This window comes from Rhizobium sp. 05L429 (genome assembly GCF_056397645.1).
On the sequence record NZ_JBFTNV010000020.1, the window covers coordinates 55960 to 113630 of the forward strand.

At 59.6% G+C, this 57671-nt stretch carries 46 protein-coding genes (2 of these 46 only partly in view); 24 read left to right on the forward strand and 22 right to left on the reverse strand.

The window, feature by feature from the left end; translation table 11 throughout:
* Together AC1DNW_RS20900 and AC1DNW_RS20905 are read right to left on the reverse strand one after the other, a co-directional pair.
* Positions 1-26: the beginning of a carbohydrate ABC transporter permease gene (locus AC1DNW_RS20900; RefSeq protein WP_113296405.1), read on the reverse strand. It extends 835 nt beyond the left edge of the window; 26 of the gene's 861 nt are visible here — the first part of the coding sequence; the start codon lies at positions 24-26; its stop codon lies off the left edge, out of view.
* 89 nt (positions 27-115) lie between these two features.
* A complete protein-coding gene (locus AC1DNW_RS20905; RefSeq protein WP_113296406.1) occupies positions 116-1390 on the reverse strand; it encodes an ABC transporter substrate-binding protein in 1275 nt (424 codons plus the stop codon).
* Positions 1391-1476: 86 nt separating this feature from the next.
* Between AC1DNW_RS20905 and AC1DNW_RS20910 the strand changes: the two genes are divergently transcribed.
* Together AC1DNW_RS20910 and AC1DNW_RS20915 are read left to right on the forward strand one after the other, a co-directional pair.
* Positions 1477-2388: a helix-turn-helix domain-containing protein gene (locus tag AC1DNW_RS20910; protein ID WP_113296407.1), complete on the forward strand. Its 912-nt coding sequence runs from the start codon at positions 1477-1479 to the stop codon at positions 2386-2388.
* A 113-nt stretch (positions 2389-2501) separates the two neighbouring features.
* Positions 2502-2786 carry an acylphosphatase gene (locus AC1DNW_RS20915; protein ID WP_113296408.1) on the forward strand — a complete coding sequence of 95 codons (285 nt, stop codon included), beginning with the start codon at positions 2502-2504 and terminating at the stop codon, positions 2784-2786.
* A gap of 3 nt (positions 2787-2789) precedes the next feature.
* Here AC1DNW_RS20915 and AC1DNW_RS20920 read toward each other — a convergent pair whose 3' ends face one another.
* The 5 genes from AC1DNW_RS20920 to AC1DNW_RS20940 all read right to left on the reverse strand — a co-directional run bounded on the left by AC1DNW_RS20920 (position 2790) and on the right by AC1DNW_RS20940 (position 9203).
* Complete coding sequence (locus AC1DNW_RS20920; RefSeq protein WP_115037178.1) at positions 2790-3770, reverse strand: ATP-binding cassette domain-containing protein; 981 nt, start codon at positions 3768-3770, stop codon at positions 2790-2792.
* 3 nt (positions 3771-3773) lie between these two features.
* Complete coding sequence (locus tag AC1DNW_RS20925) at positions 3774-4598, reverse strand: carbohydrate ABC transporter permease (protein WP_113296410.1); 825 nt, start codon at positions 4596-4598, stop codon at positions 3774-3776.
* Complete coding sequence (locus AC1DNW_RS20930; protein ID WP_113296411.1) at positions 4595-5458, reverse strand: carbohydrate ABC transporter permease; 864 nt, start codon at positions 5456-5458, stop codon at positions 4595-4597. The genes AC1DNW_RS20925 and AC1DNW_RS20930 overlap by 4 nt, the downstream gene beginning before the upstream one ends.
* Positions 5459-5520: 62 nt before the next feature.
* Positions 5521-6801, reverse strand: coding sequence for an ABC transporter substrate-binding protein (locus tag AC1DNW_RS20935; protein ID WP_477836625.1), 1281 nt, complete (start codon positions 6799-6801; stop codon positions 5521-5523).
* Positions 6802-6869: 68 nt separating this feature from the next.
* Entirely contained in the window at positions 6870-9203 is a 2334-nt protein-coding gene (locus AC1DNW_RS20940; RefSeq protein ID WP_113309549.1) for an alpha-L-rhamnosidase, read from the reverse strand.
* Between the two features lie 141 nt (positions 9204-9344).
* Between AC1DNW_RS20940 and AC1DNW_RS20945 the strand changes: the two genes are divergently transcribed.
* Positions 9345-10364, forward strand: a complete 1020-nt coding sequence (locus tag AC1DNW_RS20945; protein ID WP_113309546.1) for a LacI family DNA-binding transcriptional regulator — start codon at positions 9345-9347, stop codon at positions 10362-10364.
* 29 nt (positions 10365-10393) lie between these two features.
* Here AC1DNW_RS20945 and AC1DNW_RS20950 read toward each other — a convergent pair whose 3' ends face one another.
* Positions 10394-10813: an Rrf2 family transcriptional regulator gene (locus AC1DNW_RS20950; RefSeq protein ID WP_113296651.1), complete on the reverse strand. Its 420-nt coding sequence runs from the start codon at positions 10811-10813 to the stop codon at positions 10394-10396.
* 102 nt (positions 10814-10915) lie between these two features.
* Here AC1DNW_RS20950 and AC1DNW_RS20955 point away from each other — a divergent pair, with 102 nt between their 5' ends.
* The 3 genes from AC1DNW_RS20955 (at position 10916) to AC1DNW_RS20965 (ending at position 21649) form a co-directional block, all read left to right on the forward strand.
* Positions 10916-11605 (forward strand): TehB-like domain-containing protein, encoded by a 690-nt coding sequence (locus AC1DNW_RS20955; protein WP_113309542.1) that lies wholly within the window; start codon positions 10916-10918, stop codon positions 11603-11605.
* Complete coding sequence (gene hmpA, locus AC1DNW_RS20960) at positions 11598-12812, forward strand: NO-inducible flavohemoprotein (protein ID WP_477854232.1); 1215 nt, start codon at positions 11598-11600, stop codon at positions 12810-12812. Before AC1DNW_RS20955 ends, hmpA begins: the two co-directional genes overlap by 8 nt.
* Before the next feature lie 341 nt (positions 12813-13153).
* Positions 13154-21649, forward strand: a complete 8496-nt coding sequence (locus AC1DNW_RS20965) for a glycoside hydrolase family 94 protein (protein WP_477854233.1) — start codon at positions 13154-13156, stop codon at positions 21647-21649.
* A 63-nt stretch (positions 21650-21712) separates the two neighbouring features.
* On the opposite strand, the gene AC1DNW_RS20970 is transcribed toward AC1DNW_RS20965, so the two are convergent.
* The 5 genes from AC1DNW_RS20970 to AC1DNW_RS20990 form a co-directional block, all read right to left on the reverse strand.
* The gene (locus AC1DNW_RS20970; protein WP_477854234.1) at positions 21713-22771 is read right to left on the reverse strand and encodes an adenylate/guanylate cyclase domain-containing protein; all 1059 of its coding nucleotides are present in this window, start codon (positions 22769-22771) and stop codon (positions 21713-21715) included.
* A gap of 128 nt (positions 22772-22899) precedes the next feature.
* On the reverse strand, positions 22900-23346 hold the full coding sequence (locus AC1DNW_RS20975) for an SRPBCC family protein (protein ID WP_113309532.1): 447 nt from the start codon (positions 23344-23346) through the stop codon (positions 22900-22902).
* 196 nt (positions 23347-23542) lie between these two features.
* Entirely contained in the window at positions 23543-23911 is a 369-nt protein-coding gene (locus tag AC1DNW_RS20980) for a c-type cytochrome (protein ID WP_477854235.1), read from the reverse strand.
* 4 nt (positions 23912-23915) lie between these two features.
* Positions 23916-24410 carry a GXWXG domain-containing protein gene (locus tag AC1DNW_RS20985; protein WP_477854264.1) on the reverse strand — a complete coding sequence of 165 codons (495 nt, stop codon included), beginning with the start codon at positions 24408-24410 and terminating at the stop codon, positions 23916-23918.
* A 142-nt stretch (positions 24411-24552) separates the two neighbouring features.
* Positions 24553-24744, reverse strand: a complete 192-nt coding sequence (locus AC1DNW_RS20990; RefSeq protein ID WP_477854236.1) for a glutathione S-transferase N-terminal domain-containing protein — start codon at positions 24742-24744, stop codon at positions 24553-24555.
* Between the two features lie 638 nt (positions 24745-25382).
* Here AC1DNW_RS20990 and AC1DNW_RS20995 point away from each other — a divergent pair.
* The 7 genes from AC1DNW_RS20995 to AC1DNW_RS21025 are packed head-to-tail and all read left to right on the forward strand — an operon-like array spanning position 25383 to position 33250.
* Positions 25383-27077, forward strand: coding sequence for an ABC transporter substrate-binding protein (locus AC1DNW_RS20995; protein WP_477854237.1), 1695 nt, complete (start codon positions 25383-25385; stop codon positions 27075-27077).
* An 18-nt stretch (positions 27078-27095) separates the two neighbouring features.
* Positions 27096-28076: an ABC transporter permease gene (locus AC1DNW_RS21000; protein WP_477854238.1), complete on the forward strand. Its 981-nt coding sequence runs from the start codon at positions 27096-27098 to the stop codon at positions 28074-28076.
* The gene (locus AC1DNW_RS21005; protein ID WP_477854239.1) at positions 28076-28978 is read left to right on the forward strand and encodes an ABC transporter permease; all 903 of its coding nucleotides are present in this window, start codon (positions 28076-28078) and stop codon (positions 28976-28978) included. Before AC1DNW_RS21000 ends, AC1DNW_RS21005 begins: the two co-directional genes overlap by 1 nt.
* The gene (locus AC1DNW_RS21010; protein WP_477854240.1) at positions 28975-29790 is read left to right on the forward strand and encodes an ABC transporter ATP-binding protein; all 816 of its coding nucleotides are present in this window, start codon (positions 28975-28977) and stop codon (positions 29788-29790) included. The genes AC1DNW_RS21005 and AC1DNW_RS21010 overlap by 4 nt, the downstream gene beginning before the upstream one ends.
* Complete coding sequence (locus AC1DNW_RS21015; protein WP_477854241.1) at positions 29787-30713, forward strand: ABC transporter ATP-binding protein; 927 nt, start codon at positions 29787-29789, stop codon at positions 30711-30713. The genes AC1DNW_RS21010 and AC1DNW_RS21015 overlap by 4 nt, the downstream gene beginning before the upstream one ends.
* 13 nt (positions 30714-30726) lie before the next feature.
* Positions 30727-31197 carry a GNAT family N-acetyltransferase gene (locus AC1DNW_RS21020; RefSeq protein ID WP_477854242.1) on the forward strand — a complete coding sequence of 157 codons (471 nt, stop codon included), beginning with the start codon at positions 30727-30729 and terminating at the stop codon, positions 31195-31197.
* Between the two features lie 25 nt (positions 31198-31222).
* Positions 31223-33250, forward strand: coding sequence for a beta-N-acetylhexosaminidase (locus tag AC1DNW_RS21025; protein WP_477854243.1), 2028 nt, complete (start codon positions 31223-31225; stop codon positions 33248-33250).
* A 125-nt stretch (positions 33251-33375) separates the two neighbouring features.
* On the opposite strand, the gene AC1DNW_RS21030 is transcribed toward AC1DNW_RS21025, so the two are convergent.
* On the reverse strand, positions 33376-33837 hold the full coding sequence (locus AC1DNW_RS21030; RefSeq protein ID WP_113296426.1) for a winged helix-turn-helix transcriptional regulator: 462 nt from the start codon (positions 33835-33837) through the stop codon (positions 33376-33378).
* An 85-nt stretch (positions 33838-33922) separates the two neighbouring features.
* Here AC1DNW_RS21030 and AC1DNW_RS21035 point away from each other — a divergent pair, with 85 nt between their 5' ends.
* Together AC1DNW_RS21035 and AC1DNW_RS21040 are read left to right on the forward strand one after the other, a co-directional pair.
* Complete coding sequence (locus AC1DNW_RS21035; RefSeq protein WP_477854244.1) at positions 33923-34738, forward strand: oxidoreductase; 816 nt, start codon at positions 33923-33925, stop codon at positions 34736-34738.
* Positions 34739-34788: 50 nt separating this feature from the next.
* Entirely contained in the window at positions 34789-35790 is a 1002-nt protein-coding gene (locus tag AC1DNW_RS21040; RefSeq protein ID WP_477854245.1) for an NADP-dependent oxidoreductase, read from the forward strand.
* A gap of 91 nt (positions 35791-35881) precedes the next feature.
* On the opposite strand, the gene AC1DNW_RS21045 is transcribed toward AC1DNW_RS21040, so the two are convergent.
* The gene (locus AC1DNW_RS21045; protein ID WP_477854246.1) at positions 35882-37084 is read right to left on the reverse strand and encodes an ROK family transcriptional regulator; all 1203 of its coding nucleotides are present in this window, start codon (positions 37082-37084) and stop codon (positions 35882-35884) included.
* A gap of 298 nt (positions 37085-37382) precedes the next feature.
* Here AC1DNW_RS21045 and AC1DNW_RS21050 point away from each other — a divergent pair, with 298 nt between their 5' ends.
* Positions 37383-38297, forward strand: coding sequence for a DMT family transporter (locus tag AC1DNW_RS21050; protein WP_113296428.1), 915 nt, complete (start codon positions 37383-37385; stop codon positions 38295-38297).
* Here AC1DNW_RS21050 and AC1DNW_RS21055 read toward each other — a convergent pair.
* From AC1DNW_RS21055 to AC1DNW_RS21080, 6 genes are read right to left on the reverse strand one after another with little or no spacing between them, the layout of a single operon-like run.
* Complete coding sequence (locus AC1DNW_RS21055; RefSeq protein WP_477854247.1) at positions 38294-39454, reverse strand: glycosyltransferase family 2 protein; 1161 nt, start codon at positions 39452-39454, stop codon at positions 38294-38296. The two genes, AC1DNW_RS21050 and AC1DNW_RS21055, sit on opposite strands and share 4 nt — an antisense overlap.
* Before the next feature lie 3 nt (positions 39455-39457).
* The gene (locus tag AC1DNW_RS21060; protein ID WP_477854248.1) at positions 39458-41206 is read right to left on the reverse strand and encodes an ABC transporter ATP-binding protein; all 1749 of its coding nucleotides are present in this window, start codon (positions 41204-41206) and stop codon (positions 39458-39460) included.
* Positions 41203-42294, reverse strand: coding sequence for a glycosyltransferase family 2 protein (locus AC1DNW_RS21065; RefSeq protein WP_477854249.1), 1092 nt, complete (start codon positions 42292-42294; stop codon positions 41203-41205). Before AC1DNW_RS21065 ends, AC1DNW_RS21060 begins: the two co-directional genes overlap by 4 nt.
* Before the next feature lie 6 nt (positions 42295-42300).
* Positions 42301-45312, reverse strand: coding sequence for a glycosyltransferase (locus AC1DNW_RS21070; protein ID WP_477854265.1), 3012 nt, complete (start codon positions 45310-45312; stop codon positions 42301-42303).
* Positions 45306-46484, reverse strand: coding sequence for a glycosyltransferase family 2 protein (locus AC1DNW_RS21075; RefSeq protein WP_477854250.1), 1179 nt, complete (start codon positions 46482-46484; stop codon positions 45306-45308). The genes AC1DNW_RS21070 and AC1DNW_RS21075 overlap by 7 nt, the downstream gene beginning before the upstream one ends.
* A 33-nt stretch (positions 46485-46517) precedes the next feature.
* The gene (locus tag AC1DNW_RS21080) at positions 46518-47516 is read right to left on the reverse strand and encodes an NAD-dependent epimerase/dehydratase family protein (protein ID WP_477854251.1); all 999 of its coding nucleotides are present in this window, start codon (positions 47514-47516) and stop codon (positions 46518-46520) included.
* Positions 47517-48038: 522 nt separating this feature from the next.
* Here AC1DNW_RS21080 and AC1DNW_RS21085 point away from each other — a divergent pair.
* The 7 genes from AC1DNW_RS21085 (at position 48039) to AC1DNW_RS21115 (ending at position 56331) form a co-directional block, all read left to right on the forward strand.
* Positions 48039-49565, forward strand: a complete 1527-nt coding sequence (locus tag AC1DNW_RS21085) for an ABC transporter substrate-binding protein (RefSeq protein WP_477854252.1) — start codon at positions 48039-48041, stop codon at positions 49563-49565.
* A gap of 78 nt (positions 49566-49643) precedes the next feature.
* Entirely contained in the window at positions 49644-50585 is a 942-nt protein-coding gene (locus AC1DNW_RS21090) for an ABC transporter permease (protein ID WP_477854253.1), read from the forward strand.
* Entirely contained in the window at positions 50585-51454 is an 870-nt protein-coding gene (locus tag AC1DNW_RS21095; protein ID WP_113508628.1) for an ABC transporter permease, read from the forward strand. Before AC1DNW_RS21090 ends, AC1DNW_RS21095 begins: the two co-directional genes overlap by 1 nt.
* Position 51455: 1 nt before the next feature.
* Entirely contained in the window at positions 51456-52664 is a 1209-nt protein-coding gene (locus AC1DNW_RS21100; RefSeq protein ID WP_113296437.1) for an amidohydrolase/deacetylase family metallohydrolase, read from the forward strand.
* Positions 52665-52685: 21 nt separating this feature from the next.
* Positions 52686-53216 (forward strand): RidA family protein, encoded by a 531-nt coding sequence (locus AC1DNW_RS21105; RefSeq protein ID WP_477836678.1) that lies wholly within the window; start codon positions 52686-52688, stop codon positions 53214-53216.
* A 48-nt stretch (positions 53217-53264) separates the two neighbouring features.
* Entirely contained in the window at positions 53265-54461 is a 1197-nt protein-coding gene (locus tag AC1DNW_RS21110; protein ID WP_477854254.1) for an aminotransferase class V-fold PLP-dependent enzyme, read from the forward strand.
* A gap of 34 nt (positions 54462-54495) precedes the next feature.
* Positions 54496-56331: an ABC transporter ATP-binding protein gene (locus AC1DNW_RS21115; RefSeq protein ID WP_477854255.1), complete on the forward strand. Its 1836-nt coding sequence runs from the start codon at positions 54496-54498 to the stop codon at positions 56329-56331.
* Positions 56332-56478: 147 nt separating this feature from the next.
* Here the strand turns inward: AC1DNW_RS21115 and AC1DNW_RS21120 are convergent, their stop codons facing one another.
* The gene (locus tag AC1DNW_RS21120) at positions 56479-56676 is read right to left on the reverse strand and encodes a hypothetical protein (RefSeq protein ID WP_113296441.1); all 198 of its coding nucleotides are present in this window, start codon (positions 56674-56676) and stop codon (positions 56479-56481) included.
* Positions 56677-56925: 249 nt separating this feature from the next.
* On the opposite strand from AC1DNW_RS21120, the gene AC1DNW_RS21125 reads away from it, so the two are divergent.
* On the forward strand, positions 56926-57671 hold the 5' portion of the coding sequence (locus AC1DNW_RS21125; protein WP_477854256.1) for an adenylate/guanylate cyclase domain-containing protein. It continues 433 nt past the right edge of the window; only the first 746 of its 1179 coding nucleotides appear in the window; its start codon is at positions 56926-56928; its stop codon lies beyond the right edge, outside the window.

Consider the following 57671-nt stretch of genomic DNA (forward strand, 5'->3'; position numbering starts at 1 on the left):
TAGGCGCTCCGAGTTCTAAACGGCATCGGGCCTCCTCCTTACGAAACCAGTGAATGACCGCCTGCCTTATCTGGCAGGTGGGTTGCCGGGCGTACAAGACGCCCGGCGATGTCATTCATTGAGCAATCGGAAGGCCGGTCGCCGAGGCGATCTGGTTTGCGGCGTCATCGAGCGCAGCCTTTGCGTCCGGGTAGCCGCCAGAGAAGAACTTCGTCTGCGTTGCCTTGTAGATGGCATCGGCATCGCTCTGGAACGCCGTGCCGCGGCTCGGCACGATCTTCGGCAGCGTCGCCAGAATATCGGACCAGACCTTTTGGCCGCCCCAATAGGGCTGCGCTTCGCTGATGAAAGGATCCTGGACGGCTGAAAGCAGCGACGGAACCAGGCCGAATTCCTTCAGCATGGTCACCTGGCCCTCATTCGTGCCAAGGGCGTAGTTGACATAGGTCCAGGCGGCTTCCTTGTTGGCCGAGGTCGCGGAAATGGCAAGTGACGAACCGCCAAGATTTGCCGCGTGCGGGCCATCGGCTGTCAGGCTCGGCATCCGGTAGACGCCCCACTTCCCTTTGAGATCGGGAGAGGTCGAGCGGACGGTGCCTTCATACCAGCCGCCGTACATCTGGCTTGCTGCCTTGCCGGCGGTATCGGCCTGGATCTTTTCTTCCCAGTTTGCCGCCGTCAGCGTGCCGGCGTCCTTCATCTCCTTCACCTTGGCGAGCGTCGCAACGCAGGCCGGCTGGTTGATGGTGATGTTCTGGCCGTCGGTCGAAAAATAGCCGCAGCCTTGTTCGTTGGCGATCATGCGGAACCATTCGCTATCGCCGTTGAAGTCAGCCTGCGCCATGACGACGCCGGGGTTGGCAGCAGAAATCTTCTTTCCGGCAGCGATGAAATCGTCCCAGCTGTTGATCGTATTCGGATCGACGCCGGCCTTTTCGTAGAGGTCGCGGCGGTAGAAAACGGCGACCGGGCCAGAATCCCATGGCATGGCGTAGGCAACGTCGCCGATTTCGAGCTCTGTGCGTTTGAACTCGGGGAATTTCGCCTGGATTTCAGGCGTATATCCAAGTTCCTTCAGGTTGGCGAAGCAGTCCGGAAAGCGGCTCCAGAAGATTTCAGCCTCGAAGTTTTCGATGCTGACAATATCGGGCATGCCATCGCCGCCGGCAGCGCAGGCTGCAAGCGTCTTGTCGAAGACCTGATTGTTTCCAAGATCTTCCACCGTGATCTTAATGTCCGGATGAAGCTTGTTGAAGCCTTCGAGCGTAGACTTCAGTCCCGACGCTGCCGTGTTCCAGCTCCAGATCGTGAGATTGGCCGACTGCGCGAATGCGGAGCCGGAAGCAAGCAATGCGACAGCTGCGGTCGCAGTAAGAAGATTGAAGCGCATTGAAAATCCTCCCTTTTCAATTGCCGTTCTTTCGCGAACCCGCTTACACTAACGGCAAGGGAGCGGCTGTCTCCTAAAAAGGGAACATGAATTTGGCGGAAAGTAAGGTTGGCACGCGGGCGATCTATCAGCCGGGCGCAAGCAGCATCGAAGGGCTGCCGACGGCGCTGCAGATGTTTCACGCACATCCGCCTATGATGGTCATGCCGCACTGGCATGCGCAGGTCGAAGTCAACTACATCATGCGCGGTACGGTGCATTACCGCATGAGCGATCACGAGATTCGCCTCGAGGCCGGCCAGATTTGCCTTTTCTGGGGCGGGCAGCCGCATCAGATGGACGAATCGTCCGACGATTCGATTTATGCGGGCGCGCATCTGCCGCTCGTCTATTTCTTCCGGATGCGGCTACCGCCTGAAATATCGACCCGGTTGATGAGGGGCGAAACATTGCTTACGTCAGCGACGGATGCGGCGGACGAGCAAAACTTCCCGCGCTGGTTCCGCTACGCCAATTCGGGCGATCCGATGAAAGCGCAGCACGCTGTCGACGAGCTACTATTGCGCGTCGAGCGCATCGCCCTTGAACCCTACACCTTGGCGTCCAGGGCGCCGGTTTCTCTCGAGGGCGATCATCCGCAACCGCACTCTTCGCGTAGCGTTGCCCGCATGTGCGATTTCATCGCCGCCAATTTCCTGCAGGATATCGATTCGCTCGACATTGCCCGCGCCGCAGATCTGCACCCAAAATACGCGATGAACCTGTTCAAGAAGACGACGGGCATGACGATCAGCAAATATATCAACCTGCTTCGCCTTTCTCACGCACAGGCGCAGCTTATGGGGGAAGGGGCAAACGTCCTCCAAATCGCGATGGACAGTGGTTTTGGCTCGATCAGCGCCTTCAACAAATCCTTCCGCAATATTGCCGGTATGTCCCCATCCGATTTCCGGCGGGATATGCGGTCGATGATCGGGACGGTCGCGGTCGGAGGTTGAGACGGTCGTCGTCTGCCCTTGAAGATATCTCTCGGTTGCCGCCGATGACGTTATGACCCTTGCAATGAGTGCCCGACGCGACATCATCATCCAATTGTCAGGGAGGCTTTCGTATGACTGTGACCCAGGATGCTTTTCGTGTGCGCATCACCGGCGGGGTGCAGGGCGTCGGTTATCGCGCCTGGACGCGCGGCCAAGCCTTGCAACTCGGTCTGACCGGCTGGGTGCGGAATGAGGCCGACGGTTCAGTCAGCGCGCTGGTCGTCGGCTCTCAGGACGCTATCAGCACCATGATCGAGCGCTTCTGGAGCGGCCCTGCAGGCTCATCCGTCTCGGACGTCAAGGCGGAGGAGGCAACTTTGGACGAGGTGCCGAGCGATTTCCGCATCGTTCGCTGAGGATTACGGGAACCTGTGTTCTTTAGCGGGCAGCGGAGAGGCGAACTGCGTCTCACCTATTGTCACCGGCCGGTCGCCATCCGTGCGCACGACAAGGGTCTGCAGTTCCGGCACATCGAGATAGACCACCGTGTCTGCGCCGAGCCGTTCGATATGGCGCACTTTTCCTTGCCATTTTCCTTCGGTTGACGAGAGCGAAATATGTTCGGGCCGGATGCCATAGGTCCGGCATCCTTCCTTGGCAGCGATCTCTCCTTCAAACAGGTTCATTTTCGGCGAGCCGATGAAGCCTGCGACGAAGGGGCTCGCCGGATTGTTGTAGAGCGCCATCGGCGTTCCGACCTGCTCGATCTGTCCGCCGTTCAAGACGACGATCTTGTCGGCCATCGTCATCGCCTCGACCTGGTCATGGGTGACATAGATCATCGTGGCGCCGAGCTTGGCGTGAAGCTCGGTCAGTTCGATCCGCATTTGCGCGCGCAGCGATGCATCGAGGTTCGACAGCGGCTCATCGAACAGGAAGACCTTTGGATTGCGGATAATCGCCCGCCCGATCGCGACGCGCTGCCTTTGACCGCCGGACAGCGCTTTCGGCTTGCGATCCAGCAGATGCGAAAGCTGCAGCACATCGGCAGTCTGCCTCACCCTTTCGGCGATTTCCGCCTTGGGCCGCTTGGCGAGCGACAGGCCGAAGCCGATATTTTCTGCGACGGTGAGATGCGGATAGAGCGCATAGGATTGAAAGACCATGGCAATCCCACGCTCGGATGGTTCAGCATAAGTGACGTCCTTGCTGTCGATGAATACCTTGCCCGAGGTCTGCGTCTCCAGCCCGGAGATGATGCGCAGCAGGGTCGATTTCCCACAGCCGGATGGACCGACGAAGACGCAGAATTCACCCGCATCGACCGTCAGATCGACGCCTTTCATCACCTCCAGGCTGCCGAAGCTCTTGCGGACACTTTCGAGAACAACTGATGTCATGGCTTATCCCTTGACTGCACCGGCGGTCATGCCTGCAACGATCTGCCGGTTGAAGAAGATGAAGACGATCAGGGGCGGAATGGTCACCAGCAGGATGTTCATGAACAGCAGGTTGAACTGGGTCTGGAACTGCCCCTGGAAGTTATAGAGTGTCAGCTGCACCGTGACGTTCTCCCGGCCCGGCAGATAGTAGAGCGGGTTGGTGAAATCGTTGAAGATGGCGATGGACTGGACGACGATAACAGTCACGGTGACCGGCTTCAAAAGCGGCAGGATAACGCGAAAGAAGATCTGGAACGGCTTTGCCCCGTCGATGATAGCAGCCTCGTCGAGATCCCGCGGGATGGTTGCGATGAAGCTTCGAAACAGGAGAACCGTGAAACCAAGGCCATAGGCGACCTGGATGAGCACCATGCCCGACAGCGTCTTGAAAAGGCCGAGCAATTGTAGAACCCAGATGGTCGGAACAATGGCCGGAGGGATCATCAAGCCGGCGAGCACACAGCCATAGATGACGGTGTTCCAGCGTGAAGGACGGCGCTGCAAGACATAACCGACCATAGCACCGAACAGCACCAGCAACGTGACGGCAGCCACCGTGATGACGGTCGAATTGAAGTAGGCGAGCAGCAGCATATAGTTGCGGGTCTGCACGACCTCCATGAAATTCTGCCAGAGCTGCCACTCGACTGGCCAGCTGAATCGTAGCGTTGCCGCATCCTGTTTCGTCTTGGCGGCGGTGATGAAGATGAAGAGGAAGGGCAGCACGAAGATCACGCCGCAGGCGGCCAATGCCGCAATCCCGGTATAGAGCTGGCGGCGGTTCACAGATCCACCTCCTTGCGATTGAACCAGGCTGTCAGCGGCAGGACGATGAGACCGATGAGTAGGAAGAGGATCACGTTGCCGGCGGTCGACAGGCCGTAAAAGCCCGCCTGATACTGCTTGTAGATGACGCTTGCGAGCACATCCGAGGAAAAGCCGGGACCGCCGCGTGTCATCGCCCAGATCAGGTCGAAGCTTCTGAGACCACCGATCAGCGAGAGCGTCACGACCGTCACCGTCGCAGGCCTGACCAGCGGGACGGTGACGCGGAAGAACATCTGGGTGCGGGTCGCGCCATCGATGCGGGCGGCCTCATAATAGTCGGGGCTGATCGACGCGAGCCCGGCGATATAGATCACGGTGGCAAGCCCGATCCCCTTCCAGAGATCGACAAAGATAATGGAATAGAGCGCCAGGCCAGGGTCGGTCAGCCAGCCAGGACCGTGGATCCCGATGGCGGCGAGCGCCACGTTGATCAGACCGCGTGTCGGATGCATGAGCACCGCGAATGTGATGCCGACACCGATCGTCGAGACGAGAACCGGAAAGAAGATCACGGTCCGAAGCAAGCCCTGTCCCCACAGGCCGGAGGTCAAGAGCACCGCCAGCAGGAGACCGAGAACGGTTTTGGTGCCGGAGGTCAGCACCGCGTAGATGACTGTATTGACCAGACCCTGGATCAGGAAGGGTTCGCGGAAGAATTGCCGGTAGTTTTCCAGGCCGATGAATTGCGTCGTGAACAGGTCCCAGCGCGTGAGGCTGAACCAGAAAGAGGCAACTGTCGGAGCCAGGAAGAGGACGGTGAATACCACCGCCGCCGGCAGGACGAACCAGTAGGGATAGGGCGACTTGCGTGTTATCATACGGACACCGTGAAGCGTCCCCACCCGAGCCGATAAGGCTGGGTGGGGGATCGACTGGGAGGTTACCAGTTCGGCAGGCCAAGCTGCTTGGCCTGCTTCTCGACATCCTGGTCGTAAAGGGCGGCTGCGTCCTTGGCCGAACGTATGCCGGTTCCGACCTCGACAGTGATCTGCTCAAGTGCCGGTCCCTTGACGGGTGAGAGAAATTCGAGCGCCGGACCGTTGCGGCCTTCGGTTTCGAAATAGGGCAGCATGTCGGAAACAACAGGCGGAATGTCCTTCGGCAGTTCGCATCCCTTGACGAGATAGGGACCTGACGGAACGGCCTTTGCCATCAGGTCGCACGCTTCCTTGGAGCCGACGAAATCGAGGAATTTCTTTGCCTCTTCCAGGTTTTCGGACTTTGCTGAAGCATAGAGCGCAGAGGGCATCCAAACGGTCAGGCCGTTCTTGGCAGCGTCCGTTCCAGGTTGGGCAAAAAAGCCCAGATCCTTGAGGTTATCAGGAAAATTCTGCTGGATGTTACCGATGCCGAAGGTGAGGTTCGGATAGTGCGCGGCTTCGCCCGTGGCGACCATGCGCATGCCGTCGTCAAAGGTCGCCGCACCGAAGTCCGCATTGAAGTACCCGCCCTTCGCAACTTCCTCAAGATGTTCGAAGCCACGGAGCGCTGCCGGCGTATTGGCATATTTGACCTTGTTGGCAGTATAGTCGTCGGCGAAGTTCGGCACCTCGGCCTGAACGTTATAGAAGTCGGCCAGCACGAAGAGCTGAGAGGTCCAGGTCGTGCCGTAGGTCTGCGCCACGGCAACCTTGCCGGCTGCCTTGATCTTCTCGTTGTTGCTCATGAATTCCGCCCAGGTCTTTGGCGGGGTGAGGCCGAGATCAGCGTAGATCTTCCTGTTGTAGAGGATGCCACCGCCCATGGCAGGACCGAAAGGCAGGCCGCGAACACGGCCATCCGGGCTGGTGACGACCTTCTTGAAGCTCTCGAGAATGCCGGCTTCTGACGGAAGGTCGGAAAGATCTGCGATCGTCTCCTCCGGCTTCAAGGCCTGGAAAAGCGAGCCGCCGTTATACAGGAAGATATCGGCCATTTCGCCCGTGGCGAGCCGGGTCTTGATGATGTTGTCGCCCTCCGAGCCTCCGGCGCGCTGTTCAACGTCAAAGGTGACGTCCGGATGCTTTTCCATATAGGCTTTGGAAACGGCATCGAACGAGGCAATCGTCTCCAGATTGGTATCGATCAGCACGCTGAGGGTCACATCCGCATGTGCCACTCCAGCGGCAAGAGCCATGATGCTGGCTGCAAGGATGCTGCACTTCGTCATTCGCATAGTCATTTCCTCCTCTTGAAGACCGGAATGCGTTGGGCTGTTTGCCCGCGGATCGAAATCCGCGGGCAAACGCATCAGATGAAAAATGTAATCGTATGTTCTCCCGCACCGAGCCTGGTCTCCTCACCTTGCTCGATCCGGGCGCCGTCTGCCGTCAGCGACTTGCGGTCGCCTCTGCCCTGCAGACGTGCCGTCACGCCCTGCGGCAGTACGAGGCGGCATGTGACGGTTCCCTCCTCCAGAGTCCATCCAGCCTCGATACGACCATAGCGCGTGTCGTGCCAGGCCGAAACCGGCGAGAGAGCAGGCAGGATCGCAGGATCGAAGGCGACTTCCTCAAAGCCGGGCCTGTCTTCCAGCGGTTTGATCCCGGCAACATCTTCGAAGAGCCATTGGCATACGGCGCCATAGGCATAGTGGTTGTAGCTGTTCATATCGGGATCATAGATCGTGCCATCCTCGGCAAGCGCATCCCATCGTTCCCAGATCGACGTCGCGCCGCGCTCGACCTGGTACAGCCATCCGGGAACCTTCCGGTTCAGGAACATCTTTTCGGCAAGGTCCAACATGCCGAGCCGGGTCAGCGCCGGCAGCAGGGCAGGGGTGCCGATGAAGCCTGTGCCGATAACGCCGTCTGTCTCTTCCGCGACCCTGCGGAAATAGTCGCGGGCAGCCGGTTCATACTCCGGTGGGACGAGGCCGTAGAGAAACGCCAAAGACCAGGACGTCTGGTCGTTATGGGCAATACGGCCCGAGGGCGAGAAGAATTCGTGCTTGAACGCCGCCTTGATTTCATCAGCGCGCTTGTCGAGCCTTGCGGCTTCGACACTCTCACCCAGAATGCGCGCGATCTTTGCCGTCAGCTGGGTGGAAATAAAATGATACAGGGTCGCGGCGCAATCGTCTGCTACGGTCGGGCGCGGTTTCCTGTTGTCCCCGACCGGTTGCAGCCAGTCGCCGAAGGTGAAACCGTGCGCGCCCCAGACAGCCGGTGGACGGATGATCGGTCCATCGGAGATGCTCCAGAGGTAATCGAGCCAACGCAGCATTGCGGGGAAGCATTCTACCAATACGGCGCTGTCGCCGTAATGCAGGTAAAGCTGCCAAGGAATGATGGTGATCGCATCACCCCAGCCAGTTGAGCCTGCCCAATCGCCGCGCCCGTCGATCGGGTGCAATCGTGTCGGATCAGGCGAAAAATGCGGGACTGCACCATCGGCACGCTGGTCATGGATCACGTCGCGAAGGTACTTCTTGAGGAAGGTTTCGCTATCGGCAAGCCAGCAAGCCGTTCCGGCAAAGACCTGGGCGTCGCCTGTCCAGCCGAGGCGCTCATCGCGTTGCGGGCAATCTGTCGGTACTTCGATGAAGTTGGAGCGCTGCGACCAGATGGTATTGTCGACGAGCTGATTGACAGCGGCAACACCGGACGTGAAGCCGCCGGCACTTGTTGGCACCGACGTCACCGGCACCATCGTGATGGCGAGCAGCGCGGCTTGGCCGGTCACGGTAATGCGCGCATAGCGGAAGCCCATGAAGGTGAAGAGCGGCGCATATTCCTCTTCGGCCTGTCCAGACAGCGTATAGATCAGTTCGGCGCGCGCGCTGCGATAATTGCGGTTGTCGAAGAAGCGGGCGGGGCCGAGCACTTCGGAATGCTCGACGCGCACCTGCGCACCGGCAGCACCCTTGAGGCGCAGTCTTATATAAGCGCCTGCGTTCTGCCCGAAATCATAGACAGTTCGGCCATCGGCTTCCGTCCAGCTATCGATGGGGGAGCGTTCGTTCAGTTCCTTGACCGCGCCGGTCTCATGCGGAACCAGCAAAGCCTTGTCAAAGGAGAGGACATCGACGCCGTCGCTGTCCTGCGGGCGGATGCGGGCGTCATAATCTTCGCCATAATAGATCCCGTTGCGGACAACGGGGGTGAAGCCGCTCTTCCAGCTGTCATCCGTCTTCAGGAGTGTTTCGCCGCCGGAGCGCAATTCTGCGATCGCGGCCGTCCGGTCGCCCCAGCAATTGATGATCGGATTGGAAGCCCACATGAGCTGGCTGCGATACCAGCCGTCACCCAGCCAGATTTCGATACGATTGTTACCGGACTGGAGGAGCTTCGCCACGTCATAGGTCTGATAGGCGATCCGGTCATCATAGCAGGTCCAGCCCGGCGTCAGGAGGTCGCTGCCAATGCGCTTGCCATTGATAAAGGCGCGGTAGAGGCCGAGTGCCGAGATGCGCAGCGTTGCTTCGGCTGGAACGGCATCGAGCGCGAATTCGCGCGACACGAACGTGCCTGCGCTTGCCTGGCCGCCGTCACAGGAGGGGCCGATCATCGATGCCGTAAATTGGAAAGCAGAACCGGCAAGGCCATCTTCCCCGGCGATGCCGTGGGCCGAAACAGTCTTCATTTAGAACCTCCCTCAACCGCCAATTCCTCCAGCGGTTGCTCCGTGTGTATCGTTCTATGTATATCATTCTACACTATCGATTGCTGCGCAAGAGGTTTTGTGCCTATAATTTCACGACACTTGAGAGTGAGGCAATTTGGAATGAAAAATCAGTCCGTTAACGCGACAAGAGACAGGATAACGATCCGTGACGTGGCGCAGGATGCCGGCGTCTCCGTCGCTGCGGTATCGAAGGTTCTTCGTAACGCCTACGGTGTCAGCGAAATCTTGCGGACAAAGGTCGAGACCTCAATCGAGAAGCTCAATTACCGGCCCTCTGTCGCTGCTCGCGCCATGCGCGGCCGCACCCAAACGGTCGGTGTGCTGGTCATCGAATTGTCGAACCCATTCCTTGCGGGTGTCATCGAGGAAGCCAATGCGACCTTGGCCAAGAGCAGCTTCAAGGCGCTGATCGGGATCGGCCGTTCCGCGAGCTCGATCGAGGCATCGATGATCGAATCGATGATCGATAACCGCATGGATGGCGTGTTGATCATCGCCCCGCGAATACCGGGCAAGATCCTTGAGCTCTATGCGCGACAAATTCCGATCGTGGTGATCGCCCATCACGAGCCGCATGCCCAGACTTACGACACCGTCAATTCCGATGACCATGGAGGCGCCTGTCTGGCGGTCGAGACCGCCTTGCAGTGCGGCTACAGGGACATCGCAATGCTCGGCTACGAGCTTGCCGATTCGCCGCCGACCATCGTCGCCGTTCAGCGCGAGAAGGGCTATCTAGACGGCATGAAGGCGGCGGGCTTGGAAGGCCGCATCATCCGGCTGCCATCGGTAGGTGCTGACCGTGGGGCAGCAATCAATGATTTTCTGGCCTTGAAGGACCGACCCCGCGCGGTCTTCGTCTGGTCCGATCTCGATGCCGTACCGCTTATCAATGCCGCGCGCATGAGCGGCGTAAGGGTTCCGGAAGATCTTGCCATCATCGGCTACGACAATTCGCCGGTGGCGGCCATACCGCTCGTCGGTCTGACCAGCGTGGACCAGAACGCCGCTGCACTTGGAAGAACGGCGGCGGAGACGCTGCTCGGCAGGATTGATGGCCGCGGAGAGGCTCGTCATCTGCTGATCGAGCCGCATGTCAAGATGCGCGGAAGCACCTGAGAGCTGACGGCCTTTTGGCAGGCCGCGGCCTATGCGGCGGCAAAGAGCGTTCTCAGCACGTCTTTCCGTTCTATGATATCGGCGACGCTGTACCGATCGAAGACACCGACGAAAGCGGCCGTCGCCTCTCTCAAAACTGACGGCATGCCGCATCCGGCCCTGATGGAACAGGAAGAGCATTCGAGAATGTCGTCCAGGCCCTCAGTATGTCTGAGCAGACGACCGAGATTGATGGAGGTTGCCGGGCGGCCCAGTCGGATTCCGCCATTTCTGCCCCGGATCGATTCCACAAAACCGGCTTTCGCCAGATCCTGAACTACCTTCATCAGATGGTTCTGGGAGATTTCATAGGCGTCGGCGACCTCCTTGATGGAACGGATTTCTCCCTCGTGTGATCCGAGGTAGATCATCACGCGGATCGCATAGTCCGTATACCGGGTGAGCTTCATGGCACCTGCGTCAAAACGCCCAAAATAAATGATGCATTTGGATAGCATCTTTTACTGGCTGCGTATACATGCATTCCAGATGCATGATTATGGAGTGGCGCGATGGACGCGACCAAGTTGGAAGAAAGCCAGATTCTGCCGGTGCTGGAACGGTTCTACGAGAAAGTCCGGGGCGATTCGCTGCTTGGTCCGATTTTCGTCGTGGTGAAGGATTGGCCGGAGCATTTGCAGCGACTGACCGAATTCTGGTCTTCGCTGATGCTCACGACTGGCAAATACAAGGGCAATCCGGTCGCGATGCACCTGATCCATGCGGACAGGATAGAGCCCCCAATGTTTGAACGCTGGCTTGCGCTATGGCGCGAGACGACGGACGAGATGCTGCCACTCGCGGTCGCTCAGGAAATGCAGATCAAGGCAGGGCGAATAGCTTCGCGGCTGAACCTGGCCCTGACAGGGGAGATGCTTGAGCTGCGGGCCGAAAAACCCGCGCGGACGGTACTGAAGCCATACAAGACGACAAAGATCTTCGACGAAACCACTGTGCCAACAGCACTTCTCGAAAGCCATCGGGTCAAATCCGGCGCCTGGGCACTCATCCGCGTTTTGACGGGCAGCATGCGCCTGGTGACAGGGCAGACGGTGAGCCCATTAAATCCCGATCGCATCGGCCGGGTCCTGCCGGAAGTGGAGCATCACCTCGAGCTCCATGGCCCGGTTCAATTTCAGATCGAATTCTTCGATCGCGATCCTCTCCACGTTCATAGCATTGAAAGGAAAGAACATGCCTAAACCACTTTCGGCACGCACCATCGAACTGGTGAAGCAGAGCGCTCCGGCGGTTGCCGTTCATGCGAGTGACATAACGAAGACAATGTACGGGCTGCTCTTCAAGGACGAGCATATCAAGGCGCTTTTCAATCAGGCCAATCACGGCGAGAACGGCTCTCAGGTTCACGCGCTGGCGGCGGCAATCGTCGGTTATGCCCAGAACATCGATAACCTCGCGCCTCTTTTGCCCGTCATCGAAAGGATCGCGCATAAGCACATCGGTTTTCATATCCTCTCCGAACATTATCCTCACGTCGCCAGATCGCTGCTGGCGGCAATCCGCGAGGTATTGGGTGAGGCGGTATCCGAGGAACTGATCAATGCCTGGGGAGAAGCCTACTGGTACCTTGCCGACACCCTGATCGAAAGAGAGGAACAGATACGAGCCGAGCTTGAAATGCGGGCAGGGGGCTGGAACGGCTGGCGCGAATTCAGGGTTGACGAAAAAATCAAGGAAAGCGATGTGGTGACATCGTTCGTCTTGCGTCCGGTCGACGGCAAAGGCGTTGCGCTTCATCGAGCCGGCCAGTATCTGACCTTCGATCTCAGCCTGCCCGATGGCAGCAAGATGAAGCGGAACTATTCGATCTCGTCCGGACCAAATCAGGACTTCTATCGCATCTCGGTCAAGCGGGAAGAGAACGGCAAGGGCGGCTCGCGCTATCTGCACGATCACGTCGAGGTCGGAACGGTGTTGAAGGTCACGCCGCCCGCCGGAGACTTCTACCTGCCTGAAGAGCCGACCAGCGAAATGATTCTGCTTTCAGGCGGCGTAGGCCTCACGCCGATGGTCAGCATGCTGGAAGCAATCGCAGCCGATTATCCTGACGTCGAAGCCCATTTCGTTCACGGAGCAATGAACAGCTCGACGCATGCGATGGACAAGCATGTCCGTTCGCTTGCCCAGCGGCACGGCCGGGTATCGGTAAGCACCTTCTACAGCGAGCCCGCCGCCAGAGATGTTGCCGGCTTTTCTCATGACGAGGATGGCTTCATCACCGGAGGGTGGTTGGAAGCAAACACGCCGATCGAAACGGCAAATTTCTATATTTGCGGCCCGAAACCATTCTTGCGGTCGGTAGTCAGTGATCTGCGCACGCTTGGCGTTTCCAGTGACCGAATCCATTATGAATTCTTCGGCCCGGCGGATGAATTGCTGGCGGCCTGAAAGCGTCCGGCGGATAGTCTGAATCCACAGCACGAACAGGTAATCGACCAGGCGGAGCCACCATGGCACCGCCTGGTCGATTGCATTTTCAGAGACGGCGATGGAAGCGTCGGCATAGCGGTAAGGGACTGATTTTATCCGGCCAATGGTTCGATTAATCGCCCGTTCATTTTGCCGCCGCTATTGACCACTATCCGCCATTTCGAACAATCCAATTTTGAATGTAAACTCCCGCTCAAAAGCAATGAAAATGCCCAATTCGAAACGCTCGTGCCCCTTCTCGCATCCAGTTCCGCAAGAATGCATCGGCCGGACACGAACCCAGTAGAAGAGAAAACGCTATGTCCTCTCAAAATATTACGGGCGCTTCGGGCGCGAATGTTCATGCAACCGCCGCTGATCCCGATTTCGGCATCCGCGCCGCTCTCCTGTCGAATGATCAGCTGAGGGTAAAGGCGGCGCAGTTTGCGGAAAGCCGCGCGCTTGATGTGACGAGTTTCAAGAATTTCGATTTCTTCCAGCGGCACCGGGAGAACGAAGGCGAGATTCTGAGGGTCTATCGCGCTGCTGCCAAGGATGTCGATGCGGGAGAAAGCATCACGCCGGCGACCGAATGGCTGCTCGACAACCACTACATCGTCGAGGAAGCCATCCAGGAGGTCCGCCGTGACTTTCCGAAAAAATTCTATCGCGAACTGCGCAAGATCAAGCTCGACGGAACGGAAGTGCCGCGCACGCTGGCGCTTGCCTGGCTCTACATGGCGCATGCGCATAGCAATATCAGCAATGCCGGCATGGCGGCGGTCACGGAAGGTTTCCAGGACAAGGAGACGCTGCGCATCGGCGAACTCTGGGCGCTGCCCTCGCTCGTCCGCTACGTGCTGATCGACAATCTTCGCCATGTTGCGACGCGCGTCGACAAGAGTCGTGAAATGCGCACCAGCGCCAATGCAGCCGCGACCCAGGCGATAGCGCTCGGTGATGCAGGGTCCGCCGGCTTCCTGGAGACCCTTGTCGCCAATCTCGACGATACGACCTTCGTCACCCAGCTACATTATCGCCTGCGCAACGCGCTGGAGCCAACCGAAGCTGCGCTCAGCTGGCTCGAGGCGAAACTCGCGACAAAGGGGACCGATGCCGAAGCGGTGATGTCGGCCGAGCAGGTGCGTCTTGGCGCGGCCAACACGCTGATGGGCAGCATCATCAAGAGCTTGCGCGAGATCAACGATACCGACTGGTCCGAATGGGTCGAAGAAGTCAGCACGATCGACAAGTTGCTCTGGCAGCAGACGGATTATGCCGAGCTTGATTCCGGATCCCGCAACAGCTATCGCCGCCAGATCGAGAAGCTTGCCAAGCGCTCCGACAAGACGGAAATGGATATTGCCGAGGCGGCCGTGCGTCTGGCCGATCGCGCGAAAGCAGAAAGCCAGGATCCCTCCTCTTCGGCGGGCAATGTCGGCTATTATTTCGTCGGCAACGGGCGACGGGCGCTGGAGGCCGAGATCGGTTTCCGGCCAACGCTTGGCCTGCGCTTCATGCGCGCGATCCGCAAGCTGAACTGGCTGGCGATCGCCGTGCCGGTTCTGCTCCTGACGCTGCTGGCGCTGGTCATCACCAATGCGATTTTCGTCGATGCCGGCATGCCGCTTTTTGCGATGATCGTTCTGCTGCTGATGTTTGCGCTTCCGGCATCCGAAGGCGCGACCGGTCTCTTCAACTTCTTCGCTACCTTCTTCATCACGCCCGATCGTCTTGTCGGTTACGAATTCAAGAAGGGCCTGCCGGCAGACGCTCGCACGCTTGTCACCATCCCCTGCCTGATCGGCAAGCGCGAGCATGTCGATGAACTCGTCCGCAATCTCGAGGTCCATTATCTCGCCAATGCCCGCGGCGAAATTTATTACGCGCTTTTGAGCGACTGGCCGGACGCGCAGGAGGAGCAGAGCGACCGCGATCTCGAAGTGCTCGACTATGCGCTGAGCAAGATTGCCAATCTGGAGGCCCGTTATGCCGAGGAGGGCAAGCAGCGCTTCTATCTGCTGCATCGTCGCCGTCAATATAATCCGGGCGAAGGCGCCTGGATGGGCTGGGAGCGCAAGCGCGGCAAGCTGCACGAGCTCAACATGCTGTTGCGCGGCGCACCGAACACGAGCTTCCTGCCCGGTGCCGATCGCGTGCCGCAGGATGTGAAATATGTCATGACGCTTGACAGCGACACGCGGGTCGTCCGTGACACCGTGACCAAGCTTGTCGGCAAACTGCATCATCCGATCAATCGCCCGGTATTCGACGCCGAGAAGCAACGCGTCGTCGATGGCTATGGCGTGCTTCAGCCCCGCGTGACGCCGTCGCTCACGACAGGCAAGGATGCTTCGACCTTCCAGCGCGTCTTCTCTGTCAATCGCGGCCTCGACCCCTATGTTTTTGCCGTCTCCGACGTCTATCAGGACATCACCGGCGAAGGCACCTTCACCGGCAAAGGTCTCTATCACGTCGATGCCTTCGAAGCGTCGCTCAAGGGCCGAATTAAGGAAAACTCGGTTCTCAGCCATGACCTGCTCGAAGGTTCGATGGCGCGCTGCGCACTGGTAACGGACTGCGAGCTCGTCGAGGACTTTCCGATCCGCTACGAAGTGGAAGTCTCGCGTCAGCATCGCTGGGCGCGGGGCGACTGGCAGCTTCTACCCTACATCTTTGATGACCGCCGCGGCGTCACTGCGCTCGGCGGCTGGAAGATGTTCGACAATCTACGCCGGTCGCTGACGCCGATCGCCTGGTTCCTGGCATCCGTGATGGGCTGGTACTGGATGGACCCGCTCGGCGCACTCATCTGGCAGATCCTGCTGATCTTCAGCCTGTTCGTTGCACCGACCTTGTCGCTGATCAACGGCATCATCCCGCGCACGAGTGACATCATTCTTCAGGCCCATCTGCATACCGTCTGGAAAGATATCGAGAATGCCAACGCCCAGGTGGCGATGCGCATCGTCTTCATCGCCGACACTGCCTGCGTCATGGCCGACGCCATCATCCGCTCGCTCTATCGCCTCTTCGTCAGCCGCAAGTTGATGCTGCAGTGGCGCACTGCCGCAAGTGCGCAGGCTATGGCGCAGACGACGATCCTCGGTCATTACAAGGTCATGTGGCGGGCACCGGTGCTGGCCATTCTGGCGCTGCTCTTTACCATTTCCTCAGGCGACAGCGCCTGGGTGGTCGGCCTTCCCTTCGTCATCCTCTGGGTCCTGTCGCCGGCCATCGCCTGGACGGTCAGCCAGACGGCAGAAACCGAAGACCGGCTCGATGTGCCTGACAATGTCCGCAACGAGCTTCGAAAGATCGCAAGGCGCACCTGGCGCTATTTCGATCACTTCGTGGTTCCCGGCCAGCACTACTTGCCGCCTGACAATGTCCAGCAGACGCCGCATGCCGTTGTCGCCATGCGCACCTCGCCGACCAATATCGGCGTCTATCTGCTGTCGGTGATTTCGGCACGCCGTTTCGGCTGGATTTCCTTCGAAGATGCAATCAAGCGTATCGAGCAGACGATCGAGACAGTCGACAGGCTCGAGAAGTATCGCGGCCATCTCTTCAACTGGTACCACACCGATACGCTGAAGCCGCTCGGCCGCCGATATGTGTCATCAGTCGACAGTGGCAATTTTGCCGGTCATCTGATTGCCGTATCGTCGGCATGCCGGATCTGGGCCCAGTCTCCCCTTACCCAGGTTCACACCGACCTCGATGGCATCGGCGATGTCGCGGCCATTCTTCGCGAGGTGCTCGGTGATCTCAGGGAAGAGAATAAATCGGTCCGCTCTCTCCACGATCGGCTTGATGGCCGGATCGCCGATCTCGAGACGGCGGTTGCCACAGGCAAGCGGGAGAAAGAATTCTCCTCGGGCCTGATTGAGCGATTTGCCGGACAGGCTCGGGAAATCCGCGAACTTGCCGGCAGCCTCGACCGAGAGGTGAAGACGGCGCAAAGCGACGAGATCGTCCACTGGGCCGAAAAACTCGTGGAAACCTGCGAGCTTCATCTGACCGACAAGGCCTTCGATCCCTCGCAGGTGCATGCCATCAGCGAGAGGCTGATCCGCGTCGGCAGTCGCGCCCGCGAAATCGCTTTCGACATGGACTTTGGCTTCCTCTACCGCCCCGAGCGCCGGCTGCTGTCGATCGGCTTCCGCGTGGAGACGGAAGAAGTCGATGCGGCGTGCTATGACCTGCTTGCCTCGGAGGCACGTCTGACCAGCCTGTTTTCCGTCGCCAAGGGCGACCTGCCGACAGAGCATTGGTACAAGCTCGGCCGCCATGTCGTCCCGGTCGGTCCGCGCGGCGCTCTGGTTTCCTGGTCCGGTTCGATGTTCGAATATCTGATGCCGCCACTCGTCATGCAGGAGCGCAGCGGAGGCATCCTCAACCAGACCAATAATCTGATCGTTCTCGAGCAGATGAACTATGCCCGCAGCCTCGGCACGCCCTGGGGCATTTCGGAAGCGGCCTTCAACGCCCGCGACCACCAGATGAACTATCTGTACAGCAATTTCGGCGTCCCGACGCTCGGCCTGAAGCGTGGCCTCGGCCAGAACGCCGTCATCGCGCCCTATGCCTCGTTGCTGGCAAGCCAGTACAACCCGGTCGCCGCCCTCGAAAACCTCAACAGGCTGCGGACCCTTGGTGCGCTCGGCATGTACGGTTTCCATGATGCCGTCGATTTCACGCCGAGCCGTGTGCCCGAAGGCAAGCAGTGCTCCGTGGTCTACAACTACTATGCGCACCATCACGGCATGTCGATCGCTGCCGTCGCCAACGTCGCTTTCGACGGCATGCTGCGCGAACTCTTCCACGCCGATCCTGTGATCGAGGCAGCCGAATTGCTGCTGCAGGAAAAGGCGCCTCGTGACATTCCAGTCATGGCGGCCAAGCACGAAACCGATGCGCCGGCGACCATCCAGGGCGATCTCATGCGTCCGGAAGTGCGACGCCTGGAAGATCCGGCATCGCGCGAGCGCGAATTGCTGCTGCTGTCCAACGGCCGTTATTCGACCATGCTGACGGCGACCGGCTCCGGCTACAGCCGCTGGAAAAACCTCTCCGTCAACCGGTGGCGGGCTGACCCGACCGAAGACCGCTGGGGCTCCTTCATCTTCCTCCGGGATACAGAATCCAACGAATGGTGGTCTGCGACGGCCGAGCCGCGCTCGATTGCCAACGAGCATGTCCGCGTCAGCTTCAGCGACGACAAGGCGGAATTCATCAAGACCGTCGGCGAGTTGACAAGCGAGATGGAAGTCTTCGTCGCCAGCGATCACGATGCGGAAGGCCGCCGCCTGACGATCACCAATACTGGCACAGAAGACCGCGTCATCGAAGTGACCTCCTATATGGAGCCGGTCGCGACACTCGATATCGTCGATACAGGACACCCGGTCTTTGCCCGTATGTTCCTGAAGACGGAGATTGCCGCTGCCGGTGACGCAATCTTCGTGGAACGCCAGAAGCGCGGTCTGACCGATCCCGATGTCGCCATCGCGCAGCTCATCGTCGATACGTCTGGTGAGAACGGCCAGACGCAATACGAAACCGACCGCATGCGCTTCCTCGGCCGTGGGCGCACCCTGACCGAAGCTGCCGCCTTCGACGTGGACGCCAAGCTGTCAGGCACCGACGGCTTCACCATGGATGCCTGCGTGTCGTTGCGCCGTACGCTACGCGTGCCGGCCGGTGAAAAAGTCAGCGTGACCTTCTGGACCGTTGCGGCTGCTGAACGCTCTGAACTTGAGGCGGCGCTGGAACACTATCGCCAGCCGGAAAGCTTTGCCCAGGGCCTCGTTCAAGCCTGGACGAGAACACAGAGCCAGCTGCGCCAGATCGGCGTGAACTCGAAGGAAGCAGCAGCCTACCAGCGGTTTGCGCGCTATATCATCTATCCCGATATGGCTCTGCGTGCCGACAGCAAGGCGGTTCGCGAAGGCCTGAAGTCCCAGTCCGTGCTTTGGGGCGCGACCCTGTCCGGCGATGCGCCGCTGATGACGCTGCGCATCACTGATGAGCTCGGTACCGATCTCGTCAAGGAGTTGCTGCGGGCACAGGGTCTCCTGCAGTCGCGCGGCGTCGAGGTCGATCTCGTTATCTTCAACGAGCGCGCCGGCGAGGCGGCCTCTGAGATGCAGCGCACGATCGACCAGCTCTGCGATGCGGCGCGTCACGCCAGCGAAATCGCCGGTATCCAGCGCAACATCTATGTGCTGCGCAAGGATCTGACGACGCCCGAAGCCTATGACGCCATCATCGCCGCTTCGCGCGTCGTTCTGCGCGGGCGCGACGGCAGCCTCATCGACCAGTTGCAGCGGGCCCGCTCCGTTGCCGGTTCGCCCGCACTGCTCGGTCAGTGGGGTGATTCCACCCTCGTGCCGAGGACGCTCCGCGGCATAGCCTCGCCAGAACCGGCTGACGGCAGCGATCTTGCGTTCTGGAACGGCTATGGCGGCTTTGCAGCCGATGGCAGCGAATATGTCGTACGCCTGTCGGGCGGCGAGCAGACGCCGCATCCGTGGGTCAACATCATGGCCAATGACAGCTTCGGCTTCCATGTCTCGGCGGAAGGTTCTGCCTTCACCTGGAGCCAGAACTCCCGCGACCATCAGCTGACCCCGTGGACGAACGATATGGTCGCCAACAGACCGGGCGAGGCCTTCTATCTGAGGGATCTCGATCGTGGCTCTGTCATCGTGCCCTATGCGTCGCTCGCACAGCGGTCCGACACGCGCTTCGAAGCCCGCCATGGGCTTGGCTACTCGGTCTTTTCGACGGTTCAGGACGAAATCGCCCTGGAGGTCACGCAGACCTTGCATATGGAGAAGTCGGTCAAGCTGACGCAGCTGCGCATCCGCAACGATGCGGGCGAGGCACGCAAGCTGCGCCTTTATGGCTACGCGGAATGGATCCTCGGCAACAACCCGACGAAGAGCAAACCGTTCATCATCTCCAGCTTCGACAGCGCGAGTGGGTCGGTCTTCGCGAGCAATCCGTTCAGCGTAAGCTTCGGGACGCGTGTCGCGGCATTTGCGGCAAGCGAAACGCCATCGAGCGTTTCTACCAGCCGCCGCGAATTCATCGGTCGCCACGGAACGATCCAGCAGCCACGCACCGTCTCGGCGGGCTCGCGGCTCTCCAACGCCATGGATCTCGACGGGGATCCGGCAGCCGCCATGGCGTTCGATCTGACGATCCAGCCAGGCGAAGTGCGCGATATCTGCTTCTATATGGGTGATGCTGCCTCACAGGAGGAAGCGGCAGCGCTGATTGCCGAAATCCGCTCCGTGAGCTTTGAAGACGTTCTCAGCCAGACCCGCAATTTCTGGAAGAGCTTCACCGGCAAGACGCGCGTTTCGACGCCGGACCAGGGGCTCGACTTCATGGTCAACAGCTGGCTGCCTTATCAGACCTATAGCTGCCGCATCATGGCCCGCACCGCCTTCTACCAGTCGAGCGGCGCCTGGAACCTGCGCGACCAGCTGCAGGATTCGCTGGCTTTCCTGCTGCACTCGCCGGACATTGCTCGCAAGCAGATCCTCAATACCGGCCGTCGCCAGTTTCCGGAAGGAGACTTTCAGCACTGGTGGCTGGCAGACAGCGGCGCCGGCGTTCGCACGAACATCTCCGACGATCCGGTCTGGCTCGCTTATGCGGTCGATCAGTATTGCTCGGCGACCGGCGATAGCGCGATCATGGACGAGATGCTGCCCTTCGTTGAAGGCGCGCAGCTCAGCCCCGGCCAGTTCGACGCCTTCCTTCAGCCGCGCGTTTCGGATGAGACCGCATCGCTCTACGAGCATGCCGCTCTTGGCCTCGATCTCGCGATCAAGCGCACCGGCGTCAATGGCCTGCCGCTGATGATGAGCGGTGACTGGTGCGATAAGATGGACCGCGTCGGCATGGCCGGCCGCGGGGAGAGCGTCTGGCTCGGATGGTTCCTGGCTGGTGCGCTACGCCAGTTCATCTCCTATGCCGAAACCCGTGGTGATACCCAGCGTGTCGGCCTCTGGACGGCGCATCTGGAAAAGCTCAAGGCCGCAATCGAAACGGCCGGCTGGGACGGTGAATATTATCGTCGCGGCTATTACGACAACGGCGCGCCGCTCGGCTCCAGCCAGTCGGAAGAGGACAAGATCGACTCGATCGCCCAGTCCTGGAGCGTGCTGTCAGGCGAGGGGAACCCCGAGCGCAGCGAAATGGCGATGAAGGCCGTGCTCGACAAGCTCGTCGATGAAGAAGGCAAGTTCATTCGTCTGCTGACACCGCCCTTCGTCAAGCCTGTCAACGATCCCGGGGTCATCAAAGCCTACCCGCCCGGCGTGCGCGAAAACGGCGGCCAATACACCCATGCTGCCACCTGGGCGGTCTTTGCTCTCGCCCGCATGGGCCGCGCCGAAGACGCATGGCGTGCCTTCGAGATGCTGAACCCGATCAATCATTCGCTCGATAAATCGTCTGCGGATGTTTATCGGATCGAGCCTTATGTGATCGCCGGCGACGTCTATGGTGAAGGCGCCCTCAAGGGCCGCGGCGGCTGGAGCTGGTATACTGGCTCGGCCGGCTGGCTCTACCGTGTGGCAATCGAGGGCATCCTCGGCATACGCTCGGAGAATGGCCGGCTGCAGGTCAAGCCGGCCTTGCCGCCCGGATGGGACGGCTTCTCCGCCGAGCTCGATCTGCCGAGTGGAAAATATCAGGTTTCCGTTTCGAAGGTGGACGCGGATCGCTGCTCCGTGACGATCAACGGCACCGCGCTTGATGATCTGAATGAGGGATATCTGCTGGAAGCCAAATGATAACGCTGCGGGGGCAGATTGACTGGTGTCACTGCCCCCGGCGATTGCGCGCGACCGCGCCGTTCAATCCGATGGCAGAGTGAAGACAGCGCAGGGTTCGGCAATGCCGCGCAACCGGTGCTCACCCAAGGGGATCAGTTGCGTGGGGATCTCCGCAGCGAGCGCGCCTGATATCAGCACACGGTGGCCGAGGGACTTGCACAACCCCTCCAGCCGGCCCACCAGATTGACGGCGGGGCCGATGGCGGTGAAATCCAGTCGGTCGGCCGCACCGACATTGCCCCAGAGCATCTCGCCGAAATGCAGCGCCACGCCGAACGGAAGTGGTGGCAGGCCTTGCGCTTGGCGCGAGGTATCAAGATGGGCCATGCCGGCACGGGCGGCCGCGACGGCGCGTAACGACGCTTCGCAGGCCTCACCAGGCGTGCCGGTAACGGGAAAGATTGCCAGGACACCGTCACCTATGAACTTCAGCACCTCGCCCCCGAAAGCGTGGACTGCGCCTGCAATCCGATCGAACCAGGCATCAAGGGTGGCGATCATGAGAGAGGGTTCCGTTGCTTCAGAGAGGGCTGTGAAATCGCGTAGATCAGCGCAGAGCAAAGCGGCGCGGATGGTTTCGCCACTGCTGCGGCCGAGCGCGCCGGCCTGCACCTGTGCGGCGCTTCGTCGACCGAGATAGGCCTCCAGCAGGGTTGTCAGCGCCGTTCGTGCGGTCAGAGCTGCCAGGGGTGCCGCCGCAAAGCGCGCGGCCTGGTTTAACCGATCCGCCTCGGTCGGATCGAACAAACGGGATCCGGCCCAGCCCAATATCGGGCTGTTGGAGTCTCGGCCGATCCTTCCTTCATGTATTGGCCCAAGTCCGGCAAGCCAGTCGCCCGCAGCCTTGTTGAGTGGGCCGCCGGCAAAATCGAGCGCCTCGATGACGGCGCCGGTTTCTGCCCGCCACAACCAGGTGCGGCGCGCAATGATCGGATGCGGAACGGCAAGAGTGAGGGCGCCGCCCACAAGGGGCAGACCGTCGGCAAGCAACTGGGGACCAAGCTCGGCTATGAAGTGTTCGGGGCCGGACGAGCCGCTAGCCTCATCGATCAGCCAGGCAATGTGGGCGGGCAAATCCATTCCTCGATCATGCCATAGCGCTCACCTGATGTCAGCCGGGCAGCTGTTGCAGCACGCCGGCCCGTTTTTATACGGCAAGACATCGCCCTCCGCATGAATTCAGCTTGTCTTTCAAATGAGAAGCTTGGTCATTTCCTGCCATGAAAAGCATCGGGTCCTGGGTCGCGTCCGGCCGCCACGGTGCTCAGCCGGCCAAGGTAGTGAGCCCAACCCTCGGCATGGCCGGCGCATTGCTCGACATTGGGCAAGCCAGTGTGCGTCAGACGCAGGAGCGTTCCATCAGGCTGTTCGATCAGATCGATCTCCACCAGGCTGGAGCCCGGCGGCACCACCTCGCTACCATCCCAGCCGAAGCTGTAAGCCAGACGATGAACCGGAACCACTTCGCGAAAAGAGCCGCGAGCGAAACGTGCACCGGTGACGTTGACGAGGTAGAGCCCTCCAGGCTGCGGCTCGATCTCCGCCTCTGTTCCCATCCAGCGGAGGATCTTTTCCGGATCCGTCAGCAGGGCGAACACTGCAGCAGGCGGCGCAGAAAGATGCGTTTCGCGGCGAACGACGAGGGCCTCTTGCATCGCTTTCTCCCAAGTTTGATCTGCACCGACCGAGGGCGGGACGCGGTATCCAGCATTATTTTAGGAAGATGATCGCTCGCAGCAAGGGTGTCATGCGTTGCCAACGTTTGAATTGTGGAAGGCGCCCATCCTGAGAATCGATGTGGAGGCGGCGGCAGAGCTCACATGTACCTGCCGCCGTCCGCCGCCTGCTCTACTACGGATTTGCCTTCAGGAAGGCGATAAGGTCGTCGACTTCGAAACTCCAGAGTCCCCAGAAGCGCATCTTTGTCTCGGGGATTTTTCTGCTCGGGCTTGCCAGAAATTCCGCAAGTTCATGCTCGTCCCACACAAGCCCGTCTTGGCCGGCTGTCTTCAGCGCGGAAGAGTAGGCATAGTCGTCTTTGATAGCTGCCCGCCGTCCCACGACACCCTTCAGAGACGGGCCGAATGTACTTCTGGTGTCATCGATAGTGTGACATGAAGAACAGGCCCGGAAAATTCTCGCACCACGATCCGCATCCGCCGCGAAACAGTTGCCTGTAACTGAAGCTGCCGTGATTGCCCATGCGATTGTCCTCAACATCGCGCTAACCTTGCGCGTCCATCTTCGTGAGCTTGAAAAAGAACCGCTTTTCGTCGTCGCGCAAGCACATCATCCCAGCCAGCGTATTTTCGTCCACCCGTCTGAAGTGGTCGACGATCGGCTGCTCGTTGTAGACCATTGCGGCGCTTGCGATCTGCTCGAATGCCCGAACCTCCAGCGCGGCTGTCGTGCCTCGCGCGCGGAGCGCCTTCTGAAAATACGAAAGCATGGTCCGGGCGAGGGCGGTCCGTCCGAATGGTGCCAGCTTGATCGCGAGCCCGATAGGGGCGAAGCGCGGGTCCATGGCCACGAGCCGTCCCGGATGCCACTGAAAGAGTAGCGCGTCGGCCCGCATGTCGGGATGAAAACGTTTGCCGAACCATCGCAGGTTTTCGAGGACTCCATCGAGCGGATGCCCCGATGGAATGCCGACGCCTCGCCATAACCCAACCATCTCGACGGGTTTGACGGGCGCCAGCGACCGGAACCAGACCGTCATATCTTTCTGCAGGTCCGCTTGCACGGGCTCACCTTTTCCCACAATCACATCAGGAAAGAAGTAGCGATTGCCAACGAAGATTCCGAGACCTGATTGGATGTCTCTGAGCGAAACCTTCAAATTCGATGCTGGATATCTGCTCTTATCTGGCGGCGCCCGCCTCCACGGGGAGGGCCGCCAGGAGATCGTCGCTACCATGCCAGGACGCGAGATAACGGCAGATCGTGTTGGATTCCCACAAGATACCGTCATCGCTTTCGATAACCGGCACCACGCCATTCGGGTTGAGCGCGCGAAATTCCGGCGTCCGGGTGGAAGCAAACCCTGTCCCCAATCCTCCTGCACTTAATCCATGCCGATCTCTTCGCAGGTCCAAAGCACCTTGCGAACATTGATGGACGATTGCCTGCCAAGAACTCGAAGGACACTCAGGATCTGCTCCAATCCAATTGGGTCATGGGTATCGAACGTTACGTCAAGTTGCAGCAGCAAACATATGCCGGCGATAACAAACCTGGTTACCTGCGCTTGTTCGGGAAGCTATTGTAGGCCTCGTATGTCATAATAAAATCAGGAGATTACATGGTTTTGTTGCGGTTCTTTGGGAGGCCAATCCAAGTCGACCAACGTTGGAATAGCCGTCCAGCAGGTGCTGGACGGCTGATAGTAATGAAAAGAGCCGTCATGGCTTCAATATAGACTGGATCAATAATCACATTTCAACGAATTCAGTCTGACTGACGGCGCTTGCGCCAAACTTTTCGCGACGCAAAATAAGTATGACAATTTGGCATTCTCGACGCAGCCCGCGGTTGGTTGGCAACCTGTCAGCTCGTGCGTCGAAGTAATCAAGTTAGAGGCTAAAAGCCGAAAATTTTAGTTTCCACCCGATTGACCGGATCAGAAATCTTGCGCTAGCTTGATTAAATCAATTTGATTGACTTCAAAAATAAAAACTAAGGGAACGTAAAAATGGGACTGGATAAGAGCGTATTCCGCAGTGTTTCCGCGCGTGCCGGTTGGGCCGCGGCGACCGCCCTTACAGCGGTCGTGGCGTTTGGGGTATCGGCTGCTTCAGCCGCCGAATCCGTGTTGACGATGCATATCGAAGAGCAGACGAGCTGGGTGCAGAACTTCAATCCTTTCGACCTTGCCGGCCGCCGGCAGAGCACCATGGATTTCATCTATGAGCCGCTCGTCATCTTCAACGCGCAGGACGGCGGCAAGCCGGTCTGGCGCCTTGCCACGAACTACAAGTTTTCCGATGACATGAAGTCGATCACCTATGAACTGCGGCCGGGCGTGAAATGGTCAGACGGCCAGCCGCTGACATCAGCCGACGTCAAATACACGATCGATCTGATGCTGAAGAATGCCGCACTCGATACCGTCGGCGTCGGCGAGACCGTGGCCTCCGTCGAGGCGCCGTCGCCGACCGAGGTGGCGATCAAGCTCAAGGCCGTCAATTCCGATTTCCCGGAGACGCTTGCCGATCTCGCCGTCGTGCCTGAGCATATCTGGAAAGATGTTTCCGATCCTGCCGCCTTCAAGAATGAGAAGCCGGTCGGATCCGGCCCGATGACGGATGTGCGCCGCTTTACCCCGCAGGTCTACGAACAGTGCCGCAACCCGAACTATTGGGATGCCGCCTCGCTGCATGTCGATTGCCTGAGGCTGCCGCAGATCTCCGGCAACGATCAGATGCTCGCCATCCTGCCCGAAGGCAATATGGACTGGATCGGCTCCTTCATTCCCGAGATCGACAAGACGTTCGTGGCGCTGGATGCCGACCATAACGGTTACTGGCAGCCGCCGGCCGAAACCGTCGCCTTTCAGATGAATTTCAAGAGCAAGGATGAAGGCAATCTGGAAGCCTATAAGGATCTCAACTTCCGCCACGCCTTCAGCCTTGCCATGGATCGCAAGTCGATGGTCGATATCGCCGGTTTCGGCTATCCCGTCGTCAATGAACATGCCTCCGGCCTGCCGCCGCGCTTTGAAGGTTGGCGCAACAAGGATGCCGAAGGCGACAAGGACGCCTTCATGGGCCTTGATACCGACAAGGCGAACAAGATCCTCGACGATGCCGGTTACAACAAGGGGTCTGATGGTTTCCGCACGACCCCGACCGGCAAGCCGATCGCCTTCCCGATTATCGTTCCCAACGGCTGGACCGACTGGATCGACGCCGTGCAGATCGCCGTCGAAGGCCTGCGCGCCGCCGGTATCAATGCGTCGGTCGCCACGCCCGAATACGAACAGTGGCGCAAGCAGATCCTCGATGGCAGCTTCGAGGTCGTCATGAATTCGCGCGCTGACGGTGCGACGCCGTTCCGCGGCTATTACCAGAGCCTCTCGACGGCCTATGGCGGACGCGTCACCGGCGCTCCCTCGCGCTATCAGAACCCGAAGCTGGATGCGCTCTTCGATCAGTATCTGAAGGCGACGTCGGATGATGATCACAAGAAGATCTTCAACGATATCCAGTTGCTGGTTGCCGCCGACTTCCCGGTCGTGCCTGTCTTTAACGGCCCGACTTGGTACCAGTTTTCCAGCAAGCGCTTCACCGGCTGGATCACCGACAAGGACCCGGTCATGAACCCGGAAGATCACGACAATAACCGGATGCGCCTCATGCATCTCCTGCGTTTGAAGCCGGTCCAATAAGGCTGGCGAGGTAGGAACATGCGTGTTTCCGGACGGCGCCTTGGCGTCTATGCGGTCGCCCTGGCGTTCGCCATCGTGATGAACTTCATCCTTCCCCGGCTGATGCCGGGGACGCCCGTCGATGCCATGGTCGCACAACTCGGGCCGCGGGCCACACCCGCAGCCGTCGAGGCGATAAAGGCGCGCTTCGGCGCCGTCGATCAGCCGATGCTTCTGCAATTCGTCGATTACCTGAAGGGGCTTGCGACCTTCGATCTCGGCGTCTCCGTGAAATATTATCCCCAGACAGTCGTCCAGGTCCTCGGCCGTTCGACGATCTGGACCATCTTCCTCGTCGTCACCGCCATCATCTTTTCGCTCTGCATCGGTGTGGTTCTGGGTGCAATCTCCGCCTGGCGGCGCGGCGGACGTTTCGACACGATCGTTTCGCCGCTTGCGGTCGTGATGATTTCAGTGCCGCCAGTCATTGTGGGCCTGACGACGCTCTTCGTCTTCGGGGTGTCGCTGCGCTGGTTTCCGGTCGGCTATGCCTATGATCCGAACCTCGATCCCGCGTTCAACTTCACTTTCGCCGGCAGTGTCTTCATCCACGCCATCATGCCCGTGCTGACGCTGTCACCGTTCCTGATCGGCGAATTCCAGACGACCATGCGCTCGTCGATGATTTCGATTCTCGGAGAGGATTATGTGACGATGGGTCGTGCCAAGGGCCTCAGTCACCTCACGGTCATGTTCAGCTATGGCGCGCGCAACGCCATGCTCCCTGTCCTGACAAACCTTGCGCTGATGCTTGGCGCCGTCTTCGGCGGCTCGATCGTCACCGAGATCGTCTTCAATTACCCGGGGCTGGGTTTGACGCTTTATACGGCGAGCATTGCCCGCGATTATCCGGTCATCCAGGGACAGCTGCTTCTGATGACGCTCGCCACGCTCGGCACCAACTTCCTCGTCGACATCATCTACGGGTTTATCGACCCACGACTGCGGGAGGCTGTGTAATGGGCTTCACGCTGAGATCCATCCTTCGCCAGAAGAAGGCCGTCGCCGGCCTCATCGTCGTCGTTAGCCTATGGCTGATGGCGTTATCTGCACCGATCATTGCGCCCGGCGAACCCGGCGCCCGTGTCGGCCGCTCTCACCAACCTCCGTCCATCGAGCATGTGCTCGGCACGACGAAGATGGGCCGCGACGTCTATCGCCAGTTCGTCTGGGGTGCGCGCAGTTCGCTCACCGTCGGTTTTGCGACGGGCATTGCGATTACTGTGATCGGCACCGCCATCGGGCTCGTCGCCGGCTATGTCGGCGGCAAGACGGATGCCGCCCTTGATCTGGCAACAAACGCGGTGCTGGTCGTCCCGAACATGCCGCTGCTGATATTGCTCGCCTCATTCGCAGGTACGGTCGGGCCGATGACGATCATGACGATCATCGCCCTGACATCGTGGCCGTGGGGAGCGCGTATGACGCGGTCGCAGACGATGGCGCTGCGCAATCGCGATTTCGTCACGGCCTCGAAAATGATCGGCGAGCCCGCCTGGCGGATCATCTTCGTCGAGATCCTGCCGAACCTCACGCCTCTGATCGGCATCAATCTCGTCGGCAGCATTATCTATGCGATCGTTGCGCAGACGACGCTCGAATATCTCGGCTTCGGCGATCCCCTGAAAGTGTCCTGGGGGACGATGCTCTATAATGCCCAGAACGCTTCGGCGATCATGGTCGGCGCCTGGTGGGATGTCGGTGTCCCGGCGGTCGGCATCGCGCTGACGGGCCTTGGCCTCGCACTGCTCAACTTCACCTTTGACGAGATCGCCAATCCGCAGCTCCGCTCCGGGCCGGCGTTGTCGCGCTGGTTTCGCCTGACCCGTACCCGCAACCGCGAACTGGAGGCCGGCCGATGAGCGACAACCTGCTGGAAATCGAAAAGCTCAACGTCGACTACTTGCTCGACAAGGGCGAGTTCCGGGCCGTCAAGGACGTGTCGTTCAATATCGGTCGAGGCGAGATCTTCGGGCTGGCGGGCGAATCCGGCTGCGGCAAGAGCACCATCGCCTATGCCATCACGCGCCTTTCCAAGGCTCCGGCCTGGATCAGCGGCGGCAGCATCCGCATGGACGGGCAGGATCTTCTCAAGATGCCGGAGCGCGAGCTGCAGAAGATCCGCTGGAAGCGCATCGGCATGGTCTTTCAGAGCGCCATGAACTCGCTCAATCCTTTGATGCGCGTCGAGGCGCAGTTCCACGATGTGCTCTACCGGCACACCGGCTGCTCGCGTCAGGAATCACGGGCGCGCGGTGAGGAAATGTTCCGTCTCGTCGGCATACCGCCCCAGCGCATCAGCGACTATCCGCATCAGTTCTCCGGCGGCATGCGCCAGCGCATCGTTATCGCCATCTGCCTGGCGCTGAGGCCGGAACTCATCATCATGGACGAGCCGACGACGGCGCTTGATGTGGTCGTACAGCGGGAAATTCTCGAACAGGTCGTCGATCTGCAGCGGAGCTACGGTTTCTCGGTGCTGTTCATCACCCATGACCTGCATCTGATGGCCCAGCTCTGCCAGCGTATCGGCATCATGTTGAAAGGAGAGCTCGTCGAAGTGGGCGACGTGCGCCAGGTCAGCCAGGCGCCGCTGCACGACTATACCCGCAAGCTCTGGAACGCCATTCCCCAGCTTCCGGGCAAAATGCATCTTTCAGGAGCACTGGCATGAAGCCCGAGACACATCCGTCCTCAGCCGGACCCGTCATACGGCTTGAAGACATCCGGCGTCAGTTCGGCCCGGTTCACGCACTCAAAGGCGTCTCCTTCTCGCTTTTTCCCGGCCGCGCACTGGCGCTCGTCGGCGAATCCGGCTGTGGCAAGACCACGTGCGCCCGCATCATCGCACGTCTCGACAAGCCGACCGGCGGTAGCCTATTCTTTCGCGGACAGGACCTGACGGCCCGTGGAACGGCGAAGGAGGAACGTCTCTATCGCAAGGACGTGCAGATGGTCTTTCAAGACCCGTTCTCGTCACTCAATCCGGCCTTTACAGTCAGCCATCATCTTGCCCGGCCTCTGCAGCTTCACGGCCATGACACGTCACGGGCTGCCCTTGAGGACGGCACTACCGGATTGCTGGCGAGCGTCGGTCTTGATCCGGCCGTCTCGAAGCAGAAGTTTCCGCACGAACTCTCGGGCGGGCAGCGCCAACGCGTCAACATTGCCCGGGCGCTCGCCGTCGCGCCAAGCGTGCTGGTCGCAGACGAGCCGACCTCGATGCTCGACGTTTCCATCCGCAAGGACATCCTCGATCTGCTCGCGCGGGTGAAGCAGGAGAATGAACTGGCGATGCTCTACATCACCCATGACATCGCGACGGCGGCACATGTGGCCGAAGAGATTGTCGTGATGTTTGCCGGCCAGATGGTCGAATGGGGCAATACCGAAGCGGTGCTCTCCAACCCGCGCCATCCCTATACGCAGCTCTTGCTCTCTGCGGTGCCGGATGGCGGACGGCCGTTCGTGACCGGCGGCAGCGCACGCTTCCTCGAGCAGGCTGAACGCGTCCGCTCGCTCAGCCGTCCCGAATCCGCCGTCATCGAGCAGATCGGTTCCAATCATTTCATGCGCGCGCTCGGCGCTCAGACCTAGGAGGATGTCTTCCATGGATTATCTCGTCAATCTGTCGACCTTGCCGCAGGACACAAAATCAGCCGACGCTATGGCAAAGTCTGGCGTCACCGTCCGCCGCGCGATACCACCCGAATTGAAGCTGATCGTCCGCTGGATTGACGAACAGTTTGGTGAGGCCTGGGCAAGCGAGGCAACGGTTGCGATGACGCGCCAGCCACCGACCTGTTTCATTGCCACGCGCGAAGGCAAGCTCGTCGGTTTTTCGTGTCATGAGGCGAGCGCACGCGATTTCTTCGGGCCGACGGGTGTGGACGAAAGCCTTCGCGGGCTTGGTATCGGCAGGGCACTGCTCTTCGCCAGCCTGAATGACCTGAAGGCCCTAGGCTACGCCTATGCGATCATCGGCGATGTTGGTCCCTCCGCTTTCTACGAGAAAGCCGTCGGCGCCATTCCTATCCCCGATTCCGCTCCCGGCATCTATGCCGGCATGCTCAAGAGCTGATTTCAACCGATCCGAACAGAAAGAAATGACCATGTCCATACCGCGATCTTCAGCCTTGCGGCTCGAAACCATTTGGAATCCGCCTGCCAATGGCAAGGATTTCTCCTATGTCCTGCAGCTCAAGAACCTGGCCGCCGAGCCGCTTTCAGGCTTCTCGCTTTGCGTCAGCGGGCCGGGCCGGATCGATCCCGCCGGACGCGTCGAGGGCGCTACGGTTTCGAAAAGGATTTCGAACTTCACCGAATTCCGGCCGCTGGAAGGCTTCGTTCTCGGCACGGGCGAAACCTGGACGATCTCGGTGCATGCGCTGAGTTGGCAATTTCGCCATTGGACGGATGGCGCAACCAGCGCCTATCTCGCTTTTGCTGACGGCAGTACCGTTTCACTGACGCTTGAACCGACACGTTCGGCCGCCAGCAATGCACCGTTGAAGCGCGGCGCCGAGATCTTTCCCGTGCCAACCAGCGTGCCGGTGCAGGTTTCGATCATCCCCTGGCCGAACCATGTGGCCGTCGCCTCGCGGCGACCCTTGCCGGCAGGCTTCACGCTGCAGGCCGAGGATCGGGAGGCGAAGGCTGCAGCCGGTAGCTTCAAAGCGCTGGTCGATCATCTCTTCGCCGTCGAGGGTATCATTCGCTCAGCCGCAGAGGGTGCCGCGGCTGTAATCCTGACGAAAGCTGACGGCTTCGGCCCAGAGGCTTATCGCCTAAGCTTCGAAGGGGAGGCAATCACCGTCGAGGCGAGCAGCCACACCGGCTTCCTCTACGGCCTCATCACGCTCGGCCAGATCTGGCGCGGCGCGCGCCAGCATCCGCGGACCTTCCAGTTCCCAGCATCCGGTGAGATTGTAGATGAACCCTCGATGGGCTGGCGCGGTCTGCATCTCGATGTCGCTCGCCAGTTCTATGGCGAGGCGGAAATCAGGAAGCTGATGGCGATACTCGCCTGGAACAAGCTCAACCGTTTCCACTGGCACCTCTCCGATGATGAAGCCTGGCGTGTCGAGATCGATGCCTATCCGGCACTGACCGAAATTGGCGCTTGGCGGGGCCACGGCCTCGCCGTGCCGCCATTGCTCGGTTCCAGCCCGGCGCGCACAGGCGGCTATTACACTAAACCGGTCATCCGCGAGATCGTCGCCTACGCCGGGGATCTCGGCATCGAGGTCGTGCCGGAGATCGACATCCCCGGCCATTGCTACGCCATGCTGCAGGCAATACCGGAGCTGCGCGATCCGGAAGAGGCGGGAAGCTATTATTCCGTTCAGGGCTTTCCGGACAATTGCGTCAATCCGACGCGAGAAAAGACCTATGAGGTCATCGAGACCATTTTCTCGGAGCTCATCGAACTTTTCCCCTTCAAGACAATCCATGTCGGCGCCGACGAAGTGCCGCTCGGCGCGTGGTCCGGCTCGCCGGAAGCGCTCGCTCGCTTACGCTCGCTCGCCGGCGATGAGGTTGCCGATGCGCATGCCAAGCGCCTGAATGTCATCACCAACACCCATGGTGCCGACGACATCCATGGCTCGGGTGCGGCAATCCTGCAGGCCGAATTCCTGAAACGCATTCAGAGCTTCCTGGCTTCCAGAGGCTGCACCACTGGCGGCTGGGAGGAAGCGGCGCATGGCGACGTCATCGACAAGTCGAAAAGCTATCTCTGCAGCTGGCGCAATGTCGAGGTCTCCGCCGAGCTTGCCGATCGCGGTTATGAGATCGTCGTTTGCCCGGGACAGGTCTACTATCTCGACATGGCGTTGCGGCCGGACTGGGACGAGCCGGGCGCCAGTTGGGCCGGCACGTCGGATGCCGAGAAGCTCTACACCTTCGATCCGGTCGGCGGCTGGACGGAAACCCAGAAGCAGAAGCTTCGCGGCATTCAGGCCTGCATCTGGTCCGAACCGATGACCGATCGCGCCGTCTTCGATCGGCTCGTCTTTCCGCGCCTGTCCGCGCTTGCCGAAACGGGCTGGACGAAACCGTCGTCCAAGTCGTGGGAGCGTTTCAAGGCGCTCGCCGGGCTGATGCCACTACTCTACGGGCTGCAGCAGTCATAAGCTCGGATTAGGATTAAGGATCATTTTTGCCATCACCGGAGACGGTGATGGCAATGGATATTCACATCGCTCTGAAGCTGCGAGCTCGAGCGTTGCAGACATGCCGAAGCGAGCTGCGCTGGCAGTCAGTCCTGCTGATCCCGCGGCGGAGCTGCGCATCCGGGTTCGGCGATGCGAATGGGGCGGGTTCCCACAGGAGCGCCGGTCGCGCGGTCGATGGTGACGGGATCGATCTCGGTTCCGGTTTCGGCATCGAAGAAACGGGTGACTTCGCCGCCACCGCGGTACTTGCGGCCCCAGGCGCCAATCGCAAACAGAACGGGCAAAAAGTCGCGGCCGGCCTCTGTCAGCACATATTCGTCGCGCGGCGGGCGCTCGGAATAGCGACGTTTTTCCAGCAGCCCTTCCTCGGTCAGCGATGACAGCCGCCCCGTCAGCATCGTCGGGGCAATGCCGAGGCTCTTTCGAAAATCATCGAAGCGGGTCAGCCCTGCATGGGCGTCGCGCATGATCAGCATGCTCCACGCATCGCCCACAAGTGCCAGGCTGCGGGCGATAAGGCAGGGCTGATCTGAAAGTTTTTTCATGTCGATATCTTTTTGGTAGTGACTTAGTATCGATTTGATAGTAACAGAATGTACACGGATGGTCCATGACAAAACGAAGGCAGAGATGAGCAAGAAAGAACGTGGCATTGCCCTGGTCACTGGGGCTTCCTCCGGCATCGGGCTGGTGACGGCGAAAGCGCTGCGGCGCGACGGTTACCGTGTTTTCGGCACCAGCCGAAGGTCGATGCCCGAGACCGGCGACGGGATCACGATGCTGATCTGCGATGTCATCGACGATCAATCCGTGCAGGGCGTTGTTGACGAGGTTCTAAGCCGGGCAGGGCGGATCGATCTTCTCGTCAACAATGCCGGGATCGGCCTGCTCGGTGGCGCCGAGGAATCGACGACGGCGCAGGAGAAATCCGTGTTCGACGTCAACGTCTTCGGCACCATACGGATGACGAATGCTGTACTGCCGGCGATGCGGCGGCAACGCAGCGGCCGGATCGTCAACCTGAGCTCGATCCTTGGGCTGATCCCGGCGCCCTTCAACGCGCTGTACGCAGCGACCAAGCATGCGATCGAAGGCTATTCGGAATCCCTCGACCACGAAGTGCGCACGCAAGGCATCCGTGTGGTGCTCGTCAAACCGGGCGTCACCCGCACCTCCTTCGAGGAAAACATCACACGGCCGGACCGGCCGCTCGCCATCTATGATGCGGTACGTGCCGACGCCGAAAAGCTGATGCGCGAAATCGTCTCGAAGGGCGATGCACCCGAAGTGGTGGCCGCAACTGTTGTTCGAGCCGCCAATGCGCCATCGCCAAAGAGACGCTACACGGCCGGAAAAGCGGCGGGACAGGTGCGCTTTATCCGCCGCTTTCTGCCCGAGTCCTTCGTCGACAAGAACCTCCGGAAATTCAACAAACTTCCCGAGTGAGCCTGCCTTGTCGCTGTGCCGGCTCACCATAGAAACGAAAGTTCGCCCTCATGAAAGCACTCCTGATCGATCGCTACAAGAAAGGCGGCGCCCTCAGGCTCGGCCACAGCCCTGAACCGCAATTGCGTGAAAACGACGTGATGGTCGAGATCCATGCCGCCAGCGTGAACCTGCTGGATGCCAAGATCCGGGACGGGGAATTCAAGCTCATCCTGCCCTACCGGCTTCCGCTGGTGCTCGGTAATGATGTCGCGGGCGTCGTGGTCCGGGTCGGGGCGAATGTCCGGCAGTTCAAGCCGGGCGACGAGGTCTATGCGCGGCCCGGCCAGGATCGCATCGGGACGTTCGCCGAGTATATCGCCATCGATGCGGCCGATGTCGCCCTGAAGCCCGCCAATCTCAACATGGAAGAGGCCGCATCGATCCCGCTGGTGGCGCTGACCGCATGGCAGGTTCTGGTCGAGCGTGCCAAACTGCAGAAGGGACAGAGGATACTGATCCATGCGGGCTCCGGCGGCGTCGGCACGGTCGCCATCCAGCTGGCCAAATATCTCGGCGCCCACGTGGCGACGACCACGAGCACGGCAAACATCGATCTGGTGAAAAGTATCGGCGCCGACGTGGTGGTCGACTACAAGAAGGACGACTTCGAAAAGGTGCTGAAGGGCTATGACGTCGTGCTGAACAGCCTCGGCAAGGATACGCTGGAAAAATCCCTTGCCGTCCTGAAGCCGGGCGGCAGGCTGATCTCGATTTCCGGTCCGCCCGATCCCGACTTTGCCAGCGAGAACGGCTTCGGCTGGTTGCTCCGGCAGGTCATGCGCCTCTTGAGTTCGGGCATCAGGCGAAGATCGAAACGCCGGGGGATCGGCTATTCTTTCCTCTTCATGACCGCAAACGGCGCTCAGCTCGGCAAGATCACCGCGCTGATCGAGGCAGGCGCCATTCGCCCCGTCATCGATCGGGTCTTCCCGTTCGAGAAGACCAACGAGGCACTGGACTACGTGGAAACGGGACGTGCGAAGGGTAAGGTCGTCATCGCGATGAAGTGAGCGAAGGCCGATGACCGCTGCGTAACCATCTTCTTCTCGGCGGCGGCATGGTAGCGGCCGTCATATCCTGACTCAACCAGCGAGCCTCGGCTTAGCCGACCGGCTTTTGCAGAACGTCAAAGCGTGGATTGGTCTCGGAAAAGATCGGCAGGGCGGCGGCACCGAGGATCGCTGTATCCTTGCCGGTCATGCCGATCATGACGCGGGGTAACGTGCGCCTCTGGTCGGGGTCAATGGGAATGTGCAGCGGTTCCAGCCGCGCGGCGAGCCGCTGCATCAGCGATGTCGATATGCTGCCTCCAAGCACTATGGTCTGCGGATCGAAAGCCAGTTCCAGAAAATCGACGGTCTGCCGCAGCGGCTGGACCGCCTGATCCAGCCAGGCATCCAGACCTTCGCCGCCTCTGGCGATCAGCGCGTCGAGTTGATCCGGCAAAAGCTCTTCAGCATTCGCAATGCCCATGAACTCATAAGCGACAGTCGGCGACACGTAGCGATCGAGGCATCCGCGCTTGCCGCAGCTGCAGAGCCGGCCATGCGGTTCGACGATGATGTGGCCGATCTCGCCGGCATTGTGCCGGCTGCCCTTGTAGAGATGCCCGTCGAGGAACATGCCGGCGCCGATACCGCCGCCGCCCGCAAGGAAGAGATAGACGAAGCTGCTGAAGCCGCGGGCAACACCGTGCAGGCGCTCCCCGATGGCCGCAGCCGTCGCGTCATTCTCGACGAGCACAGGCACCTTCACGCGCCGTTCGAGCTCGTAGCCGACGGGGAAATCCTGCCAGCCAGGCAGGTTCTGCGGGCTGAGCGATGTGACGCCGCCCTCCGCATAACGGCCAGGCAGGGCCATGCCGACACCGAGCAGCCTGTCGCGGTCAAAGGAGAACGCTCCCTGCAAATCCTCGACAATGGCCCCGAGGACTGGCATCGCCTGTTCGGGATCGGGATGTTCGACATGACGCTCGATGCGTGCACAGACTGCGCCCGAGAGATCGGTCAGCACGCCGCTCGCGCGCTGGCGGCCGAGTTCGAGCCCAATGGAATAGGCCCCGTGCGGATTGATCGAGTAGGGAATGATTGGCTGGCCGCGGGCAAGCTTCTGCGCTTTCGCAGGCACGAGCAGATGCGAGCGCTGCAATTCCTCAACGATGTTCGAGACCGTCTGCGCCGTCAGCGCCGTCATACGGGCGATCGCGGCGCGCGACAGCGGACCGTTGGTGCGGATAGCCTCAATCACGACACGCCTGTTGTGTGACTTGGCCTGCTCGAGATTGGTGCCTGAAATCGCTTTCATGATGTCTTTATAGAGTTTGAACCACCACCATTGCCACAAGACGACCATGCGGGGAAGGGGAGAAGTGTGCAGTCTTTTCAATGTGATCGCGACGACAATTGATGCCGATTGTTCCAGTCGCTCCTCACATATCACTTTAACGGCGGTGTCGCTGCCATCGATGCGATTGACGACGCCGGCCAAGCACGGAATTCCTCACAATGATTAGAGTTCTGCCATGGAAATCCTAACTCACGGATCGACGATCGCAGGATGAAGTTCTATGGGAGACAAGAGGGCTAACCAATTGGGACGAATCATGAATTTGCGCGTCAGCCAGACCGCGGGAAACGCAGTGCTTTTCGGTGTGCTTCTGATGCTCCTCGGCGACTTCCTGTTTTCGCTGAACGACGCCATGGGCAAATGGTTGGTGGCGAGCTTTGCCGTCGGCCAGGTTCTGGTGATCCGCTCGTTCGGTTCCTTTCTCATTCTTGCCCCGATGATCGCCCGGCAAGGACCTCGCTCGCTCTTTCAGGTCGAGCGCGCTCCCCTGCAAATCTTGCGGGTTATCCTGACGACGGGGGATGTCGCCTTTTTCTATGCCGCAGTTGCATATCTTCCGCTTGCCGATGTCATGACCTTTTACATGGCCGGCCCCATCTACGTCGCCGCCCTTTCGCACTTCTTCCTTGGCGAGACGATCGGCTGGCGCCGCTGGCTCGCTGTCATCCTCGGTTTCGTCGGCGTGCTGATTGCGCTGAGGCCCTCGACGGCCATGTTGTCCTGGCCGTCGATCTTCGGCCTAATCGGCAGCCTTTCCTTCGCGCTGACGCTGATCCTTGGCCGGCGGCTGCGGCAGACGAGCGATGTGACGCTCGTCACATGGCAGACCGTCGGTGCGTTGGTCACCGGTCTGTTCCTGAGCATCGGTGATTGGCGTGCCGCCTCCGCCCTTGACCTCGCCGGCATGCTGGCGCTCGGCATCGTCGCAGGCAGCGCGCATATGATGATCACGCGCGCGTTGAAGCTTGCCCCGGCATCCCTGCTTGCGCCGCTCCAATACAGCCTGCTGCTCTGGGCAATCGTCCTTGGTTACATTTTCTTCGGCGAATTGCCCGACAGGCAGATTCTGGTCGGCTCGGTCATCATCGTTCTCGCAGGCCTCTTCATCTTCCATCGCAAGAACATCGTTGAAACCACGTCGAAATCTGACGTTCCGCCTGACGGGCACTAAGCGTCGTGCGGTCTTGTGGTAATTTCACCGCCCGGGAGCCCGATTGGCTCTGCGCTCTCATGTATCGAACTCAACTTGGCGTCGATCGCGGTCAGCCGCATCAGATGACGTCGTGACCGAGCCGTCTCTTCCGTGCTTTCAACAGGCGTAAGGACGATTTGATCGTCGAATCTCGGTTCATTCAGTCGCAGCGGGTTTTCACCGCGCTCTGTTGTTGCCTTGAAAGTCATTCCTCGCTTCATGATACGTCGGCTCGTTTGCCATACGAACCGAAGTATGAAACGTGGGTCGTGTTGAAAAATTACCCAAGCAGTGGCGAGCAGCAGGCGCAGACTCTTGGCCTGTCTGTATTGCCAGAACGCGTATTTTTGAGTGAGCGCGACAGCGCTCCTGGCTGCATATCTCGGAACCTGCGGATTTGCGGCAAGCGAGCGCTTTACAACTTCTAAAGCACCTTGGCCCATTCGTACGTGATTGGATGACATATTGCCGGGATATTCTCTGTATCCCACCAGGCGTTCGGGGATGACTTCGATACAATAGCGTGCGGCCAGCCTGAACTCGAAATCGAGATCTTCGCAGCCTCCGATACCTGCTGCTGCGTATGAGCTATCAAACCCACCGATCTCGAGCGCAACGTCCCGTCGCACAAGAAGCGCGCTTCCATTGCCTATATATTTGAAAGTCAGATGCCGGGCATAGATATATCCCCTTGCGACATTGGATGCGCCGGGCCGAATGATCTCGTCGTTCTGATTGATAATATAATGCAGCGCATAGACCGCAGCCCACCGCGGGGATAAGCGATTGAGAGCGTTTACCTGCTTCTCGACTTTCGTGGGGTGCCAGAGATCGTCGGCGTCAAGGAATGCCACAAATCGACCTGATGATGCCTCGATGCCGGCATTCCTAGCGGCAGCGACACCGCGGTTCGGTGTAGAGAGGAGGCGGATCCGTGGATCCGTCATCGCGATTTGCTCGACCAGTTTTGCCGTGTCGTCCGTCGAACCGTCATTGACAACAATGATCTCCAGGGCCGGATAGGTCTGGCGCGCCGCGGATCGAAGCGTACGCTCAATATATGTGGAAGCGTTGAAGGCCGGAATGACGACTGAAACAAAGGGCTGGGCGGAATAAAAAGCGTCTCCTCGATCCATTGATTATTCCTGTATCACTGGCGGGACGAGACAGATCTGATGCTTCATCCGGCTGGCAACGGACGATCGGTGGCTGACGATAATCAGTGTTCGACCCTGGTATTCCTTGAGCAGGAGGGAAAGCACGCGCGCTTCGGTCGCCTCGTCAAGCGCATTGGTAGCTTCGTCCAGGAGCAGTATCTCAGGCCGGCCAGCAAGCGCACGCGCCAGGCCGATGCGCTGGCGCTGGCCACCCGAAAGCCTTATCGCCTCATCGCCCAGCCATTCATCGAAGCCGGAAGGCAGTTTCTCGATGAACTCCGTCGCGCAAGCCACATCTGCGGCCCAGCGGATATCTTCCTTGGAAATTTCGCGGCGGAACCGGATGTTGTCGACGACCGTGCCTTCCATCAATTCGACGTCCTGGCCCGAGACTGAGAGTAGCCGCAGCCAGCTCGATCGTTCGATGGTTGAAAGATCCTTGCCGTCGAGGGTTATGCGACCCTCACTCGGCTGAATGAGATCGAGCAGCATGTTGAGGATAGTTGTCTTGCCGGAGCCGCTTGGCCCCGTCAGGGCGGTCGTCTCCCCTGTCCTGATGGAAAAGCTGACATGGCTGACGGCGGGAACGATGTTCCCTTCATAAGAGAACGAAACATCGTGGAAAACGATCTCCTTCCGCAGATGTTTGAGCTTTTCTCCGCAGGCCACCTGTCTGACATCGTCCGCCTCGGAAATTATCGTCAGAATGTTCTGCACGGAGGCCTCCATGGCATGGAGGCCAAGGATCTGGGAATCGAACTCCTTGATATGCGGTTGAAGCCTGTAAAGAAGAATGGTGGCCGACAACGCCGCGCGGAAGTCGACCGGAAGAAATTGCGAAGACAGAATGATCGTCAGGATCACGCTGAATGTCAGTACCTCGCTCAGAAGCGAAGTTACCGCACCCATCCGGTCGGAACGGGACCAGGTTTTACCGGCATCCGTGGAAAGGACATCGAAAATGCTTTCGTGGCGCTTTTCCAGACCGAAGCTCTTCACTGCCTTCAAGGTCTGCAGTGTGGTCCAGGTAAGTTGTGTCAGGTCCTCCATTGCCGCAAGGGCGGTCACCCCGACACGCTGATAGGCCCCGGCAAACAGGCCGAGAGTCAGGTTATGGATAACGCCGAAAACAAGCCCGAGTACGGCGATCGGCCATGCCATTATGAGCATTCCGATGCCGAAGATGACGATGGTCCCGAGATTGATTCCGAGGCGGACCAGGCTCGCGTGAGCCGAAGCGACCGCATAGGATTCCGTTGCGATCACATTCATGAGGTCGCTGCGTTCATAGTGCTGAAACCGTTGAAATGGGATCGTCAGGATCTTTGAGTAAAGACGATGTCGGATGCTGCCGCTGATCTGATGGCTGACGATGCTCGCGATGATCGAATTGGCAAAGCCCAGAACGATCCGGAGGATGATCGCGCAGATGAGGATGGTGACCAGCATCGACTTCGATATCGCGGCTTCGAACCCGCCGAAAAGCGCGGGCAGCCCGGCGATTGCAGTGCCGGAAGCAGAGCCCTGTTGGCCGAGAACAAAAACGAGGCTCACAAGGAAAGTGATCCCCACCATTTCCATGAGGCCGCTCAGGATGCCAATCACGATCATCACCGACGTCTTCAGCCGGAGCGACGGCACGAGTTTCAGAAGCTCGCGGAAACGGGCTGCGACGACCAGATTGAAGGCGCCCGTCGGCTTGTCGGAAACGGGTTTTCGCCTCGTCGTCATACGCCACCCGCGCGCGGCTCGATGAACTCGCCGGCCTGACCATCAGCCGCTGCTTCTAAACGGTCATAGAATGAAGTGCCGCTTTCGGGAAATGCGATGGCTGTCATCCCTTCCCCTATCGGCGGGGCAGGCGCATTGCCTGTCGCGCGGCCTAGCAATCGATTTGCCAATCGTCGTGCTCGACGTTTGGCTGAACGCCAGACAAGGCGGGCACCGTGAAGGGCGAGCCTCAACGGGAACCGCCCGGCAATTATCGGCGCCAGCTTTCTGACCTGATTATGGTCCTGGCTGGAGAACGCCTTGGCGAAATACCACCGTGCCGTATCGAATTCGGCGGCGGTGGCGGCGGCAGCAAGATGCGGGTAACGTCTCTTGACCTCTGTCATTACCAAGGCATGAGATCTCAGCATGCGACAGGCATTGCTCGACATGTTTCCCTGGGTAAAACGGTATCCGGTCAGAAAATCAGCGGCGGGGGCGAAAGGCAGCCTTTCGGCCAGTGCCAGGTAAAGCTTGTAGTCTTCGCATCCCTCGGCCTCTTGGTCGCGCAGCGACGGATCGTAGCCGCCACATGCCAGAACATCAGTGCGCGGCATGAGCGGCGTACTGCCGTTACCGATAAAATTCTCCCGGACCATGATTTCGAAGACGCCGCCTTTATACAGCACGGGTCTCGAATGGGCGAAAATCACGTCATTCGCGTCTATGGCAGCATACCAGTTATAGGCGACCCCGCGCCCGCCGGGAAGGCTTGCGAGCGCTCGGAGTTGCAATTCGATTTTGCGGGGATGCCAAAGATCGTCGGCGTCGATCGGGGCGATGTAGCTGCCTGCCGCTTCGTGGATTCCGTAGTTGCGGGCACGAGCCACGCCGCCGTTTTCCTGTCTCAGGACCCTGATGCGTGGATCTTGAAGGCGATATTCGTTTGCCAGTTCGTACGTTCCATCCAACGAACCATCGTCGACCACGAGGATTTCAAGGCGTTGATGAGTCTGGTTCGATACGCTGCGAAGCGTATTCGCGAGTGTTTTCTCGGCGTTGTAAGCAGGAATGATAACCGTGACCAAGGGGAGAGGATCGAGGTTCATGGCTCGCTATCCAATGAAGGCGTCAGGTTGGCCCATCAGCTCGGCAAAGGCCGTGAGGGGGAGGTCACCGCGAATTTCAAGGCGTGGCAGTGACAAGGGGTGGTCCACAGAGCTCGTTCTCGCGGGCTTTGTCGAAAAGCCGATCTCGTAGCCCGCGTGAGCAAGAATGCCAGGCACACGGAAATCGGTAGAACCGAAGGGAAGGGCGATGGACGTCACGGCCTCACCCAGCCGGCTTTCCAGGGCGTCGCGTGAAAGTACTGCTTCGCCCAGCAATGTAGTGTTGTCGAGCGAACTTGCCGGCCTGTGAGACGCCAGATGAGACCCGAAACGGATTCCTTGCCGCTGCAGGCTCTGGATATCGCTCCAGGACATCAGCGGTGCCGTATCTCCGTAACCGGCATCCCAATCCGACCTGCCGCCCACCTTGTCCGTCACCACGAAGACGTCCGCGCTGAACCCGTTTTCAGCCAGGATCGGGAATGCGTCGGTGAGAAAATCGAGATAGGCGTCGTCAAAAGTCAGAACGACGGGTCGCCCACGGATGGGTTTGCCCTCACATAACAGGCTGGTCAGGCTTTCGGCCGTCAGCGCATAATAGCCCTGCCGCCGCAGGAACTGCATCTGTTTACGGAAGGTTTCCGGTGCGACCCGAAAGCGACGGAGCGAGTCCGGCCCGTCGAGCGCAATCCTGTGATACATGAGCACCGGAACTGAGGTCACGACCTCGTTCGTCCATGCGACCTCGCGGTCGACGCCCGCCGGGCCCCAGATAATGTCTTTGACGACGTCCGTATCGAGAGGCACACCGTGGGGCTCGATACGCACGACCGGTATTGCCGTATTTCGCTTTGCGAACCGGTGAATGGCATAAAGCTCGGTCTCAACCGTTTCTTCCAGCACAAGGTCAGGAAGGTTTGACAGGACCTCCTTGATTGTTCCCACACCAAAAGGATTGTTCCAGTCGAAACCGGTCCTGCCGGGCTCGTCGCGCCGGAGATGGGCGTGGGCCGTGACAAGGTAACCGCCCGGCTTCAGGGCACCCGCGATTTTCCGGCATACCTGTTCCAGGCTTGCCTCGTTATCCAGGTAGTAGAGAACTTCCGAACAGACGATTAGATCCTGCTCGGGCGGAAGTTCGGCTTCGACGAAATCCAGGACGCGAAGCTCCACATTTGGAAGGTCCCGGCATCTCTCGGATGCCCTTTCAATCGCGCGGCTGGAGATGTCCGCTGCTGTCACAAAACCGACCTTCTGTGCGAGTTTTGCCGTGAACAGACCTTCCGCGCAGGCAAGCTCCAGGGTTCTTGCGACCCCATCGGGAACAAGGCTCAGCGTCTGCTCGTATTTGACCTGTTCGTAGACTGAGACGTAGTTCCAGGGGTCCGGGCGTTCGAAGAAACGCTCCCAATATTCTTTTTTTGTCGTTGCTTCAGGCAGTACCGTTTGGTGGTCTCCTGCTTCGGGAGACTGGTCCGTCGTCGCGACTGCGGGGACGGCGAGCCGCTGCTGATAGCGGGATTTCGCCTCCAGCAAGCGTGCGTCATAATCCGCTCGTCCGCCAGCTGCAGTTTCGACGAGCGCGGTCAGGTGTACCGCTTTGAAGAGATGTTCGATCTGGCGCCGTCGCCCGCTGTGCTGCCGGACGATTTTGCCGAAAGCCCTCCTATTGCGAAGGGCTGCGGCCGTCCAAGAACGCGCATAAGAGAACGTTAAAGGCGTCGGCAAGCAATTTCCGGCCTGCAAGTCATCGATAATGAGTTTGACTTGAGCGCGTAGAGAGAGGTCTCCCCACAAGGGGCCGACATGCGATCCGACATATAGCCCTGCGGCAAAGACGTGCAGGAGCAGCGTATCGGCCTCGTCAACCCGGGTGATCCAGGCGAGCTTCTCGGTGTCGATGGCGGCCACCTGGAGATGGCCGAGTGCGAAGGAGCGAGACATGTCGGGTGCCGAAATTGACCAGACAATCAATTCTTCCATCCGGCGGCCAGTCCCGGGCAGGGAGTGCTGTTCAAGCAATTGTATGAGATCGAGGAAGGCCGGCTTCCAATGTTCCAGCGAATCGACGAGATCGGCGGGGCGCGCTACCTTCAGACCGATCTGCAATCCGTGCAATATCCCTTCGGTCAGGAAGTTTTCGTAACCGGAAGAGTTGGGAAATTCGGGCAGAACCTCTGCAAGCGCGGCAAGTTCGTCTCCCGCGCACAGGTTGACTGAGGCGGCCCAGGTGAGCATTCGCAATTGACCGCGCGCAGGCGCCGTCCATCGGGCGTCCTCAGCATCCGGCGACAGCCCTTCTTTCAAGCGCAGCACTTGCGCGCTGGTGGTGACACGGACGGCATCCCTCAGCATTTTTAGCGGATCACCCGAGAGCGAGCCGGTTTTCATGCGATAGAAGGCAAGGCATCCTTCGACCTGCCGGAACGAAACTCCGGCAAAGGCCATACGGAGCCAGAGATCCCATTCCTCGCAAGTCTGCAGTTGGACATCCAAACCGCCCAATCGGATGAAAAGGTCTCTGGGAAAGACCACCGTATGAATAGCGAGCGCACAGAACGACGAGAATTCCCGCTTTGCCCTGTCGCCTGCGAGATCAGGGGGTATTTCGACACTCAGCATCCGGCCGTCCGGTGTGACACGGCGATAGCTGCAATAGGCAACGATCGGTTGTTGGTCATCGGTCGCAATCGGTAGCATGTTTTGGATAAAAACGGGGTCCAACCAGTCGTCCGCATCAAGCATGCAGAGCAGAGGAGCGGTCGCAAACCCGGCGGCGGCGTTACGCGCCGCGGATGCGCCGGCATTCGCCTGACGATGGATCAGGATCCGGCTGTCGGCTTTCGCAAAGCCTTCGAGCACATTCCAGGTATCGTCTTTCGAACCGTCATCGACGACGACTGCCTGCCAGTTTGACACCGACTGTTTCTGCAAGCTGCCAAGGCAGTCTGCCAGAGTTTCCGCCGCGTTATAAGCGGGGACAAGGAACGATATATCCGGCTTCGGTCCGGTTACCATGCCGGCATCTTCCAGCGGCGAAGGACATACCAGGCGCCGTTCAGGCATCCCAATATCTCCTCCCTGAGAAAGAAGTTGTCCGAGGTCGCCCCCTTGGGCAGCCGTTTCCTCAACCTCTGAAGATAATATTGTGGCAAGGCGACCAGGATGCGCCGCAGATTGCCCCGGTTGCCGGTGTTCTGGTACTGCACCAGCAAGGCCGCCACATGGCCGCTCATGTATTGGCGGATCTGCCTGGCGAGCCCCTTCATATCCTTACGATGGAAATGCCAGGAAACCGCCGTCGGTTCGTAGCGACAGGTGCCGCCGTGATGGAGAAGGCGATTCCAGAATTCCGAATCGCCCGAACACCCGGCTGCGCCCATATCCAGCCGCACGTCGAACAATCCGATATCGTCGAATATCTGGCGGCGGAATGCCTGGCTTGCGCCCGCGCCGATCAGCCAGGTAGGCGCCCCGTATGGTGCGCTTTGGCGATAGAAGTCCTGGCCGAAATCCAGACGCCTATAGCCTCTGCCAAATCCCCAATGGGTTTCGAAGATCAGCTGCGCGGGCGTGGAAAGCTCTCCAGGAAGGACAAGGCCGGTGACGCATCCGATATCCGGCTGATCAAAGGCCTTCATCAGGTTCTCCAGCCACCGCTCGTGCAGGACTACGTCGTCATCCGTGAACGCCACGAACTCGGTCTTTGCCGCGCGCACGGCGGCATTGCGGGCGTAGTCCAATCCGACCCTGTTTTCGCGCACATAGGTTGCACCGGCTGCCTCGACGGCCCGACGCGTGCCATCACCGGCTGACGCGTTGTCGACGACGATTACCTCCGCCGGAGGCAAAGACTGCGTGGGGATTGATGCGAGACATCTAGCTAGTTCGTCCGGCCGATCCTTGGTGCAGATCAGGAGGCTGACGTCGCGGTTCCTGATCGGTGCCCGCATCACGTCCCGAGCGTGTTCGATGGTCTCTGGCAAGACGGCGCGCGCAGCCAGGGCGCCCGGGATTTCTGACCTCTCGATATAGGCCTGACCGACGGGAAGGCCTTCGAGGACGAAGACGACGAGCCCGGCGTCGATCGCCGGGACATTCGCACCGACGTCATCCGACGAAAGATCCAGGTATTGGATAGGCACAGGAAAGACATTGTCTTTCATGTCACGCGGTATGACGTCCCTCATTGCTACTCTCTGTGCCAGATGCCGGTGAACCGTTTAGCGTCCCGCCTTGGCCAGCGGGCGGGAGCCCGCCTGAGCTGCCTGTGCCGTGGCAATTTTCATCTCCTGACTGAACCAGTCCAGTGTCTTTGCAACGCCTTCCTCATAGCTGATCGTGCACGACCATTCGGGCATCACGTAGTTTGCATTCGTCAGATCTGGTCGTCTGTTTGTCGGATCATGCGGCGGTGAGGGCTCAAAGACGATCGGAATCCCGCCCATCAGGCGCGAGACATACTGAGCTACTTCCAGGACTGATATCTCCCGATCGTTCCCGACATTGAGCGGGCCCCTGTAATCGGTCTCGTTCATCCAGAAGTAACGTGCGAAGCCGTCAATGATGTCATCGACATACCCCCAGCTTCGGGATTGGAGGCCATCCCCGAACACCGTAATGGGGCGGCCGGTCAGGGCCTGGGCGACGAAGTTCGAGACAGCTCGCCCGTCGTCTGGCCGCGTCCTCGGTCCATATACGTTGAAGGGTCGAACGATTTTGACGTCCAGACCCTGCGTGCGCTGCATCTCGAACAGCAAGGACTCGGTGCAGCGTTTGCTTTCGTCATAGGATGAGCGTGGCCCGGTGCAATCGACCTGGCCCTTATAGGACTCCGGCTGCGGTGAGACGAGCGGATCGCCATAGACTTCCGAGGAAGAGGTGAAGCAGAAGCGGCCCCCTTTTTTCAGGAGGTCCAGAAGACGGAAGGCTCCAATGAGATTTGCCGAAATGGTTCTCTTGGGTTCCTTCATGTACCACGGCGGCGAGGCCGGAGAAGCAAGGTGGAATATTTCGTCAAACTTGTCCGACGTCTGAAGCTCTTCCACGTCGGACCGCACGAAGTGGAAGCGGGGGTCCCGGATGTGGGAGATATTCGCCTCGCGGCCAGTCCAAAGATTATCAACAACAACCAATTTTTCGATGTCGGTGCGATTTAAAAGCCTATCGCACAAATGCGATCCGAGGAAACCGGCTCCGCCTGCTACAAGTACTTTCTTCATGGCTTCTCCAGCAGATGACATGTTTCGCTTTTCTGGGATTTAGGACTTTGATTGTTCAGTCCGGGCGAGTGGCGGTTACTTGGGATTTTTGCAACGGCTCTAAATGCAGATCGATGCGCCAAGAATGATCTCCATCCAATGCACCGTTTCAGAAAAGGATATGACGTCCGCCTTCGGCGCACCTCGATGTCCTCGATAAAAGCAACGTAATCGCGTTCTAACTTTTTTGCGCTCTGACCAACACGGACTTAAGTCCGACATCGTTTGCCTCTTCCGGTTGAGTAACCGGAACGATTAAAGAACGAGACGGATACGCGACCCCGGCGCATTTAATTCCAGGTTGGCGAGCTTGCCTGCGCCATCGCGAAACAACTGAAATTGCGGGCGATTTCGGATCCGGCCGCGCTCCTGCTCATTTTTACCGATGGAGCCACTTTCCCGATTGACAGAACCACTTCCCTCGCTATTCTATTATAAAAACCGACATAACATAATTGTGGAACATTAAACCGGGAGCATAAAATGAAGACTTTTGTCGCATTCCTTCTCGGCACTGCGCTGGTCGCCTTGCCGACAACCTTGATGGCTCAGGAAAAGGGCGGCGTTATCAACGTCGCAACGATCGGCGAGCCGCCGACGCTTGACCCTATGTCCTCGACCGCCGATCTCGTCGGCATCGTCACGCAGCATATTTTCGAAACGCTCTACACGTTCGACAAAAAGTGGAATGTCACGCCGCTTCTGGCCGAAAGCCTGCCGGAAATCAGCGCCGACGGTAAGACCTATACGATCAAGCTGCGCACCGGCATCAAGTTTCACGATAACTCCGATATGACCTCGGAAGATGTCGTTGCCTCGCTCAACCGCTGGATCAAGATCGCCTCGCGCGGCAAGCAGGTCGCAGGCTTCGTTGACTCCATCGCCGCCGTCGATCCGGCGACCGTCAAGATCGCGCTGAAGCAACCCTATGCGCCGTTGACCTCGCTGCTCGCCTTCAACAACTCCGCCGCCATCATCATTCCTGCTGAAAAGCAGGATGAACCGATGAAGGAATTCATCGGCACCGGTCCTTACATGCTGAAAGAGCGCAAGGCGGACCAGTACATCCAGCTCGTCCGTTTCGACGGCTATAAGTCGCGTGACGGCGAGAGCGACGGTTATGGCGGTGCCCGCCACCAGTATCTCGATGAAATCCGCTTCGTGCCGGTTCCGGATCCGAACACGCGCGTCGAGGCCGCCGTTTCAGGTCAGTACGATTATGTCGACTCGATCCCGGTCGAATCCTTCGACAAGCTGAAGGCATCGGGCGCTTCGCAGCCCGTCATCCTGAAGCCCTTCGGCTATCCCGTCTTCGTCTTCAACACGAAGGAAGGCATTGCCAAGAATGTCGAGGTCCGCAAGGCAATCCGCCAGGCGCTCAGCATGGAAGACATGCTCGCCGCCGCTTTCGGCAGCACGGATTTCTACACGCTCGACGGCGACATTTATCCCAAGCCCTACGTCTGGAATACGGATGCAGGTGTCGAGGGCAATTATAACGTCGCCGATTCAGAAGGGGCCACCGCAGCGGCAAAGAAGGCCGGCTATAATGGTGAGCCGATCCGCATTCTCACCAGCCGCCAGTATGAGTTCCACTACAAGATGGCGCAGGTCGCGGCCGAATATCTGAAGGCTGCCGGCTTCGCCGTCGATCTGCAGGTCGTCGACTGGGCAACGCTGACCCAGCGCCGCACAGATCCGAAGCTCTGGGATATCTACATCACCCACAGCCCCTTCCTGCCGGAACCGGCACTGATCGGTTCGCTGTCTCCGAGCTCGCCCGGCTGGTGGGATACGCCGGCGCGCAAGGCCACCGTCGATGCCTTCACTTCCGAGGTCGATCCGCAGAAGCGCATCGCACTCTGGGCCGATGTCCAGAAGGCCATGTATGACGAATTGCCCTACATGAAGATCGGCGATTTCAACGCCGTCTCGGCCAAATCGACTAAGCTTGAAGGCGTCGACCCGGCTCCGTGGCCGTATTTCTGGAACGCATCCGTCAAGAAGTAACGCTCCATCGCAGGATGCCGGTGCGCCTGCGCCGGCATCCCTTTTCCATCGTGCCTGCCCGGCACCGGGACAGACTTCATGATACGTTACATTTTCCAGCGCCTGCTCGGCATGATCGTGGTGATGTTTCTCGTCGTCACGATCGTCTTCATCATCGTGCGCGTCACCCCCGGCGATCCGGCGGCCGTCATGCTCGGTCCGGATGCGACGTCGCAGGATATCGCCGATCTGCGCGCCAGCCTTGGCCTCGACCGATCGATCGGAGTGCAATATCTCTATTATATCGGCCAGCTCCTGAAGGGCGATCTTGGGCAATCGATTTTCCTCAACATGCCGGTCACCGCGGCGCTGTTCGATCGCGCCGAACCGACCTTCTTCCTGACGATCTTCTCGCTTGTTATCGCCAGCCTCATCGCCCTTCCGATCGGTATCTATGCCGCCTACCGCCGGGGTTCTTTCATCGACCAGGCGGCAACGACGCTTGCAATGTTTGCGGCCAGCATTCCGAGCTTCTGGCTCGGCCTCATCCTCATGCAGGTGTTCGCCGTCCGCTTCGGCCTGTTCCCGGTCTCCGGATACGGCGGGCCGGGCTCGACATTCCTCGATCGCATGTATCATCTGACGCTGCCTGCCTTCGCGCTCGGCATCGTCTCCTCCGCGCTCATCCTGCGCTTCACGCGCGCCTCGATGCTCGATGTGCTGGGTGACGATTATATCCGGACAGCTCGGGCCAAAGGCCTGATCGAACGCAGGGTGATCCTCAAGCACGCTTTGAAGAATGCACTTATCCCGATCCTGACCGTCCTTGGTCTGACCGCCGCCGTGCTGATCTCGGGCGCAGTCGTGACGGAGACCGTCTTCGGCCTTCCGGGCGTCGGCAATCTCGTGGTCTCGGCTGTTTTGCGTCGTGACTATCCTGTTATCCAGGGAGCGCTTCTGGTGATCGCCGCGCTCTACGTCCTGATCAATTTTGTGATCGACATGCTCTACCTGCTCGTCGATCCGAGGGTGCGCTACTGATGACGGATATCGCGATCAAGCCGGTCGAAAGCGAAGGCCGCAAATTCATCCGCCAGTTTTTAAAGCGCAAGACAGTCGTCGTTGGCTTGCTCATTCTCACAATTTTCGTGCTGCTGGCGATCCTGGCGCCATGGGTTGCACCCTATTCGCCGTCGAAGCTTTCGATCATCAACCGTCTGAAGCCGCCGAGCGGGACATATTTCTTCGGCACGGACGAGTTCGGCCGGGATGTGCTGTCACGCACGATCTTTGCGGGCCGCCTGTCTCTGCTCGTGGGCGCTGCGGTCGTAGCACTTTCGGCAGTGATCGGGGTTACGCTCGGCCTGCTCGCCGGCTTCTTCAAGAATCTCGATACGCCAATCGCCCGCCTCATCGATGCGATGATGGCCTTTCCCGACATCCTTCTTGCGATCGCACTCGTTGCGGCTCTCGGTCCGTCGCTGACGACTGTGATCATCGCGCTGTCGATCGTCTATGCGCCGCGCCTGGCCCGCATCGTCCGCGCCTCGACGCTCGTTATCCGCGAACTGCCCTATGTCGAGGCGGCTCAGGCGCTCGGCATTTCGACCTTCCACATCATGACCCGGCATGTGTTGAGAAACCTGCTTTCGCCGATCCTGGTGCAGGCGACGTTCCTCTTTGCGAGCGCAATGCTTGCGGAAGCGGGCCTGTCTTTCCTCGGTCTCGGCGTCAGCCCGGAAATCCCGACCTGGGGCACGATGATTGCCGCTGGCCGGCAATATATCGGCCAGGCCGACTGGATGACGCTGTTTCCGGGTATCGCCATCATTCTCTCGGTGCTTTCGCTGCAGATGGTCGGTGACGGTCTGCGCGATATGCTCGATCCCAAACTTCGAAAGGATCTCTAAAATGACCGGTGAAAAAGCGGGCAAGCCGCTCCTCCTCACCAATATCAGGCCTGTCGGCTTTGGCACTGGCACGCCCGATGGCGCGATCGATATCCTGGTCGATGCCGATGGCAAGATCGCCGGCCTCGGCCCATCCCTGGCGGCGGCTGACGACGTGACACGCATCGACGGTAAGGGCGCCTTCGTCTCCCCCGGCTGGGTCGACCTGCATGTGCATATCTGGCATGGCGGCACGGACATCTCGCTGCGCCCATCCGAATGCGGCGTCGAGCGCGGTGTAACGACGCTGGTCGATGCCGGTTCTGCCGGGGAGGCCAATTTCCACGGCTTCCGTGAATATATCATCGAGCCGTCCAAGGAACGCATCAAGGCCTTCCTCAATCTTGGCTCCATCGGACTGGTGGCCTGCAACCGCGTCGCGGAACTGCGCGACATCAGGGATATCGATCTTGACCGTATTCTCGAATGTTATGCCGAAAACAGCGAGCATATCGTCGGCATCAAGGTGCGCGCCAGCCATGTGATCACCGGCTCCTGGGGTGTCACCCCCGTAAAGCTCGGCAAGAAGATCGCCAAGATCCTCAAGGTGCCGATGATGGTGCATGTCGGCGAGCCGCCGGCCCTCTACGATGAAGTGCTTGAAATCCTCGGTCCCGGCGATGTCGTCACCCACTGCTTCAATGGCAAGGCGGGCTCCAGCATCATGGAGGATGAAGACCTCTTCAATCTCGCCGAACGCTGTGCATCCGAAGGCATCCGCCTCGACATTGGCCATGGCGGCGCCTCCTTCTCCTTCAAGGTGGCGGAAGCGGCGATTGCCCGCGGTCTCCTGCCGTATTCGATTTCAACCGACCTGCATGGCCATTCGCTGAACTTCCCGGTCTGGGATCTGGCCACCACCATGTCGAAGCTTCTGTCAGTCGGCATGCCCTTCGACAAGGTGATCAATGCTGTGACCCATGCGCCGGCATCCGTCATCAAGCTGTCGATGGAAAACCGTCTGACTGTTGGTGCTACCGCCGAGTTCACTGTCTTCGATCTCGTCGATTCCGACCTTGAGGCGACAGATTCCAATGGTGACGTCTCGGTGCTGAAGAAGCTTTTCGAGCCGCGCTATGCGGTGCTGGGCAACGAGGCCTTCACTTCCAGCCGTTATGTGCCGCGCGCCCGCAAGCTCGTGCGCCACAGCCACGGTTATTCCTACCGGTAAGACCAGAATTCAAGACATAGCATGACAGGAGTTTGCGTGAACCAGTCTTCCGCCACCGCCGGCCCGCCCGTTACCGCAGGTCAACCCAGCACGTCGCCCTACGAGCGGCTAGCAGCGCTTGGCATCCAGCTTCCGGCTCCACCGCCGCCGATCGCCAACTTCGTCACCCATGTGCAGGAGGGCAACATGCTTTACCTGTCGGGGCAGGGGCCTCGCGAGCCTGATGGATTCATGCATGTCGGCAAGGTCGGCGCCGAGGTCGGCGTCGAAGCCGCCTACCAGCATGCAAAGCTGACCGGCATCAATCTGCTTTCCGTCATGCATGAGGCGCTCGGCGACCTTTCGCGTGTCAAGCGCGTCGTCAAGCTGCTCGGCATGGTCAATGCCGTGCCGCATTTCGTCGACCATCCTGCAGTTATCAACGGCTGCTCGGATCTCCTCATCGATGTCTTTGGTGAGGAGATCGGGCAACATGCCCGCTCTGCAGTCGGCTTCGGATCGCTGCCAGGAAACATCACCGTCGAAATCGAGGCCATCGTTGCGCTGAGATGAGGATGCGCATGATTGCTCGGGCCCAACAGATTGAAATTGGAGACACCCATGTCTGAGGACATCCGCACATCGATCGGCCTTCGCCCGGTCATCAACGTTTCTGGCACCATGACCAGCCTCGGCGCCTCGATCGTCGTTCCCGAGGCTATCGCCGCCATGTCGTCGATCCTACCGCATTTCGTCGAGGTCAACGATTTGCAGCGCAAGGCGAGCGCCGTCATTGCGCGGCTGACCGGCGGCGAGGCGGGTTTCGTGACCGCCTCGTGCTCGGCAGGCATTTCGCTCGCCGTCGCAGGCGCCATCACTGGCAACAATCTGCTCGCCATCGAGAAGCTGCCGGATGTCGTCCCGGAAAAGAACGAAGTTCTTGTCCAGATGGGCCACATCGTGAGCTACGGCGCGCCCGTCGATCAGGCGATCCGGCTTGCCGGGGGCAAGGCGGTGCTGGTCGGCCAGGCGACATCCACCCACCGTTTCCATATGGAACAGGCAATTACCGAAAAGACGGCGGCCGCCGTCTATGTCGTTTCGCATCATGTCGTCGACTATGGCCTGCTGAACCTCAAGGAATTCGTCGAGATCGCCCATGCCAAGGGCGTTCCCGTTATCGTCGATGCGGCCTCGGAATATGATCTCAAGATATTCCTGGAGCAGGGGGCCGATGTGGCGCTCTATTCCGGCCACAAGTTCCTGGGCGGCCCAACCTCGGGCATCGTCGCCGGCAAAAAGGAGCTGGTGCGCAACGCCTTCCTGCAGAACATGGGCATCGGCCGCGGCATGAAGGTCGGAAAGGAAAGCATTTTTGGCGTCATGGCGGCGCTGGAAGCCTGGGAAAAGCGCGACAATGCCGGTATCCGCGAGCGTGAGACGAGCTATCTCAGCCTCTGGAAACAGACGCTTGACGGCCGCCCCGGCGTTACCGCGCTGATAGAACCGGACCCGACCAACAACCCGCTCGATCGCATGCGCGTGATCATCAATACCGACGAGGCCCATATCACCGCCTGGGATCTTGCCGATGCTCTCGGCCGCGGCTCTCCGCCGATCATCGTCCGCGACCACGAAGTCGAGCATCGCTACTTCTATCTCGACCCCTGCAACCTGCATCCGGGCCAGGAAAAGATCGTCGCCAGCCGCCTAGCCGAAGAGCTCGACAAGGCGCGTGCCTCCAACGAGATCATCGCGACACCGATCGAAGATCGAAGCAAGCGTCGTTTCGAAGGCGTGCTGAAGTGGCCGGACTGATCTGATATCCGGGGCGAATTTTAAGGAAGCGATCATGACAGGCATCCAGGCACAATCCATCACAGCGGCAGAGCCGGTCCTCTCCGTCCAGAATCTGACGACATCGTTTCTGGTCGATGGCGCCTGGAAGCCGGTCGTTCGCAATATTTCCTTTGATGTCGCACCGGCAGAGACAGTCGCTATCGTCGGCGAAAGCGGCTCCGGCAAGAGTGTGACTTCCCTGTCGATCATGCGCCTTCTGCAGTTGGATTCGAGCCGCGTCGAAGGCAAGATCATGCTCGGCGGGCGCGATCTTCTGGCCCTGCCGGAAGGCGAAATGCGCAAGGTTCGCGGTAATGATGTCGCTATGATCTTCCAGGAGCCGATGACGAGCCTCAATCCGCTCTTCACGATCGGCGACCAGATATCCGAGGCATTGCTCTGCCACAGGCCAATGTCGAAGGCAGAAGCCCGCGCCGAGACGATCCGGCTGCTTGAAAAAGTGCGCATCCCCTCGGCCGCCTCGCGCTTCGACGAATATCCCCACCGCTTTTCCGGCGGCATGCGCCAGCGCGTGATGATCGCAATGGCGCTTGCCTCGCGGCCGAAGCTCCTGATCGCCGACGAGCCGACGACGGCACTCGACGTGACGATCCAGGGCCAGATCCTGGATCTGATCAAGATGCTGCAGGAAGAGGAGGGGACCTCGGTTCTGTTCATCACCCATGACATGGGCGTCGTTGCCGAGATCGCCGACCGTACCGTCGTCATGTATCGCGGCGAGCAAGTGGAAACGGGGGTGACGGCGGATATCTTTCACCGCGGCAAACATCCCTATACCCGCGCCCTGCTGTCTGCCGTCCCGGTACTCGGCTCCATGCAGGGCTACGAGCGGCCGCTGCGCTTTCCTGTCGTCAATACGGCGACCGGAGAATCTGACACGCCGGTCGAGACGGCCGATACAGTCGCGGCAGCCGCCCGTCCGGTATTGGAGGTGAAGAACCTCACCAAGCGCTTCGATATTCATTCGGGCCTCTTCGGCAAGCTGACCGGTCGCGTCCATGCGGTCGAGAACGTATCCTTCGATCTCCATGCGGGCGAGACGCTATCGCTCGTCGGCGAGTCCGGCTGCGGCAAGTCGACAACCGGGCGCGCAATCATGCGGCTGATTGAGGCGCAGAGCGGTTCTGTCATTGCCGATGGCAAGGATGTGCTGGCGCTCGGCAAGGCGGGCATGCGCGAGATGCGCAAGACCGTGCAGATGATCTTCCAGGACCCCTTCGCCAGCCTCAATCCGCGTATCCGCGTCGGCGATGCCATCGCCGAGCCTTATCTCGAGCACAGGATGGGTACGGCAAAGCAGGCAAGGGAGCGCGTCGCAGACCTCCTCGCCAAAGTCGGACTGACACCCGACATGGCTTCGCGCTTCCCGCATGAATTCTCCGGCGGTCAGCGCCAGCGTATCTGTATTGCTCGTGCGCTTGCACTGGAGCCGAAGGTCATCGTGGCGGATGAGAGCGTCTCGGCACTAGACGTTTCGATCAAGGCGCAGGTCATCAACCTGATGCTCGATCTGCAGCAGAGCCTCAACCTCGCCTTCCTGTTCATCTCGCATGACATGGCCGTCGTCGAGCGCGTCAGCCATCGCGTCGCCGTCATGTATCTCGGTGAGATTGTCGAAATCGGCCCGCGAGCGGCCGTTTTCGGCAATCCGCAGCATGACTATACCAAGAAGTTGATGGCAGCTGTGCCGGTCCCCGATCCCGACCGCCGTCGCGAAAAACGCGCTGTTGCCAACGACGAGATCAAAAGCCCGATCCGGCCTGTCGATTATAAGATCAAGCCGCTCGGGTACCGCGAGGTATCGCCGGGGCATCTGGTGGCAAACTGAGGGCGGCTTTCGCCGCCGCGACATCTATGGCTGTTTCAAGAAAGCCTACGGCATTGGCTCGAAAATCGAAATCGATTTTCGGAAGCCCGATGCTTGGATTCAACGAGTTAGGGCGTCTTTAACAAGTGCGAATGCACGCACCACGCCCTAGTGCCTGGTATCGTCGGCTCGAAGTTGGTCAATCGCTTCAAGCGCTTCGTCCGCCGTCCAGCCGGCGCGCAACGCCGCAGCGACCAAGCGAACCTCCGCCTCCATTTCAAGCCTCAGATAAAGTCCCTCCAGGGCCTCCTTGGCGGTGACCACGTGATCGTCGTGCGGTACAACGTGAGCATTGCGTGAGGTCATAGACACATTCCTCTCCTTCCTCGAGGTGGGTTGTGCTTCTTGTTAGGGCGATAACAGGTTCGTGGTGTCCTAGAGAACGATTACGCGCCTGCGTTGATTTTGTTCCATCCTTTTTGGTGCCACCGATGCGAGCATCAAGCATTTTTGTTGCGTTCCGGTCCTGTGCCCGTGAATAACACGGCCAATGGACCATTGACGAAATTGCGGTAGAACGACAGACCTCCACAAATCCCGGAGGCCAAGAGATATATGATGCCACATTTGCAGGAACTGATCGACTGGATTATTGCCGAGGGACTATCGACCGATACGATCGAGACCGTTCTGCAGGGCGTGGCGGAGCGGCTGATGGACCTCGGATACCCGATCATTCGTGCGTCGATCGCTATGCCGTCGATTGATCCCGTACAACGCGGATCTTCGGTCGCATGGTACCGATCGTCCGGCTTTTTGACGGAAGTTCAAGGACATGACGAAGCGGGTCAAGAGTTGTTCCAGCGCTCGCCTGTTGCTTATCTCCTGGCGAACGACCTCGATTACGCCCGCTGGAAATTGCCGCCCGGACCGGACGCGCCGCCGATTCCGTTGCTGACGGAGCTAGCCGAGCTTGGAGCCACCGATTACCTGATGAAACTGGCCCGATTTCCCGGGGATACTGCGCTTGCAGGTGTCAGCTTCTCCCTCGCTGTCGATCATCCCGAGGGATTTTCCGATCATCAGATTGCCGAACTGCGGCGGTTGATGCCAGCCCTCACTCTTACCTGTTGCCGGATCGCGACCACACGCGTTGCCACCGACGTGCTCGCGGTCTACACGGGTGCCGGAAGCAGCAGTCGTATCCTAGGTGGCCATATACGGCGCGGCGACGGTACCGCGATCTATGCGGCGATCCTTCTGGCTGATCTCAAGAATTTCACGTCACTCAATGAAAGGCATGCGCCCGAACGCATCGTTGCCTGGCTCAATGAACACTTCGAGGCGATCGGCGCCCCGGT

What these genes read in the sequence shown, in the direction of transcription:
- AC1DNW_RS21055 (WP_477854247.1), bottom strand. Translation starts at nt 39,454, where the DNA reads ATGGATCGAGGAGACGCTTTTTATTCCGCCCAGCCCTTTGTTTCAGTC.
- AC1DNW_RS20940 (WP_113309549.1), bottom strand. Translation starts at nt 9,203, where the DNA reads ATGAAGACTGTTTCGGCCCACGGCATCGCCGGGGAAGATGGCCTTGCC.
- AC1DNW_RS20995 (WP_477854237.1), top strand. Translation starts at nt 25,383, where the DNA reads ATGGGACTGGATAAGAGCGTATTCCGCAGTGTTTCCGCGCGTGCCGGT.
- AC1DNW_RS20915 (WP_113296408.1), top strand. Translation starts at nt 2,502, where the DNA reads ATGACTGTGACCCAGGATGCTTTTCGTGTGCGCATCACCGGCGGGGTG.
- AC1DNW_RS21050 (WP_113296428.1), top strand. Translation starts at nt 37,383, where the DNA reads ATGAATTTGCGCGTCAGCCAGACCGCGGGAAACGCAGTGCTTTTCGGT.
- AC1DNW_RS20905 (WP_113296406.1), bottom strand. Translation starts at nt 1,390, where the DNA reads ATGCGCTTCAATCTTCTTACTGCGACCGCAGCTGTCGCATTGCTTGCT.
- AC1DNW_RS20970 (WP_477854234.1), bottom strand. Translation starts at nt 22,771, where the DNA reads ATGGATTTGCCCGCCCACATTGCCTGGCTGATCGATGAGGCTAGCGGC.
- AC1DNW_RS21020 (WP_477854242.1), top strand. Translation starts at nt 30,727, where the DNA reads ATGGATTATCTCGTCAATCTGTCGACCTTGCCGCAGGACACAAAATCA.
- AC1DNW_RS21010 (WP_477854240.1), top strand. Translation starts at nt 28,975, where the DNA reads ATGAGCGACAACCTGCTGGAAATCGAAAAGCTCAACGTCGACTACTTG.
- AC1DNW_RS21045 (WP_477854246.1), bottom strand. Translation starts at nt 37,084, where the DNA reads ATGAAAGCGATTTCAGGCACCAATCTCGAGCAGGCCAAGTCACACAAC.
- AC1DNW_RS21015 (WP_477854241.1), top strand. Translation starts at nt 29,787, where the DNA reads ATGAAGCCCGAGACACATCCGTCCTCAGCCGGACCCGTCATACGGCTT.
- AC1DNW_RS20975 (WP_113309532.1), bottom strand. Translation starts at nt 23,346, where the DNA reads ATGCAAGAGGCCCTCGTCGTTCGCCGCGAAACGCATCTTTCTGCGCCG.
- AC1DNW_RS21080 (WP_477854251.1), bottom strand. Translation starts at nt 47,516, where the DNA reads ATGAAGAAAGTACTTGTAGCAGGCGGAGCCGGTTTCCTCGGATCGCAT.
- AC1DNW_RS21090 (WP_477854253.1), top strand. Translation starts at nt 49,644, where the DNA reads ATGATACGTTACATTTTCCAGCGCCTGCTCGGCATGATCGTGGTGATG.
- AC1DNW_RS20985 (WP_477854264.1), bottom strand. Translation starts at nt 24,410, where the DNA reads ATGACGGTCTGGTTCCGGTCGCTGGCGCCCGTCAAACCCGTCGAGATG.
- AC1DNW_RS20965 (WP_477854233.1), top strand. Translation starts at nt 13,154, where the DNA reads ATGTCCTCTCAAAATATTACGGGCGCTTCGGGCGCGAATGTTCATGCA.
- AC1DNW_RS20920 (WP_115037178.1), bottom strand. Translation starts at nt 3,770, where the DNA reads ATGACATCAGTTGTTCTCGAAAGTGTCCGCAAGAGCTTCGGCAGCCTG.
- AC1DNW_RS21110 (WP_477854254.1), top strand. Translation starts at nt 53,265, where the DNA reads ATGTCTGAGGACATCCGCACATCGATCGGCCTTCGCCCGGTCATCAAC.
- AC1DNW_RS20945 (WP_113309546.1), top strand. Translation starts at nt 9,345, where the DNA reads ATGAAAAATCAGTCCGTTAACGCGACAAGAGACAGGATAACGATCCGT.
- hmpA (WP_477854232.1), top strand. Translation starts at nt 11,598, where the DNA reads ATGCCTAAACCACTTTCGGCACGCACCATCGAACTGGTGAAGCAGAGC.
- AC1DNW_RS20935 (WP_477836625.1), bottom strand. Translation starts at nt 6,801, where the DNA reads ATGACTATGCGAATGACGAAGTGCAGCATCCTTGCAGCCAGCATCATG.
- AC1DNW_RS21025 (WP_477854243.1), top strand. Translation starts at nt 31,223, where the DNA reads ATGACCATGTCCATACCGCGATCTTCAGCCTTGCGGCTCGAAACCATT.
- AC1DNW_RS20910 (WP_113296407.1), top strand. Translation starts at nt 1,477, where the DNA reads ATGAATTTGGCGGAAAGTAAGGTTGGCACGCGGGCGATCTATCAGCCG.
- AC1DNW_RS21105 (WP_477836678.1), top strand. Translation starts at nt 52,686, where the DNA reads ATGACAGGAGTTTGCGTGAACCAGTCTTCCGCCACCGCCGGCCCGCCC.
- AC1DNW_RS21005 (WP_477854239.1), top strand. Translation starts at nt 28,076, where the DNA reads ATGGGCTTCACGCTGAGATCCATCCTTCGCCAGAAGAAGGCCGTCGCC.
- AC1DNW_RS21075 (WP_477854250.1), bottom strand. Translation starts at nt 46,484, where the DNA reads ATGAGGGACGTCATACCGCGTGACATGAAAGACAATGTCTTTCCTGTG.
- AC1DNW_RS21070 (WP_477854265.1), bottom strand. Translation starts at nt 45,312, where the DNA reads ATGGTAACCGGACCGAAGCCGGATATATCGTTCCTTGTCCCCGCTTAT.
- AC1DNW_RS21040 (WP_477854245.1), top strand. Translation starts at nt 34,789, where the DNA reads ATGAAAGCACTCCTGATCGATCGCTACAAGAAAGGCGGCGCCCTCAGG.
- AC1DNW_RS21085 (WP_477854252.1), top strand. Translation starts at nt 48,039, where the DNA reads ATGAAGACTTTTGTCGCATTCCTTCTCGGCACTGCGCTGGTCGCCTTG.
- AC1DNW_RS21115 (WP_477854255.1), top strand. Translation starts at nt 54,496, where the DNA reads ATGACAGGCATCCAGGCACAATCCATCACAGCGGCAGAGCCGGTCCTC.
- AC1DNW_RS20955 (WP_113309542.1), top strand. Translation starts at nt 10,916, where the DNA reads ATGGACGCGACCAAGTTGGAAGAAAGCCAGATTCTGCCGGTGCTGGAA.
- AC1DNW_RS21060 (WP_477854248.1), bottom strand. Translation starts at nt 41,206, where the DNA reads ATGACGACGAGGCGAAAACCCGTTTCCGACAAGCCGACGGGCGCCTTC.
- AC1DNW_RS21065 (WP_477854249.1), bottom strand. Translation starts at nt 42,294, where the DNA reads ATGAACCTCGATCCTCTCCCCTTGGTCACGGTTATCATTCCTGCTTAC.
- AC1DNW_RS20950 (WP_113296651.1), bottom strand. Translation starts at nt 10,813, where the DNA reads ATGAAGCTCACCCGGTATACGGACTATGCGATCCGCGTGATGATCTAC.
- AC1DNW_RS21000 (WP_477854238.1), top strand. Translation starts at nt 27,096, where the DNA reads ATGCGTGTTTCCGGACGGCGCCTTGGCGTCTATGCGGTCGCCCTGGCG.
- AC1DNW_RS20930 (WP_113296411.1), bottom strand. Translation starts at nt 5,458, where the DNA reads ATGATAACACGCAAGTCGCCCTATCCCTACTGGTTCGTCCTGCCGGCG.
- AC1DNW_RS21030 (WP_113296426.1), bottom strand. Translation starts at nt 33,837, where the DNA reads ATGAAAAAACTTTCAGATCAGCCCTGCCTTATCGCCCGCAGCCTGGCA.
- AC1DNW_RS21095 (WP_113508628.1), top strand. Translation starts at nt 50,585, where the DNA reads ATGACGGATATCGCGATCAAGCCGGTCGAAAGCGAAGGCCGCAAATTC.
- AC1DNW_RS21120 (WP_113296441.1), bottom strand. Translation starts at nt 56,676, where the DNA reads ATGACCTCACGCAATGCTCACGTTGTACCGCACGACGATCACGTGGTC.
- AC1DNW_RS21035 (WP_477854244.1), top strand. Translation starts at nt 33,923, where the DNA reads ATGAGCAAGAAAGAACGTGGCATTGCCCTGGTCACTGGGGCTTCCTCC.
- AC1DNW_RS20980 (WP_477854235.1), bottom strand. Translation starts at nt 23,911, where the DNA reads ATGTTGAGGACAATCGCATGGGCAATCACGGCAGCTTCAGTTACAGGC.
- AC1DNW_RS21100 (WP_113296437.1), top strand. Translation starts at nt 51,456, where the DNA reads ATGACCGGTGAAAAAGCGGGCAAGCCGCTCCTCCTCACCAATATCAGG.